The sequence below is a fragment of the Burkholderia sp. MSMB2157WGS genome (genome assembly GCF_001532755.1).
In the GTDB taxonomy this organism is placed as follows: domain Bacteria; phylum Pseudomonadota; class Gammaproteobacteria; order Burkholderiales; family Burkholderiaceae; genus Burkholderia.
Genome location: NZ_LPJG01000029.1, coordinates 1 through 57,671 on the forward strand (window position 1 = coordinate 1; position 57,671 = coordinate 57,671).

The window sequence follows — 57,671 nt, forward strand, 5'->3', positions numbered from 1 at the left end:
TTCATGGCATGGCCTTCGTGTCCGCTTGGACACATCATGCCGAATTTCTCTACTTTTGCACCGGACTATTTCTTGGGCCAGGGTCACAAGCCGGAAATCTCCACTTCCGACCGGGACTAATTCTGGTTCAGGGTCAGTGTCGTCGGTGCGCGAATTCCGGGTGATTATCACCAGGCCATGCTGTTCATGGGAGTGATATTGACCGGATGGTCGGGGTGAGGTAGAACTGTATAGTAATGGCGGTGTCTGGTCAACAGTCGCTATCTTGTGTTGTCTCCTGAATTTCTTGTGGCTTGTGTTTGGTTTTGTGATGTTAAGGAGTGAAATTTTCGGCGGCCGCTCGAGATGGGCGATCTGCGCAAGTGAGGGGATAATGAAAAAGTTGATGATTTTTCTGTTTTTGGTTTTTATCCATGCTTCCGGAATTTGCCAAGTATATACAAAAGATAATAATATAATCCATGTTGAGCTTAATGGATATGGTTACCCTATGATAACAAACTTTAAAATACTTGGGGATACCGCGGTGCCGCATGATAATGCGGGCGCTGATTTTCAGATGACTGCCAGAAGTGTACAGGGTAATGCCTATAATCCAACGCAAGGCGGAGATTGTCGTGGAAATCCATCGTCCCTAACCGGAATTTTGGAAAATTGGAGTGGAGCCTCAATTGGGGTGCCTGCTCAAAACGGAATTTTGCTGGGCGTGCAGCCTCGGAATTATAATGATCCAAGTAGTGGAGACCAAGGGTGTGTTGGGGATGGTGCACTGCTGCCATATCAGTTTAATTTTGGAGTCACCATTGGGGATGGCGTATATCTTCCAAAAGAAGCAATGGTGGTTGATATGTCCATTCAAAAATTGACTGGTGCACAAGATGTTGTCCAACATGCATCTGAGTTGCCGGCAATTTTTGCGACTGCCTCATTTATGCGTTATGCCTATTACGCAGATATAAATGGTGGGATATCTCCGTATTCGATCTCTGTAAATGGTGTTTATACTAACGATATCACCCAGTGGCCTTCTCTTGTAAATTATTCTGGGGTCGGGAAGGCGGTGATTCTTTGCTCTATACCAAACGCCACGAATAATCCTGGGCAAGGCGTGTGTATGGCAATTTATTCAAATTTCGACACAACATTTTATCTGAGTCATCGATTTGGATCGAAGGGTGAGTTGTCATATTTTACCATGGTCGGCAAATCCGACCCGTCCGCAACGATATCTGATAATTCTTGGCATACTTTAAGAAGATTTATTCTTGTTGGTAATATCTCAACCCTTCAGGGGCTTATTGGTGAAGTCTCGCCATTTGCGATTAGTAATTCAAACTGGTGATGGACGTGCCGCTGTTTTACGGGGTTGACGCTTCGGTTGTGAACCCAACTGGATCAAGCCGCTGTGGCCCTCTAAGCTATGAGGTCGCTCATGAAGATCAGATTAAACCTGCGGCTCGAGCGCGAGTTTTTCGCCGTCCACGATGCGGACGGCTTCGCGATGGATCAAGCAGGGGAAGATCTACTCGCCCCATCAAGGTGGGCAACGCGTACTACGTCGGAGAGGGAGCCATCTACCAGGAAGGAAATCGGCCGCTGCGGCTGCCACAACGGCTGACGCTCCAAGAAATCGAAGAGCGGAGCGAGTCCAAGCGAACCAAATGAGCAGACCGGCGTCGACGCCGGTATAAAGGAAGGTGGCCGCGGCTTGCTTAACCAGATAGCTCTCCAAAAGGATTGCTACGTTGTCCGATAGCGAGAACTGAATCGCCCCTTTGCGCGTCAATACCACGCCGCCGTTATTTCTCACGGCGCTGGCGGTCTGGCTCTGGCCCAACCAGAAGGTTGACGCGATTGAGCACGAGCAGCGCGGGTTTTTGGGTTCATTGCATACTGTGCAAGCATCGACGTCAGACCGTCGGAAGCGCCCAGAATCATCGCTCATGGCCTTCTCGAATACACGTTCGAAGTTTCACGTCTAGGCTGATTGTCACCATGAAGAATGTTCGTATCCCCTTGCTGCTCGCGCTCGTTTCGTTGACCGCATCGCTGTTACATATCCAGTTGGCATCTGGGCAATCGCAACCTACTTCTCAGCCCAGTGCAAGGCGTCCCTCGACAGCCGGTAACGCGACATCCGCCGTCGCGTCGTTCGGCAATCAAGTTACATGGCTTAACTCATTGATCCCATGTACGACAGCATGCGCCCAAACGTGGTCGCAATCGGCGGGCGGCGGAATGGGTTTGTTGGGCGCGACCCGTACTTCTGATAATTCGTTGACCGGGTCAATGGCGGCTCAGGGCGTTGCGGGCTATGCGATCAATGACAATACGAAACATGTTCAGACCGCATATGCCACCTATTCCGAAGTGAGGAGAAAGCCGGGGGCCGGGACGACTCAAGGTCATGAAATCGACGTCGTCAATCAAGGCTCCGTCGTCGGTGTGGATCCGTATAACATGTTCCGGACTGGCATTACACCGGGGCTTTGGCTGTCATCGGGGCGTCCGGACGTGAAGAACGGTGCGGCCAATGCGAGCACTGCCATTGGCATTGTCAGCAACAACACTGCCTTTGAAAACGGGATCGTGTTTCACAGTAACGCTTTGAATGCGACGGCCGGCGAAGGCAACGCAATCGCGCTGCCGCGAAAAGATGCCATCGTATGGTTCGGAGGCGCGGGGAGCAAGGTTGCGGCAATTCGAAGCGATGCAACGACGGCGTCACTTCGTGCGATATTTGCAAATGGCCTTCTTGCGCTACAGAATCTTTCCGGTGTCAACGAGCACACGTTTTCGGATACAGGGAACTATTCCGCAAAGGGAAATATTTCAGCCGCCGGTACGGGGTCAATGCCGTTGTATAGCACGACCGGAAACGGTGCGAACGCCCCACACATGGTGCAGGGGTCGATCATATTGGCGTCCGGGCATGCAACGGTCAAGCTTACGGGGGCGGCTGTCTACGCGTCTGCGTCGAGTTATACATGCACGGCTAACGACACGACCGCAGCAAACGCAGTGCAGGTCAGTCAGGGTTCCGGCACTTCAATTACGTTCACAGGAACCGGCACGAACACGGTTCAGTTTCTCTGCGTGGGCAACTGATCTGAAGATAACGGGCGCCGACGCTTGCCGAATCAGCGCCGTCATACTGCAAGTCAGGCCATGCTCGCGAAGAGGCTGGCGACCGCTCGCTTCACCAAATAGCTCTGCAACGTCGACGCCTCGGCGCTCGAAAGGGAGAACTGGATCAAACCCTCGCGCATCAACACCACGCTCCCGTCGTTCGTCACTGCGCAGCCAAACCCGCGATTCCCGCCTGACGCCGGCCGCGCCGGCTTTCGCCAATACGCCTGCCGACAACATCGCGTGGAGTGCCACACCCGTGAAGACGGTTGCATCGTCGTCCGCGTGCTCCGCGTATTCGGGGCGTGTGATGTCGAGCGGCGAGCCGTTGTCGACGGAGGGGGTGTTGAAAGCGCTCGGCACGTCCTTGGCCGGCGCCGCGCTGGCTGCCGTCGCCGGCGGATATCAGGGCGCAGCCCCCAATCCGTGCCCGCGTCCCGGCCTGTGACTCGCTCGCAAGCGGATCGCGGAGCGCACCGCTTCAGTTGAAACGAGCGTGAAACGAAGCGCCGCGCGTCGCCCCGACCGCGGCGCTTCGTCGTTTCCGGCGCGCCTATTCCCAGAAGCTGCGGATCGCGACGGCCACGATCACCGGCACCGAGAACACCAGCGGAATCGCGAAATACTGCGCTTCGCGATCGACGATCCAGCTATAGATCACCCACGCCGCGCCGATCGCGAACGTGATGAGGCCGACCGTCACGGCGGCGATGTTCAGGGCCAGCTTCGACGGCTGGCGGCGCGTTTTGGCAGTGTCGTCGTTATCGCGCGGGGACGATTTCATCGGAAGAGTGCGGCCTCGGCCGGAACGGGAGTAAAAACACAGGAAACCCCATCCGTACCGATCGCGCAAGGGCCGGCGCATGCCGGCCCGGTATCGTTCGTCAGCGCGCGCTACAACCCGAACGACACGGCCAGTTCGTCGAGCAGTTCGCGCTGGAACGCGACGAACCGCTCGCCCGGCTGCTGCGCGATCGCCAGGTCGAGCATCGGGTCGGCGACCTCGGTGCGCAGGCCGGACAGTTCCTCGACGATCGCCAGCCCGCAGAACGGGACGTACGCCTCCGAATAGCCGCCTTCGTGAACGATCACGAGCCGCCCGCCGCAATGGCGTTGCGCGGCTTCCTTTACCGCGCGGGTCATGAACCGGTAGCTGTCGGTATGCAGCTGCATGCGCGCGAGCGGATCGACCGCGCTCGCGTCGAGGCCGCTCGCGATGACGATCAGCTCGGGGCGGAAACGCGCCAGCGCCGGCAGCACGATTCGCTCGAATGCATACCGATAGGCATCGTCGCCGCTGCCCGCGAGCAGCGGCACGTTCAGGTTCGCGCCGACGCCCGCGCCTTCGCCGCGATCGTCCGCGCCGCCGTAGCCGGGCGGGAAGCAGCGGTCCTGGTGCAGCGAAATCGTCAGCGTATCCGGATCGTCGTAGTAGATCGACTGTGTGCCGTTGCCGTGATGCACGTCCCAGTCGATCACCGCGACGCGCTCGATGCCGTGCTTCGCGCGGGCGGCCTCGATCGCGATCGGGATGTTCGCGAGCATGCAGAAGCCCATCGGGCGGTCGCGCAGGCAGTGATGGCCGGGCGGCCGAGACAGCGAGAACGCATTCGCCGCGTGCTCGCCGACGACCGCATCGATCGCCGCGATCGCGAGGCCGGCCGACAGTGCGGCGATCTCGTAGCTGCCCTTGCCGAATGGCGCGAGATCGCCGAGGTCGCCGCCGTTCGTGTCGCTCAGCGCGCGGAACGCGTCGAGATAGTGTGCCGGATGAATGCGCAGCAGGTCGGCGGTGGTCGCGGGTTCGGCGCCGCGCAGGTCGAGCTGCGCGGCCAGGCCCGACGCCTGCACGAGCGACAGGAAGCGGCGCTTCGAATCGGGCGATTCCGCGTAGCCCGCGCTCGACGGCGGCTGGACCCAGCCGCCGACCGGAAAGAACAGCGCGTGCGTGCCGCCGGTATGCCAGAAAGTGCGTTCGTCGGTGAAGAAGGCAGTGCGATTCATGGATGCGTGACCTGTCACGGTTGGGAGGAAACGGAAAGGCGCGCGCGGCGATCGATGTGGCGCAGCGCGGCGAACGACACGATCGCGACGGCCGTCGCGGCTGCGAACAGCGCGCGCATCGTGCCGCCGGCGTCGAGCATCAGGCCGGCCAGCAGCGGGCCGGCGGCGAGCCCCGCGCCGATCACGAAATTGAGCGTCGCGACGAGGCGGCCCGACGTGTCGATCTGCGCGACCGTCGCGAGAATGAACGGCAGCACGAAGGTCCACGCGAACTTGAACGCGAAGATCGCCGCGCCATAGCCGCCGGTGTCACGCGTCGCCGCGAGCGCGACGAGCGACGCCGCGAGCAGCGCATAGCCGGTCGCCAGCATCGCGCGCCGCGCGAGCCGCCCGCCCGCGCACGACGCGAGCGCCGCGCCGGCGATCCCCATCACGCTCGCGATCGCGAGCACGTTGCCGGTCGACTGCGGATCGAGCCCGGCCTCGGCCGCCGCCCGGCTCGCGAACGTCCACACGCTGCCGATCGCGAGATAGAACGTCAGCACCGCGCCGATGGCGAGCACGACGAAGCGTCGCGGCGTCGGCGGCGCGTCGCCGCGCGCCGCGTACGCGGACGCCGCCCGCGTGCCGAGCGACGTCGGAAAGCCGCGCGACAGCGGCGCCGCGAGCAGCGCGAGCACGGCGAGCGCGACGTACAGCGCGCGTAGCCCGAACGCGGCGAACACGTGCGGCAGCACGAACAGGCCGATCGCGCCCGCGATCAACTGGCCGACGACCCACAGGCCGTACACGCGGTCGCTGTTGCTGCTCGTCGCCGCGCTCGTCATGCAGAGCACCATCAGCGAGCCGCCGCCGAGGGCGGTGACGGCGCGCAGCGCGAGCAGCGCGGCAAACCCCGGCATCCATAGCACAGTCAGCAGGTTGCCCGCGCCGAACAGCGCGATGGCGAACGCCGCGACGCGACGCGCGTCGACACGTCCGAGCCACAGGTACGACGGCACGGTCGCGAGGCTGAACGCGCCGAGTTCGACGAAGAAGTAGGTGCCGATCTGCGACGCGGACAAGCCGAGCTGCGTGGCGAGCTGACCGGCGACGGCGGGCGCCACGAGCAGCAACAGCGGCGTGATGGCCGCGAACACGACGAGCGCGACGAGCGTCGAGCGCGCGAACGTCGACGCATGGCCGTCGCGCGAGAGGGCGACATCCGGGGGCAGGGTCTTCATGACGGGATCTCGTTGGGGGGAATCAGAACAGGTGGTACATGCCGACCATCGCGCCGAACTGCGACGCGCCGGCGAGCGGCGTCGGGTCGTATTCGTAGACGGTCTGCGCGCTCTGGCCGCTGTTGCGCGCATAGCCGAGGTTCAGGTATGCGACCGTGCGCTTGGACAGCGCGTACGTGGTGCTCGCGATGAACAACGTCGGGTGGCCGATCGCCGGCGTGCGCGCATCGGTGTGGTAGACGCCCGCGTTCAGGCCGATCCCGTTCGACGTCAGGTAGCGCGCGCCGCCCCAGACGATCGTGCGAGCGGCGTCGAGGTCGCCGGTCAGGCGTTCGACGCCCGCATACACGGTGAGCGGCAGCGTGGCGAACGCATAACGCGCGGCGAGCGTGCCGAGTTCGCGACGCCGCGCGGACGCGTCGGCCGCCGCCGCTACGTCGCCGTGCGCCTGATGCAGCACCGCGCTCACCGACAGGCCGTTGCTCGTGTACTGGCCGCCGAGCTCGAGCACGCGTCCGGCGCGCGTATTGCCCGCGACGCCGGAGGTCGCGGCGAGCGCTTCGACGTCGAAGCCGGCGAACGTCGGCGACTGATATTTGACCGAGTGGTCGATGAAGTTCGCGTTGATCGGCACGAGCACGCCCTGGCCGCTGTACGACCCATACCAGAGCGGGTCGTAGAACAGTGTCTTGTCGAACAGCACGCTGAACTGGCGGCCGAGCGTGACGGTGCCGACCGGTCCCGCGATGCCCGCGTATGCCCCGCGGAAGAACGCGTAGCCGGGCACGGTCGGGGTGCCGTCGTTGACGTTGAAGCCCTGTTCCAGCTTGAACAGCGCCCGCCAGCCGCCGCCGAGATCCTCGTGGCCCTTGATCCCGACCTGCGAAGGCAGGATGCCGTAGTTCTGCAACCGCACGGCCGAATGGCGCCCGTCGGCGTGCGTCAGGTACTGCACGCCGACGTCGAGCGCGCCGTACAGCGTGAGGGCGGACTGCGCGTGCGCGCCGCCGCATGCGGCAAGCGCCGCGGCGGCCGTGGCCGTGCGGATGAAGCGGGGTGTCGTCACGTGGGGTTCTCCATACCTTCCTGCGTCGGTTCGTCGTTGGTGTTGTCGCGACGCAGTGTCCGCAGCGGGAAAACCGTCGAACAGTCGTCCAGATGAACGGTGCGGAAAACCCGCGTTGCACGGCCTGAACGCCGCGCAACGTCGCCGCGCGCCGTGCTGCGCAGCAGCAACGTGCGGTGTACCGTTCAAATGGATGGGGCTGGCGAGCGTTTCGGCGCCGTGGCCCGCCAAAAAAGTCGCTCGCTATAATCGGCCGGTATCGTTGCGCACATCGGCGGCCCGACCGGACAGGAGAGCGGAAGGTGAGGATCACGACGGATATCGGGCAGGACCTCGACGCGCTGCGCGACGTGCCGGCCGCCATCGCGCTCGACGAATTCGCGTGGCCGCCGCTGCCGTCCCGGCGCGCCGATTTCGATGGCGTCACGCGCGGCGACGCAGCGCAGCGCGAACTCGGCCTGATGCTGCTCGACCTGTACGCGGTGGCCGCGCAGTCCGCCATCGGCGAATTCGAATACCGGTTCTTTTCGCTGCTGCAGGCGCTCGTTCCGTTCGATGCCGCGTGGACGGGCGTCGCGACCCATGTGCCGACCGGCCCGGTGATGCACAACAGCTTTTTATACCGGTTGCCGCACGCGTTCTTCATCGACTGGAAGCGCGTGCGCGATTGCGATCCGCTCGCGCGCCGCACGCTGCACGGCGCGCACGGCCGCGCGGTGCGGCTGTCGGTCGTCGAGCCGGGGCTCGATGCGCGGTTTCGCGACTGGTGCGTGAAGTACGGGCTCGCGCAATTGATGTTCGTGTGTACGCTCGATCGCCGCTTCGGCCTGACGACGTTCGTGTCGATCTACCGGCAGGGCCTGAACCGACCGTTCAGCGACGACGACGCGCATCGTTTCGAGGAAGTCATTCCGCATCTCGCGGCCGCATTGACGATCAACCGCGCCGCGCAGCTCACGCGCGAACGCGAGCGCACCGACACGGTCGTGCCGGCGGCGCGTGCGCTGTGCGACAACTTCGGTGTGCTGCACCACGCCGATCACGATTTCGACGACGTGCTGCGCACCGAATGGCCGGCCTGGGCCGGTGCGCGCGTGCCGGAGCCGCTTGTCGCGCATCTGCGGCGCCAGCCGGGCCGGCCGTTCGTCGGCGACGCGCTGCGCATCCAGTGCGTGCCCGTCGCGGGGCTGTTCCAGATCGAGGCGCGGCCGCGCTCGCTGCTCGACCGGCTGAGCCCGCGCGAGCTCGCGGCGATCCGCTATTACGGCGCCGGGCGTTCGCACAAGGAAGTCGCGCAGCAGATGGCGATCTCGCCGACGACCGTGCGCCACTACCTGCGCTGCGCGTACCGCAAGCTCGGCATGCACGACAAGAGCCAGATCGCCGGCGTGCTCGGCGCGACCAGCGGCGCGATCGACGACGAAGCGGTGGAGGCGGGCAGCGTACCGCGCTGAGGCGCACGAACGCGTGCCGCCGGATGCGCGCTGCGCCGCCCGAATGGTTGTGTCTGCAACCATTGCGCGTTATGCTCGTCAGCTCCCGGGAGACGGAATGCCATCATGAACGACACGAATTCAGGGTCGGTGCGCGCGGCGGTGGTCGGGGTCGGCGCGATCGGCGGATTGCTCGCGGCCGCGTTGTCGAGAGCCGGCATGACCGTGAGCGCGTACGCACGCGGCGCGACGCTCGATGCGCTGAATGCGCACGGCGTGCGCGTGATCGACGAGGCGGGCGCAATCGCGTCGGTGCCGATGCGCGCAAGCGACGATGCGGCCGCGCTCGGTGTGCACGACTACGTGGTGATCGCGCTGAAGGCACAGGCGCTGCCGGCGCTGGCCGCGCGCATTGCGCCGCTGGTCGGGCCGCATACGGTGATCGTCGCGGCGATGAACGGGCTGCCGTGGTGGTTCACGCACGGGCTCGAAGGGGCGATCGACGGTGTGCCGCTCGATGCGGTCGATCCGGCCGGCGCGGTGTCGGCTGCGTTGCCGCCCGCGCAGGCGATCGGCTGCGTCGTGCATCTGTCGTCGAGTACCGACGCGCCGGGCGTCGTGCGGCGCGGGCGCGGCAACCGGCTGATCGTCGGCACGCCCGATCCGCGGCTCGACGGGGCCACGGCGCGGTTCGCCGCGGCGCTCGCGGCCGGCGGTTTCGACGTCGAGACGACGCCCGCGATCCGGACCGAGATCTGGACGAAGCTGTGGGGCAACATGAACATGAACCCGCTGAGCGCGTTGACCGGGTCGACGGCCGAGCAGTTGCTCGACGATCCGTTCACGCAGGATCTCGCGCTGCGGATGATGGAGGAAGCGGCTGCGATCGGCGCGAAGCTCGGCTTGTCCGCCGGGATGAGCGGCCCCGAGCGGATCGCGGTCACGCGCAAGCTGGGCGCGTTCAAGACGTCGATGCTGCAGGATTTCGAGGCGGGGCGCTCGCTCGAGATCGGGCCGATCCTCGGCGTGTTTCCGGAACTCGGCCGCAAGCTTGGCGTGCCGACGCCGTACTGCGACGCGGTGCTCGGATTGTTGCGTCAGCATGCGGCGAACAGTGGGTTGTAGTGCGCACGAGGCTGCCGGATTCGCGGCCGTCGGCGACGCCGGCAACGCGACCGCGCGTGCTTCGCGCGATGCCGTCGCGGTGCAAGACGGGCCGCCCGGACGGCGCGCCCGGACAAGCCACCCGGATCGGGTGTGACGCGACGCGGGCGGCTCGTCCGATTCGTCTGATCAATGCCGCCGCTGCGCTTCGCGAACCGGCGACGGCGGGGCCGACACGCCTCGCGACGATTCACTTCATCGCGCTTGACTTCGAAGCCGGTTACTCAGTCGTCGCGCTCGACTGCGTGCGCAACGACCTTGTCGAGCAGCCGCTCGAACGTCTGACGTTCGCTGTCGGACAGGCAAGCGAGCAGGCCGTCGTTCCACTTGCGCACGATCGGCATGATCTTGCGATGCAGCGCTCGGCCGTCGGCGGTCAGCGCGATCAGCACGATCCGGCCGTCTTCGTCGCTCGCGCTGCGCTCGAGCAGCCCCTGGCGCAGCAGCGCTTCGGCCGCGCGGCTTGCCTGGCTCTTGTCGAGATTGGTGTGGCGCGCGAGATCCATGATCGAGAACGGGCCGAACGCGCCGACGGCGGCGATCACGCGCGCCTCGGGCAGCGAGATGTCGAGCTTGTGCCGGTACACCTCGCCGATCCCGCGGTCGGAGCGCTTCGTGAGCGCATGGAGGCGATAGGTCAGAAACTGATCGAGCCCGGCTTGGCGGCCTTTCATGTCGAATCCTGAAGAAAAAGGGCGGGCCCGATTGTTCCTGTATCGCGCGCTCGGGTCAACGGTCAGTGTGCACCGTACTTCAGGCGTGTCAACTGTTCCGCTTCGTTCGCGAGCAGGTTGGCCGCGTCGCGGATCGCGACGTCGAGCGTGATCGGCCCCGGAGCCGGCGAAAAGCAGCCGGAGAAATGCTCGGACAGACGCGGCAGCGCGGCCGGGTCGACCGCGCCCGACAGCAGCGACGCGCTCACGCCGGCGGCCTGCGCGTGCCGGCATGCGATGAACGGCGCCTTGCCGTGCAGCGTCTGCACGTCGGAGCGGCCTTCGCCGGTGATCAGCCAGTCGGCGCCGGCCAGAGCGGCGTCGAGCCCGACCTGGCGCGCCACCACTTCGGCGCCGGCCTCGAAGCGTGCACCGAGCATGTGCAGCGCGAAACCGAGGCCGCCCGCGGCGCCCGCGCCCGGCAGATCGCGGCCGCGGCGATCGAGCGCGGCTTCGAGCAGGTCGGCGAAGCGGGCGAGGGCCGCATCGAGGGGCGCGACCTGCGCCGCCGTCACACCCTTTTGCGGACCGAACACGGCGGTGGCGCCATGCGCGCCCGTCAGCGGGTTGTCGACGTCGGACATGCCGACGAATTCCGTTTCCTTCAGGCGCGGATCGAGCCCCGACGCGTCGATGCGCGCGATGTCGGCGAGCCGCGACGGCACGGGCTCGACCGGCTGGCCGCCCGCGTCGAAGCACTGCAGGCCGAGGCCCGCGAGCAGCCCGGCGCCCGCGTCGTTGGTGCTGCTGCCGCCGAGCGCGACGAAGAAGCGGCGCACGCCGTCGTCGAGCAGCGCGCGGATCGCCTCGCCCATCCCGCGCGTGCTGCGCGCGTCGACCGGCACGCTCATGCCGACCGGGTCGGTAATCCCGACGATCTCGGCCGTCTCGACGATCGCGGTGCGCGCATCGATCACGCCCACCGCCGCGTCGCGCGCCGCCAGCGACGCGCCGGCCACCCGCAGCGTGCGCCGCGTGCCGCCGCCGGCCAGCATCGCGTCGAGCGTGCCTTCGCCGCCGTCGGCCATCGGGCAGCAGCGCACGACGGCATCGGGCCGGGCGCGGCGAATGCCGGTGGCGATCGCGTCCGCGACCTGCTCGGCGGAAAGCGAGCCTTTGAACGAATCGGGCGCGACGACGACGACAGGCGCGGACGGGTGTTGCGGCATGGTGTCTCCGGAAGGCGTGATTGGTGTGAAGAATAAGGGGCGGGCCGCGAAGGCGGCTCACATGCTATCGGAGCTTACAGGATGGACGGCCCGGGGTGGATACGCCGTTCGGCATAGCCACGATCCGCGTGCATGGCCGTGCAACGCGCCGCCGACGGGGCAGGACGCATGCGTGTCGCGCCGATCTGGCGGTATGAGGAAAATTGTTTGCTAGAATAGTCGATTCTTCCGGCCAAAGCCGTGCTCCGAGCCGCTTGCGCTAGCCATTCGGCGCGTGCAGGGATGGCGTGGCGCTCCGGCGCGGCGTGCGAGTGCGACGCACCTCACGCTGCAGGCAGGCACGGCAAGGAAAACCCGATTCGCTCGAATAATTTTAGGACGATTGAAGCCATGGCTAACGTTGTTGAGAACCTCGGCAAGCTTGAACGCCGCGTGACGATTTCTTTGCCGAAAGACACCGTGCAGAAGGAAATCGACGCCCGCATCCAGAAACTCGCGAAGAACGTGCGCATGCCGGGTTTCCGCCCGGGCAAGGTGCCGCTGAAGATGGTCGCGCAACAGTACGCGGGTCAGGTCGAGGCGGAAGTGCTGAGCGACAAGATCGGCCAGGAATTCTTCACGATCAGCCGCGCGGAAAACCTGCGCGTCGCCGGGCAGCCGAGCTTCGAGCCGAAGCAGGAACAGGCTGAAGACGCATACGCGTTCGACGCGACGTTCGAGGTCTACCCGGAAGTGAAGATCGGCGATCTGGCGACGGCTGAAGTCGAGCGCTCGACGACGTCGATCGGCGACGCCGAAATCGACCGCACGCTCGACATCCTGCGCAAGCAACGCGTGCACTACCACGCACGCGGCGAAGCGGGCGAGCACGGCGACGGCGGCGCGGACACCGCGGCGAAGAACGGCGACCGCGTGACGGTCGACTTCGCCGGCAAGATCGACGACGTGGCGTTCCAGGGCGGCACGGCCGAAGATTTCCCGTTCGTGCTCGGCGAAGGCCGCATGCTGCCGGAATTCGAAACGGCGGCGCTGGGCCTGAAGGTCGGCGAACAGCGTACGTTCGACCTCAAGTTCCCGGATGACTACCACGGCAAGGACGTCGCCGGCAAAACGGCGCAGTTCACGGTCACGATGAAGAAGATCGAGTGGCCGCACCTGCCGGAAATCGACGCCGAATTCGCGAAGTCGCTCGGCATCGAAGACGGCGACCTCACGAAGATGCGCGCCGAGATCAAGGAAAACCTCGAGCGCGAAGCGAAGCGCCGCACGCAGTCGATCGTCAAGAACCAGGTGATGGACGCGCTGCTGAAGATTTCCGAGCTCGACGTGCCGAAGGCGCTGATCGAGCAGGATCAGCAACGCCTCGTCGAAATGGCTCGCCAGGATCTGGCGCAGCGCGGCGTGCCGAACGCGAAGGACGCACCGATCCCGGCCGAGATGTTCGCCGAGCAGGCCGAGCGCCGCGTGAAGCTGGGCCTCGTGCTGGCCGAACTCGTGAAGGCGAACGGCCTCGAAGCGAAGCCGGAACAGATCCGCGCGGAAGTCGACGAGTTCGCGAAGAGCTACGAAGACCCGAAGGAAGTGGTCCGCTGGTATTATTCCAACCAGCAGCGCCTCGCCGAGATGGAAGCGTTCGTCGTTGAAAGCAACGTCGTCGACTTCGTGCTGGGCAAGGCAAAGGTGACGGACAAGGAAGTGAGCTTCGAGGCACTCGCGAGCGCATCGGCGCAAGCGTAAGTGTCGCTCTAGCGGCGTGCCGGCTGTCGGAGCGACGGCCCGCACGCCGTTTTTACGTCAAGCGCACGGTTGCCATTAATATGGCGATTGAGCGGGCGGCTTCCCTCCGTTCAATTTTCCATTCGAACAAGGTTCATTGAATGATCACTCGCGCTGAATTGCTGGACATGCTTGCTTCGAACGCGCCGCAGGGTTTCGAGGCGCAAGCGCTGGGGCTGGTGCCGATCGTCGTCGAAACGAGCGGCCGCGGCGAGCGTTCGTACGATATCTATTCGCGTCTCCTGAAGGAGCGCCTGGTGTTCATGGTCGGCGAAGTGAACGACCAGACCGCCAACCTCGTGGTCGCGCAATTGCTGTTCCTCGAGAGCGAGAATCCCGACAAGGACATCAGCCTCTACATCAACAGCCCGGGCGGCTCGGTGTCGGCCGGCATGGCGATCTACGACACGATGCAGTTCATCAAGCCGGACGTGTCGACCCTGTGCATGGGTCTCGCGGCCAGCATGGGTGCGTTCCTGCTCGCGTCGGGTGCGAAGGGCAAACGCTTCGCCCTGCCGAATTCGCGCGTGATGATTCACCAGCCGCTGGGCGGCGCGCGCGGCCAGGCGTCCGACATCGAGATCCAGGCGCGCGAAATCCTCTACCTGAAGGAACGGTTGAACAACCTGCTCGCGCAGCACACGGGCCAGGACGTCGAGCGCATCGCGCGCGACACCGACCGTGATAACTTCATGTCGAGCGAGGACGCGAAGGCGTACGGGCTGATCGATCAGGTGCTGTTGAAGCGCCCGTGAGCTTAAACGGGGTGCCGCCCCGATTCGTGCGGCGCCCCCGCAATGTCCCGAGTGCCCTGAGCATCTGCGGCAAGCGCATCCAGCCGGCTCCGGTCGCGCCCTAGGCGCGGCGTCCGGAGCAATCGGCGTATCATGTCATTTACCTGTCCGGAGGCTCTACATTCATGGCGGACAAAAAAGGTTCGAACAGCGAGAAGCTGTTGTATTGCTCGTTTTGCGGGAAAAGCCAGCATGAGGTGAAAAAACTCATCGCGGGCCCGTCGGTGTTCATCTGCGATGAATGTATCGATCTCTGCAACGAAATCATTCGCGACGAGGCGGCTGCCGCCGGCGTCGAGGCCAGCCTGTCCCGGTCGGATCTGCCGAGCCCGCAGGAAATTCGCGACATCCTCGATCAGTACGTGATCGGCCAGGAGCGCGCGAAGAAGATCCTCGCGGTGGCCGTGTACAACCACTACAAGCGCCTGAAGCATCTCGACAAGAAGGACGACGTCGAGCTGTCGAAGAGCAACATCCTGCTGATCGGCCCGACGGGCTCCGGCAAGACGCTGCTCGCGCAAACCCTGGCGCGGTTGCTCAACGTGCCGTTCGTGATCGCCGATGCGACGACGCTGACCGAAGCCGGCTACGTCGGCGAGGACGTCGAGAACATCATCCAGAAGCTGTTGCAGAACTGCAACTACGAGGTCGACAAGGCTCAGCGCGGGATCGTCTACATCGACGAAATCGACAAGATCAGCCGCAAATCGGACAACCCGTCGATCACGCGCGACGTGTCGGGCGAGGGCGTCCAGCAGGCGCTCCTGAAGCTCGTCGAGGGCACGATGGCGTCGGTGCCGCCGCAGGGCGGCCGCAAGCACCCGAACCAGGATTTCATCCAGGTCGACACGACCAACATCCTGTTCATCTGCGGCGGCGCGTTCGATGGCCTCGAGAAGGTGATCACCGATCGCACGGAAAAGACGGGCATCGGCTTCGGCGCGACGGTCAAGAGCAAGCAGGAGCGCGACGCGGGCGAAGTGCTGCGCGAAACGGAACCGGAAGACCTGATCAAATTCGGTCTGATCCCCGAATTGATCGGCCGCCTGCCGGTGGTCGCGACGCTCGGCAAGCTCGACGAAGCCGCGCTGATGAAGATCCTGGTCGAGCCGAAGAACGCGCTCGTCAAGCAGTATCACAAGCTGTTCGCGATGGAGCGCGTCGAGCTGGAAATCCGGCCGGGCGCGTTGCAGGCAGTCGCCCGCAAGGCGATCCGCCGCAAGACCGGCGCGCGCGGTTTGCGTTCGATCATCGAACAGGCGTTGCTCGACGTGATGTACGAGCTGCCGACGATGAAAGGGGTCAGCAAGGTCATCATCGACGAGAACGTCATCGATGGGGACGGCAAGCCCTTGCTGATCTACGAGGACACGCCGAAGGTGGCGGGTTCGAACTGACCGGCTTGCCGACGATGTTCTGCGAAAAAGGCCGTTCATGAGTCCGTGGGCGGCTTTTTTTCGTTTATCTTGTGGGTAACTCTGACTCGACACGCGGTGGTTACTTTCTTACCGAATATTTCCCGCACTTGAAGGCTTGCAATTCGTTGTGGCGGCCTCAATTACCGAACAATTGATTCCACTCATGGGGAAATGAAATGTCAGGCACCCAACTTCTCCCGCCGGAACGCATCACGCTCCCGCTGCTGCCGCTGCGGGACGTCGTCGTTTTCCCGCACATGGTCATTCCGCTCTTCGTGGGCCGGCCGAAATCGATCAAGGCCCTCGAAGCAGCGATGGAAGGCGGCAAGCACATCATGCTCGTCGCCCAGAAAACCGCGGCCAAGGATGAACCGACCGAAAAGGACATGTACGAGGTCGGTTGTATCGCCAACATTCTGCAGATGCTGAAGCTGCCGGACGGCACCGTGAAGGTGCTCGTCGAGGGCTTGCAGCGTGCGAAGGCGTTGTCCATCGAAGAACAGGAGACGCAGTTCTCCTGCGAAGTGATGCCGCTCGAGCCTGACCACGCCGACAGCGCCGAGACGGAAGCGCTGCGTCGCGCGATCGTGTCGCAGTTCGACCAGTACGTGAAGCTGAACAAGAAGATCCCACCGGAGATTCTCACGTCGCTGTCGGGCATCGACGAAGCGGGCCGTCTCGCCGACATGATCGCCGAGCGCCTGCCGCTGAAGCTCGACCAGAAGCAGCACATTCTCGAAATGTTCCCGGTCATCGAGCGTCTCGAGCATCTGCTCGCGCAGCTCGAAGCCGAGATCGACATCCTGCAGGTCGAAAAGCGCATCCGCGGGCGCGTGAAGCGCCAGATGGAAAAGAGCCAGCGCGAGTACTACCTGAACGAACAGGTCAAGGCGATCCAGAAGGAACTGGGCGAAGGCGAGGAAGGTGCGGATCTCGAGGAACTCGAGAAGCGCATCAACGCCGCGCGCATGCCGAAGGAAGCCAAGAAGAAGGCCGACGCCGAGCTGAAGAAGCTGAAGCTGATGTCGCCGATGTCGGCGGAAGCCACCGTCGTGCGCAACTACATCGACACGCTGATCGGCCTGCCGTGGCGCAAGAAGAGCAAGGTCAACAACGACCTGTCGAACGCCGAGCAGGTGCTCGACGAGGATCACTTCGGCCTCGAGAAGGTCAAGGAACGGATCCTCGAGTATCTCGCGGTGCAACAGCGCGTGGACAAGGTCAAGGCGCCGATCCTGTGCCTCGTCGGGCCTCCGGGCGTCGGCAAGACCTCGCTCGGCCAGTCGATCGCCCGTGCGACGAACCGCAAGTTCGTCCGGATGGCGCTCGGCGGCGTGCGTGACGAAGCCGAGATCCGCGGCCACCGCCGCACGTACATCGGTTCGATGCCGGGCAAGATCCTGCAAAGCCTCGCGAAGGTCGGCGTGCGCAATCCGCTCTTCCTGCTCGACGAAGTCGACAAGATGGGCATGGATTTCCGTGGCGATCCGTCGTCGGCGCTGCTCGAAGTGCTCGACCCGGAACAGAACCACACGTTCGCCGACCACTACATCGAGGTCGACTTCGACCTGTCGGACGTGATGTTCGTCGCGACGTCGAACTCGCTGAACATCCCGCCGCCGCTGCTCGACCGGATGGAAGTGATCCGCCTGTCGGGCTACACGGAAGACGAGAAGGTCAGCATCGCGCAGCGCTACCTGCTGCCGAAGCAGAAGAAGAACAACGGGCTGAAGGAAGGCGAGATCGAGGTCACCGAACAGGCGATCCGCGACATCATCCGCTACTACACGCGCGAAGCCGGTGTGCGTTCGCTCGAGCGGGAAGTGTCGAAGATCTGCCGCAAGGTCGTGAAGATGCTGCTGCTGAAGAAGGCATCGGGCGCGATCAAGGTCGACGGCGAGAACCTCGATACGTTCCTCGGCGTGCGCAAGTACGACTTCGGCCTCGCGGCGAAGGAAAACCAGGTCGGTCAGGTGACGGGCCTCGCGTGGACGGAAGTCGGCGGCGATCTGCTGACGATCGAAGCCGCGGTGATGCCGGGCAAGGGCAACGTGATCCGTACGGGTTCGCTCGGCGACGTGATGAAGGAGTCGGTCGAGGCCGCACGTTCGGTCGTGCGCTCGCGTTCGCGTCGTCTCGGTATCAAGGACGAAGCGTTCGAGAAGCAGGACATCCACATCCACGTGCCGGAAGGCGCGACGCCGAAGGACGGTCCGTCCGCCGGCGGCGCGATGACGACCGCGCTGGTGTCGGTGCTGACGGGTATTCCCGTGCGGGCAGACGTCGCGATGACGGGCGAAATCACGTTGCGTGGCGAAGTGCTGCCGATCGGCGGGCTGAAGGAGAAACTGCTGGCGGCTCACCGCGGCGGCATCAAGCTCGTGCTGATTCCGGAAGAGAACGTGAAGGATCTCGCGGACATTCCGGACAACGTGAAGAACGCGATCGAGATCGTGCCGGTCCGCTGGATCGACAAGGTGCTGGAGCTCGCGCTCGAGCGTTCGCCGACTCCGCTGCCGCCGGAAGAAGAGGCGAAGGCTGCGGCACCGGTTGGCGAGGCGGCGAAGGATGCCGGCTCGACGGAAGTCGTCAAGCACTGAGGCCCCGAGCACCGTCGTTGTAGACGGTTGTTCACGAAACCCGCGGCGGTGTCCGCGGGTTTTTTTATGCGGATCGGAATCGTGCGAACGCGCGCGTTAAAAAAATTCACGCGCAGGCTTGGCAAAATGATCGGGGATGAATTAAACTTGCGGGCTCGCTGATTGTTGATGCGCAAGCGCAGATCGCAGTCGGAACGAATCGGAAACGGGTGCTTAGCTCAGCTGGTAGAGCGGCGCCCTTACAAGGCGTAGGTCGGGGGTTCGAACCCCTCAGCACCCACCAGTTTCACGATTCAGCCAGACCAAGGAGCGGTAGTTCAGTCGGTTAGAATACCGGCCTGTCACGCCGGGGGTCGCGGGTTCGAGTCCCGTCCGCTCCGCCAAACAAATGAAACAGCCCGCCTCGTGCGGGCTTTTTCATTTGGTATTCCCGTTGCGCCCGCTGGCGGGCGCACGACTGTGGAGCGGAGGAAGCCGCCGGTGCGGCTTCCGGCGGGACTCGAAGGGATGCGCGAGTCCCGTCCGCTGCGCCAGAAAATGAAGAAGCCCGCCTTGCGCGGGCTTTTTCATTTGCGCCTTCCGGTGCTGCCCGCGTAGATGCAACGATCGCGCAGAGAAGGAAACCGCCTGCGCGGTTTTCCGGCGGGACGCGAAGCGATGCGCACGACGTGCGGCCTGCGGATACGCGTCCCGTCCGTTCGCCGGAATTTCACGCCGCGGGAGCACCGGTTGTTTCCGATGTGCGCAAACGGCATCTCATTGAACGCGTATCACCGGCGGCAGCTTGTAGGTTCCGTTCAGGAGCGGCGTATCGGGCAAGTACGTACGCAGCGTCAGATTGAACGCGCCGGCAGGAGCGGGCAACCAGTTGCTGGCCGGTACGCCCGCGGGTCGCGTGTGGCTGACGGTGAGCACGAGCGAGCCGTCGCTGGCGAACTGAAAGTTCGAGGCCGGGTAGGACAGCGCATAGACTTGATCGGGATTCGGATAGAAGTATGCTTGCGCCTGGTTCGTGCCCCCGTACAGCGTCAATGACCAGAACGCGCGTGCCGGCGGAAGCTGCCCGGCCGGAAAAGTCATCTGATAGACGCCGCTGCCGTCGTAGTTCGCACCCGGCGTGTTCGCCGCTTCCGTGCTGGTGTAATAGATCGCTTCGCTGCCGGGCAGCGCGCCGAGGCCGTTCAGCGCAACGTTCGCCCGCAACGTGTAGTGGGTGCCATAGTTTCCGACGTCCGCCGGACCGTCTGTCCAGCCATTTGCGCTGGTACTCGTCTGGGCCGACGCTTGCTGCGTTTTGCCACCGGTCGTCAGGCTCGCCAGCGCCTGCGTTGCGCCGGCGCTGATCGACGCGATGTCGGCAGACGACGGGTCGAAGGTCTGCGCCGGGCCGATGCCGATCGCGTCGAGCGCCGACAGCACGGCCGCGTCCTGCGGCGTGGGCGGGCTCTTTTTCAACAGCTGGTTCACGTACTGGAAATACGCTGGCCAGTTGGTATAACCGGGCGGCTTTTGCTTGTCCACGCTGTCCCACGTCGTGCCGCCGGTTCCAGCGGGTTGCGACGCCACCAATTGGTTCTGAACCGCCCACGCGGCCGGATAATCGCTCGCGTCGCTCACGTAAGTCCTCGCCAGGGCCCAGACCGCGTTGGTCGACGAGCGGAGCACGATGACCCCTGCGGGCGCTTCTCCGTGCCAGTTCGGCCCCACGACCCAAAAGACCTTCGCAACGCCGTTGTCGGCGCTCGTGCCGCGAATCGCGAAGTTGTTCGTATAGGCGTCCATCAACGCGAGCGAGAAATAACGGCTGCCGCTCGCGGGCGTATCGATTTGAACGGGGCTCGCGTCCAGTTGCAGCATGGCGATGGAATACAGCGTGTCGTGATTGGGCTTCGTCACCGTGGTGGACGACGCATCGGAGAGCCGGCGACCGTGAAGAAACGTATTCGGCGCAAGGCCCTGAGCGATGTAGCTCTGTCGCGTGGCGTAGAACTGGTACAGCGGAATCGTGAATATCGTCGCGCCGTTTGCAGCATTTTCGGTGGCGGCGGGCGAAACGTTCGAGCGGTCGACGCTGTCCCCGTTGCAGCCCGCCAGAAGGCCGAGCGAGACGGCCAATGCGACGATGCGCGCCTGGTGAAGAAAACTCATCGAATGGGTCGGTTGGGTTGAATGGTCGAATAGGCCGCGCCCCTTCGTCGCTCGGCCGACGAGCGTGGCACGGGTTGCATGGCGCGATTAGCGTATACGGCTTGGCATGCGCGACGAACGATCGATTTTCGATATGCAAAGTCCTATGACGCGTCGGCGAGGCGTCGATCGATCGGCGTCGTGCGGGATACCGCCGGCCGGCTCGGGTTGGGCTGTCACGATCCGGCGGCGACCCGGTCGCGGGAGCGCGGTCGGGCCTGATCTCTTTTTACCCGTGACGTTCCGCTCGGCTGCGGGCCACGGATGCGCACGCCGAGGCAGCGTGATTCGGCGGCCGTCGGTGCGGGCAAGCCGGCTTCGCAAACGAATCGCCGTGAGCGGGGCGTGCGCGCGGCCTCGGTCAAGGGGGCGACCACGCGGGCGAGGGCCGCTTTTCGCCCGTCCCACCCCGTATGTTGTAATATCGGACGTTTTGTCCAATTTTCCCGTCACGCATGCTCGATTTCTTCCGTAATCACCAGCGCCTGATGATGGCGCTCCTGCTCCTGATCGTCTTGCCGGGGCTGGGTTTCGTCGGAATCCAAGGCTTCCGCGGCTTCTTCGACGACAGTGCGAACGTCGCAGCAGTCAACGGGCACAAGATCACGCGGGTCGAATTCGACGGCGCGTTCCGCCAGCAGATCGACCAGGCGCGCCAGGCGCTCGGCGGGCAGTTCGACATCAAGATGTTCGACACGCCCGAGCATCGCAAGCAGGTGCTCGACGGCCTGATCCAGCAACGCGTGCTGGCCGACGAGACGCAACGCCTGCACCTGACCGCATCCGACAACGCCGTGCGCGACGCCCTGATGAGCGACCCGATGATCGCGGCGCTGAAGAAGCCCGACGGTTCGATCGACGTCGAACGCTATGCGCAATTGCTGTCGTTTCAGGGGATGACGCCGGAGCAGTACCAGGAGCGCGTGCGTTACAGCCTCGCGCTGCAGCAGATTCCGGCCAGCATCGTATCGAGCGCGTTCACGCCGAAGAGCCTCGCGCAACGCTTGTCCGAACTCGCCGCGCAGCAGCGTGAAGTACAGGCGCTCGTACTGAAGACGAGCGACTTCGCGGCGAAGGTCCAGCCGACCGACGCGCAGCTCACCGCGTACTACGACGCGCACAAGCAGAGCTTCGCGACGCCGGAAACCGCGACGATCCAGTACCTCGTCTATTCGCCGGCCGCGGCGGCCGCGAGCGCGCAGCCGACCGATGCGGACATCAAGAAGTTCTACGACGACAACCCGACGCACTTCCGTACCGAAGCGCAGGTGCGCGTGAGCCACATCTTCATCGCCGCGCCGGGCAGCGCCAGCGCGGCCGACAAGGCAGCCGCAAAGGCGAAGGCCGAGCAGTTGCTCGCCGACGTGAAGGCGCACCCGGATCAATTCGCGCAGATCGCGCAGAAGAGCTCGCAGGACGCGCCGTCGGCGGCGAAGGGCGGCGATCTCGGTTTCATCACGCGCGGCTCGACCGCGGGCGGCGAGGCGTTCGACGATGCCGCGTTCTCGCTCAAGCAGGGCGACGTGAGCGGGATCGTGCAGTCGGACCTCGGTTTCCACATCCTGAAGGCGACCGAAGTGAAGCCGGCGGTCGTCAAGCCGTTCGCGGAAGTGAAGGACCAGATCGCGGCCGACCTGAAGCAGCAGTACGCATCGAAGGCGTTCTCGGACAACGCGGAAGGCTTCACGTCGACCGTCTACGAAAAGGCGAAGACGCTGCAGCCGGCCGCGGACAAGTACAAGCTGACGATCCAGACGGCCACCGTCACGCCGACGCCGAACCCGCAACTGCCGCCGACGAGCCCGTTGAACAATCCGAAGTTCCTGGCCGCCGTGTTCGCGAACGACGCGGTGAAGAACCAGAACAACACGCAGGCGATCGACGTGGGCAACAACACGCTGATCTCGGCGCGCGTGACCGACTACAAGCCGGCTGCCGTGCCCGCGCTCGACGCGATCAAGGACGCCGTGCGCCAGAAGGTCATCGCCGAGCAGGCCGCGGAACTCGCGAAGAAGGACGGTGCGGCAAAGCTGGCCGAACTGCAGAAGTCGAAGTCGACCGACGGCTTCGCGGCCGCGCAGAAGGTGTCGCGCACGCAATCGCAGGGCCTGACGCCGGCGGCACTGAGCGCCGTCTACAAGGTCGATGCGAAGACGCTGCCGGCTTACGTCGGTGTCGACCTCGGTGCAGACGGCTACGCGATCTACCGTGTGAACGCGGTGATCCCCGGTTCGGCGGTCGATCCGCAGCAACTGGCGGCCGCGCAGCAGCAGATGGCGCAGGTCGACGCGCAGAGCGAAGGCGAAGCGTATCTCGCCGCGCTGCGCGATCGCTCGAAGGTGAAGCTGTACGGCACGACGGCCAGCCAGCAGCAGGACGGCGACAACTGAGCATCGTTTCGCCCGCAACCATCGAAAAGCCCCGCTCGAAGCGGGGCTTTTCGTTTTCCGGCGCGCGGCGCGGCGGTCAGCCGTGCGGCTTGCCGAGCAACGGCTTCAGCGTCGGCCACACGTTGTCGAGCAGAATGCGCTGGGCCTGCTGCGCGGGATGCATCTGGTCGGCCTGGAACATGTCGGGCTTGTCCTCGATGCCGGCCAGCAGGAACGGCACGAGCGGCACGCCGAGATCTTTCGACAGCCGCGTATAGACCGCGTGGAACTTCTGCGTGTAGTCGGGGCCGTAATTGGGCGGCACGTACATGCCGACCAGCACGACTTTCGCCTGGGCGCGCCGCGCGCTCGCGATGATGTCGCGCAGGTTCTGCTCGGTCGTCGCGAGCGGCACGCCACGCAGCGCATCGTTCGAGCCGAGCTCGACGACGACGATCGACGGCTTGAGCCGCTGCAGGACCGCAGGCAGCCGCGCACGGCCGCCGCTCGTGGTGTCGCCGCTGACGCTGGCGTTCGCGACGCTATAATCGATTCGCTCGGCCGAAAGCCGTTGCCGCAGCAGCGACACCCAGCCGGTGTCGCGCGGCAATCCGTATTCGGCCGACAGGCTGTCGCCGAGCACGACGATCACGGGCGGGCTCGATGCCGGCGCCGTCGCGGCGCGTGCGGGCGCGGCGACGGCCAGCAGGATGCCCAGCAGTGCGGCGGCCGCCGCGCGTCTTTTCCAGCGAAATGTCGTGTCCATGTTCAAGATTACCGATCCGATCATCGAAGTCCATGACGTGTGCAAGCGGGTTGCCGATGCAACGGGCGAGCTGACGATTCTCGACGGCATCACGCTCGCGGTGCAGCCGGGCAGCAGCCTCGCGATCGTCGGCGCGTCGGGTTCGGGCAAATCGACGCTGCTCGGCCTGCTTGCGGGGTTGGACAGCGCGACGAGCGGCACGGTTCGCCTGCTCGGTCGCGCGCTCGATCAACTCGACGAGGACGAACGCGCGGCGCTGCGCAACGGCGCGGTCGGATTCGTATTCCAGTCGTTCCAGTTGATGCCGCACCTGACGGCGCTCGAGAACGTGATGCTGCCGCTCGAACTGCAGGGCGGCATCAGCGCGCGCGATGCGGCCGATCGCGCCCGGGCGCTACTCGTGCAGGTCGGTCTCGGCGAGCGTACCGCGCATTATCCGAAGCTGCTTTCGGGTGGCGAACAACAGCGCGTCGCACTCGCACGCGCGTTCGTCACGCGCCCGGCGATCCTGTTCGCCGACGAGCCGACCGGCAGCCTCGACGCCGCGACCGGCCACGCGGTCATCGACCTGATGTTCGAACTGAACCGCACGCATGGCGCGACGCTCGTGCTCGTCACGCACGATGCCGAACTCGCGCGCCGCTGCGCAACGACGGTCACGATCGACGCGGGGCGCATCGTCGCGCCGCACGCGGCTTCGCGCAACGCGTGAACGTTCCGGCCGGCCGCGCGGGGCGGATCGCGCGGCCGGCACGGGCATGACGCGGTCGCGTCAGCGCTTCAACGCTTGAGCGCCGCGCGGGCGCGCTCGATCAACGCCGTGGTCGACGAGTCGTGCTTCGCCGGATCGACCGATTCGGCCGACAGGTCGGCTTCGACGACCTTGCCGAGAATCTTGCCGAGCTCGACGCCCCACTGGTCGAACGGATTGATGTCCCACACCGTCGCCTGCACCAGCACCTTGTGTTCGTAGAGCGCGATCAGCGCGCCGAGCGTGCGCGGCGTCAGCGCATCGACGAGCAGCGTCGTGGTCGGGCGGTTGCCGGGGAACGTCAGGTGCGGCGCGAGCGCTTCCTTGCCGGGCCCGGCGACCTCGCGCGCTTCTTCGAGCGTGCGACCGAGCATCAACGCCTCGCTCTGCGCGAAGCAGTTCGCGAGCAGCTTCGGATGGTGGCTCGCGAGCGGATGCTCGGGCGTCAGCACCGCGATGAAGTCGATCGGCACGATCGTCGGCCCCTGGTGCAGCATCTGGAAGAACGCATGCTGGCCGTTGGTGCCGGGCTCGCCCCACGTGACGGCCGACGTCGGGTAGTCGACGAAGGCGCCGTCCAGGCGCGCGGATTTGCCGTTGCTCTCCATTTCGAGCTGTTGCAGGTACGACGGCAGGTAGTGCAGCGCTTCCGAATACGGCGCGACGAGATAGCTCTGCGAGCCGAAGAAATTCCGGTACCAGATGCCGATCAGGCCGAGCAGCACCGGCAGGTTGCGCTCGAGCGGCGCTTCGCGGAAGTGGCGATCCATGTCGTTCGCGCCGGCCAGCAGCTCGTCGAACTGTTCGGGGCCCACCGCGATCATGATCGACAGGCCGACCGCCGACCACAGCGAATAGCGGCCGCCGACCCAATCCCACATTTCGAACACGTTGTCAGCGGCGATGCCGAACTTCACGACTTCGGCCGGGTTCGCCGACACGCCGACGAAGTGCTTCGCGAGCGCCTCCTCGGGGCAGCCGCGCGCGACGAACCAGTCGCGCAGCGAGCGCGCGTTCGTCATCGTCTCGAGCGTCGTGAAGGTCTTCGACACGACGATCGCGAGCGTTTCCTCGGGATCGACCTGTTCGAGCACGCGTGCGAGATCGGCGCCATCGACGTTCGACACGAAGTGGGTCGAGATGTCGGGCGTCGCGACGTGGTGCAGTGCATGCACGACCATCTTCGGCCCGAGATCGGAGCCGCCGATGCCGATGTTGATCACGTGGCGGATGCGCTTGCCCGTATAGCCCGTCCACGTGCCGCCGCGCACGGCGCGCGCGAACGTCGCCATCTTCGCGCGCTCGGCGCTCACCTGCGCGTGGAACGGCGCCTGCGGGTCGGTCGCGCGCAGCGCGGTGTGCAGCGCGGCGCGGCCTTCGGTCGGGTTGACGATCTCGCCCGCGAACATCGCGTCGCGGCGCGCTTCGACGCCCGCGTCGCGCGCGAGCTGCACGAGCAGGCGCAGCGTTTCGTCGTCGATGCGGTTCTTCGAGAAATCGGCCGCGAGACCGCCGCCCGGAATCGTGAAGCGTTCGGCGCGGGTCGGCGCGCGGTCGTTTTCCGGCGCGAACCAGTCGCGCAGCCGCGCGTGGCGGATCCGTTCGAAGTGGGATTGAAGGGCAGTCCAGGCGGGGAGCGATTTCAGCGTCATGGCGGTTCGAGTGAAGCGTGAATCGGGAGGAATGCCGCGCCGGCTCATCGGGATCGGAAAGCCGGCGGACGAGAAGGCCCGCCGTGCGGCGGGGCAGTCAGTATAGCGGCGTTACGTGTCGGCGCGCGGCGACGGATAAAAAAGGCGATTGATCAGCGTGCGCACCATCGGCGCGAGCTCACCCGCGGTCAGCCCGGCCGGGCCGGCGCCGTGCGCGGTCAGCGTATCGGCCGCAAGGCCGTGCAGATAGACGCCGGCCAGCGCGGCTTCGTACGGCGCGACCCGCTGCGCGAGCAGCGCGCCGATCAGGCCGCCGAGCACGTCGCCGGTGCCGCCGGTGGCGAGCGCCGCGTTGCCGGTCGGGTTGATCGTCACGCGCCCGTCGGGTGCCGCAATCACCGTGCCCGCGCCTTTCAGCACGACGATGCCCGCGTAACGGGCGGCGAGCGCCTGCGCGGCCGCGACGCGATCGCGCTGCACGGCTGCCGTGTCGCCGCCGAGCAGGCGTGCGGCTTCGAGCGGGTGCGGCGTCAGCACGCACGGCGTGCCGCGCACGCCGCGTGCGGCGACGGCGGTCGCGAGGTCCGCGTGCGTCGCGACGAGGTTCAGCGCGTCGGCATCGAGCAGCGTCGCGACGTCTCGTGCGAGCACGTCGCGCACGAGCGTCGCCGCGGCCTCGCGCGTGCCGAGCCCGCAACCGGCCGCGATGGCGGTCATCGCGCCGAGGTCCAGGGTGTCGGCCGGATGCAGCATCAGTTCGGGAAACGGCGGATCGTACGGCGGCGCGCCCGCGCCCAGAAAGCCGACGTGCACCTTGCCGGCGCCCGCGAATAGCGCGGCGCGGGCGGCGAGGATCGGGGCGCCGCACATGCCCGTGTCGCCGCCGAGCACCGCGAGGCTGCCGTACGTGCCCTTGTGGGACGAGAAGGCGCGCGCGGGCAGCGCCGCGGCGAACCGCGCGGGCGCGTTCAGCACGATGGCCGGCGCGGCGGGCGGCGCGACGTCGAGCGACGCGACGTGGATCTCGCCGGCGAGATCGCGGCCGTCGCCCATGTAGAGGCCGGGCTTCGCGCCGATGAAGGTGAGCGTGTGGGTGGCCGCGACGGCGACGCCCGCGCCGACGATCCGGCCCGTGTCGCCGTCGAGCCCGCTCGGCACGTCGAGTGCGAGCACGCGGCGGCCGCCGCGCGCATGAGCGGCGATGCGTGCGGCCTGCTCGGCGAACGCGCCGTGGAGCGCGCGGCCGAGACCGATGCCGAACAGCCCGTCGACGACCCACGCGTAGCCTTCCAGCGACGCAGGCGGGGTGGTCGACAACGGCACGCCCGCCGCGCGCGCGAGGCCGAGCGCCCATTGCGCGTCGTCCGGCTTGACCGGCACCGGCATCCACGCATGCGTCGCGACGCCGAGCTGCTGGAGCTGCGCGGCGGCCACCAGCGCGTCGCCGCCGTTGTTGCCGGGGCCGACCGCGAACCAGACGGGGCGATCGTCGCCGGCGACGCGCTCGGACAGCCAGCGCGCGGCGGCGGCGCCGGCGCGGCCCATCAACGTGTGCGGCGGCAGCGCGGCGGTTGCATCGGCTTCGGCCGCGCGCAGGTCGGCGACGCGCAGCAGCGCGATCGGATCGGAATCGGGAAGGGGATGGGTAACGGTCATCGCGAGATCGTGGCGGCAGGCAAGGATGCCGCCACGGGTCGGCCCGCGGCGGTCAGGTCGTGAAGCGGCCGGCGCTCAGCGCGGCGAGCGTGTCGGCGGGCCAGTGCTGGACGTTGCCGCCCAGATAGTCGGTCACCACTTTAGCAGACCCGCATGCGAGGCCCCAGCCCGCCGGGCCATGGCCGAAATTGACGAACACGCGCGGATGCGGGGTCGGACCCACGACGGGCAGACCGTCCGGCGACAGCAATTGCATGCCTTGCCACGACAGCGCGGCCGAGATCTTCGCGGCGCCCGGCACCCAGTCGTGGACGGCCTGGCCGAGCAGCGCGAGCGCGGCTTCGGACAGCGGCTCGGCGAGCGGCTTCGCGGTCTCGGCCACGCTCTGCAGCACGGCGGCTCCACCGATGCGCAGCCGCTGGTGGGTGCGCGTGATCGAGATCCGCTTGATCGAATCGACGACGCTCAGGTGCGGTGCGTGTTCTTCGTACGCGACCGGCGCGGTGAGCGTATGGACGCGCACCGGGTGCAGCGGCAGGCGCCAGCCGAGCCGTTCGAGCAGCGCGAGGCTGCCGGCGCCGGCGGCGACCACGATCGCGTCGGCGGACATCACGTCGACCTCGCGCGCCTTCGCCGCGCTCCGGTTGCCCGGCGGCACGAGTTCGACCGCCGCGCGGCCGTTGTCGACGCGGATCGCGGCGACGTCCGCACCGAAGCGGAACTGCACGCCGTGCTCGTCGAGCGTCTGCTTGACCAGTTTCGCGAACAGCGGGCAGTTGCCGGTGCGCTCGGTTTCGAGCAGCACGCCGCCGGCGAAGCCGGGCTCGGCCGGCACCGACGGTTCGAGCGCCGCGCATTCGTCGGCGGTGAGCGTGCGGTACGGCTGGTCGAGCGTGCGCAGCAGGTCGAGCGCCGGTTGCAGCGCGTCCCAGTCGCGCGGATCGCGCACGACGTGCAGGATGCCGGGCTTCTGCTCGAATTCGAGCTCGAGGCGCGCCTCGATATCGGCGAGCGCGTCGCGCGACACGTCGATCAGCGGGCGCAGTCGTGCGTACTGCGCGGCGAACGCGTCGGACTCGCGCAGCGTGCCGAGCTGCTTGACGAAGTGGCGCACGCCGCCGTTGAAGCCCGGCTTGTAGACCACGCCGCTGTCGCGCGACTGGCGCTGGCGCATGAAAGTCGGGCCGAACCAGACGTCGAGCGGGCTCGGCAGCAGCGCGCCGCCGTCGCCGTAGGTCGCCCCTTGCGCGACGGTCGCGTGGCGTTCGACCACGCACACGCGATGGCCGGCCGCGCGCAGCTGGTAGGCGGTGGCGACGCCGCTGATTCCGCCGCCGATGACGATGACATCCATTGGATTGCTTCGATGACGGGCGGCGCGCACGCCGCCCGGTGAGAATTCGCTGAGGGCCGGGCCCGGTGAACCCGGAATGATAGCGCCAAAAGCGCGCGAGCCGGCGCCGGCCGAACATGGGCCGCGCGACCGCGCCGCGGCGGCCGGCGTGCAGGCACGCGCAGGCCGGTCCGGCGCGCGGCCGTGCGCGCCGGCGCGCCCGGGCACCGGCGCGGTGCATGCGGACAACCGATCGGGGGGCTTGGGCGGCCGACTTCCGGGTATAATTACGGCCTTCCTTTCGCCCCACGTCGCCACCTCGCGCGACTCATCGACGTCAGTCCAGCCCATGGCTCACTTCTCGTGTTTTCCCGGCGCTTCGGCCCTCTCCGATTTCCGTCAAACCCGTCTGCTCGACACGCTCAGGCAAATCGACGCCAACATCGTCGCGGTGCGCGGCCAGTTCCTGCACTTCGTCAATGCGGCCGAGCCGCTGTCGGCCGACGACAGCGCGCGCATCGATGCGCTGATGCACTACGGCGAGCCGTTCCGGCCGGCGGGCGAGAAGGGCGCGACCGAGACCTTCGTCGTGCTGCCGCGCTTCGGCACGGTCTCGCCGTGGGCGAGCAAGGCAACCGACATCGCGCAGCACTGCGGCCTCACGCACGTGCGCCGCATCGAGCGCGGCGTCGAATTCACGGTCACGCTGAAGTCGGGCCTCCTCGGCGGCAAGAAGGCGCTGTCGGACGACGCACGCGCGACCGTCGCGGCCGCGCTGCATGACCGGATGACCGAAAGCGTGGTCGCGGCGCGCGACGACGCGAAGCACCTGTTCGACGAGCTGCCGGCCAAGCCGCTCGCGAGCGTCGACGTGCTGGGCGCCGGCCGCGGCGCGCTGGAGCGCGCGAACGTCGAGCTGGGCCTCGCGCTCGCCGACGACGAGATCGACTACCTGGTCGACGCGTTCCGCAAGCTCGAACGCAACCCGACCGACGTCGAGCTGATGATGTTCGCGCAGGCGAACAGCGAGCACTGCCGCCACAAGATCTTCAACGCGCAGTGGACGATCGACGGCGAAGCGCAGGACATGTCGCTGTTCGCGATGATCCGCAACACCGAGAAGCTGAGCCCGCAGGGCACGATCGTCGCGTATTCGGACAACTCGTCGATCATGGTCGGCGCCGAAGCCGAGCGCTGGTTCCCGCGCAAGGCGGGCGCGGCCGGCGAGCCGGGCGAGCGTTACGGCCGCCACACCGAGCTCACGCACACGCTGATGAAGGTCGAGACGCACAACCACCCGACGGCGATCTCGCCGTTCCCGGGCGCGGCGACCGGCGCGGGCGGCGAGATCCGCGACGAAGGCGCGACGGGCCGCGGCGCGCGTCCGAAGGCCGGCCTCACGGGCTTCACCGTGTCGAACCTCGACCTGCCCGACGCCCGCCAGTCGTGGGAAAACGCACGAGACGCGGCGCAGCCGGTGGCCGAGCGCAACCCGAACGAGCAGCACGGCCCGTACGGCCGTCCGGACCGCATCGCGTCGCCGCTGCAGGTCATGATCGACGGCCCGCTCGGCGGCGCCGCGTTCAACAACGAATTCGGCCGCCCGAATCTCGGCGGCTACTTCCGCGTGTACGAGCAGAACGTCGGCGGCACGGTGCACGGCTATCACAAGCCGATCATGATCGCGGGCGGCCTCGGCAACATCGCGGATCAGCACACGCACAAGCACGACGTGCCGGCGGGCTCGCTGCTGATCCAGATCGGCGGCCCCGGCATGCGGATCGGCATGGGCGGCGGCGCGGCCAGCTCGATGGCGACCGGCGCGAACACGGCCGAGCTCGACTTCGACTCGGTGCAGCGCGGCAACCCGGAAATCGAGCGGCGCGCGCAGGAAGTGATCAACGGCTGCTGGCAGCTCGGTGCGGAAAACCCGATCCTGAGCATCCACGACGTCGGCGCGGGCGGCCTGTCGAACGCGTTCCCCGAGATCGTCGACGGCGCGGGCAAGGGCGCGCGCTTCGAACTGCGCAAGGTCGCGCTCGAGGAATCGGGCCTGTCGCCGCGCGAAATCTGGTCGAACGAGGCACAGGAGCGTTACGTGCTGGCGATCGCGCCGGCCGACCTGCCGCGCTTCGAGGCGATCTGCGCGCGCGAGCGCTGCCCGTTTGCGGTGGTCGGCGTCGCGACCGACGAACGCCAGCTGAAGCTCGTCGACGACGAAGCGACCGGCGCCGACCAATACCCGGTCGACATGCCGATGGAAGTGCTGCTCGGCAAGCCGCCGCGCATGCACCGCGACGTCGCGCGCGTGCGCACCGAGCGTGCGCCGGTCGACGTGACGGGCGTCGCGCTGTCGGCAGTCGCGCTCGACGTGCTGAAGCATCCGACGGTCGGCAGCAAGTCGTTCCTGATCACGATCGGCGACCGTTCGGTCGGCGGTACGTCGGTGCGCGACCAGATGGTCGGCCCGTGGCAAGTGCCGGTGGCCGACTGCGCGATCACCGCGCTCGACTATGCGGGCTTCAAGGGCGAGGCGATGACGATGGCCGAGCGTACGCCGCTCGCGGTGATCGACGCGCCGGCATCGGGCCGCATGGCCGTCGGCGAAGCGATCACGAACATCGCGAGCGCGCCGATCGCGTCGCTCGACAAGCTGAAGCTGTCGGCGAACTGGATGGCCGCGTGCGGCACGGCCGGCGAGGACGCCGCGCTGTTCGACACGGTCAAGGCGATCGGCATGGAGCTGTGCCCGGCGCTCGGGATCGGCATCCCGGTCGGCAAGGATTCGCTGTCGATGAAGACGAAGTGGGACGAGCAGGGCGTCGCGAAGGAAGTGGTGTCGCCGGTGTCGCTGATCATCTCGGCGTTCGCGCCGGTCGAGGACGTGCGCCGTCATCTCACGCCGCAACTGCGCCGCGTGGCGGACGCGGGCGACAGCGTGCTGATCGCGATCGACCTCGGCCGCGGCAAGAACCGGATGGGCGGCAGCATCTTCGCGCAGGTCACGCAGCAGGTCGGCAATGCGACGCCGGACGTCGACGACGCGGAAGACCTGAAGCGCTTCTTCGACGCGATCCAGTCGCTCAATGCACAGGGCAAGCTGCTCGCGTACCACGACCGCTCGGACGGCGGCCTGTGGGCGACCGTGTGCGAAATGGCGTTCGCGGGCCATGCGGGCGTGTCGCTGAACGTCGACATGCTGACGCTCGACCCGGACCACGAATCCGACTACGGCGACGCGAAGGACTGGGCGAAACAGACGAGCGGCCGTCGCGACGACCGCACGCTGCGCGCGCTGTTCTCCGAAGAGCTCGGCGCCGTCGTGCAGGTGCGCGCGTCCGATCGCGACGCGGTGCTCGGTGCGTTGCGCGAGTTCGGCCTGTCGACGTGTTCGCACGTGATCGGCTCGGTCAACGATCGCGACGTGATCGAGGTGTACCGCGATGCGAAGAAGATCTTCGACGCGCCGCGTACCGAACTCCATCGTGCATGGAGCGAAGTGAGCTGGCGCATCGCGCGCCTGCGCGACAACCCCGCCTGCGCGGATGCGGAATACGACGCGCTGCTCGACGCGGCCGATCCGGGCCTCTCGCCGGTGCTGACGTTCGATCCGGCCGACGACGTCGCCGCGCCGTTCATCGCGACGGGCGCACGGCCGCGCGTCGCGATCCTGCGCGAACAGGGCGTGAACTCGCATCTGGAAACCGCGTATGCGTTCGATCGCGCGGGCTTCGACGCGCACGACGTGCACATGAGCGACCTGCTCGCGGGCCGCGCGACGCTGGCCGATTTCGCGGGCGCGGTCGCGTGCGGCGGCTTCTCGTACGGCGACGTGCTGGGCGCGGGCGAAGGCTGGGCGAAGACGATCCGTTTCAACGCGAACCTCGCCGACATGTTCTCGGCCTTCTTCGCGCGTCCCGACACGTTCGCACTCGGTATCTGCAACGGCTGCCAGATGCTGTCGAGCCTCGCGTCGATGATCCCCGGCGCTGAAGCGTGGCCGAAGTTCACGCGCAACAAGTCCGAGCAGTTCGAGGCGCGCTTCTCGTTCGTCGAAGTGGAGAAGTCGCCGTCGATCTTCTTCGCGGGGATGGAAGGCTCGCGCATTCCCGTGGCGGTCGCGCACGGTGAAGGCTATGCGGACTTCTCGCAGCAGGGCGACATCGATCGCGTCGCGGTCGCGATGCGTTACGTCGACCACCGCGGCGAAGCGACCGAGCGCTATCCGTTCAACCCGAACGGGTCGCCCGCCGGCATCACGTCGGTCACGACCGCCGACGGCCGCTTCTCGGTGCTGATGCCGCATATGGAACGCGTGCATCGCACGGTCACGATGAGCTGGCACCCGGAAGGCTGGGGTGAAGCGAGCCCGTGGATGCGTGTGTTCCGCAACGCGCGCCGCTGGATCGGCTGATCCGGATGATGTTCGACCCGAACGCGCCGGTCGAGGTCGTCACGCTGCGCGACGAACGTGCGGGCGAGGCCGACGCGATCGGCCGCGTGATCCGTGCGGCGTTCGCGGGCGAGCCGCAGGGTGGAGCGTTCGAGCAGCGCATCGTCGAGACGCTGCGCGCAGACGGTGCGCTGAGCGTCTCGCTCGTCGCGGAGCGCGACGGGCGTATCGTCGGGCACGTCGCGTTTTCGCCGGTCGCGATCGGCGGCGAGCCGGCCGGCAGCCAGCAGTGGTACGGACTCGCGCCGCTCGCGGTGCGGCCCGATTGCCAGCGCAAAAGCATCGGCGCGGGGCTCGTCCGCACGGGGCTCGACGCGTTGCGGCGGCTCGGCGCGCGCGGCTGCGTGGTGCTTGGCGAGCCGGCGTATTACGCACGCTTCGGGTTCGAACCGCACGGCGACATCGTCTTTCCGGGCGTGCCGCCCGAGTATTTCCTCGCGCTGCCGTTCGACGCATCGGCTCCGCTGCCGTCGGGCGAAGCGCGTTATCGCGACGTGTTTTATCCCGCGTAGCGAATGCTGCGGGCGGGGCGATGCCCGGCACGGGAAAGCCGCTCTTCGGAGCGGCTTTTTATTGCGCGTCGGCCAGGCGCCGCCGCGTCTCGACACCCATGTTCGTGCGCGCCCAAAGAAAAAGCCGCTCCGAAGAGCGGCTTCTCGATGCGTGTATGACGCGCGCCGGCGTTACTGGATCTTCGCCTGCTGGCGCAGACCTTCCTCGAACGCCTGCAGCTTCTGCTGCACGAGCTGCTGCGCGATCTGCGCCTTCACCTGATCGAACGGCGGCGGTGCGATGTCGCGGATGTCGTCGACGCGGATGATGTGCCAGCCGAACTGCGTCTTCACCGGCGTGTCGGTCATCTGGCCTTTCTGCAGCTTCTGTGCGGCCGCCGCGAATTCCGGCACGTACGCCTTCGGGTCGGACCAGTCGAGATCGCCGCCGTTCTTGCCCGAACCCGGATCCTTCGAGTATTGCTTCGCGAGATCCTCGAACTTCGCGCCGCCCTTGATCTTCGCGATCAGGTCCTTCGCCTGCTGCTCGTTGTCGACGAGGATGTGGTGCAGGTGGTACTCGCGGTTGCCGCCCACGCCCTTGACGAGCTGGTCGTAGCGCGCCTTCACTTCGGCGTCGGTCGGCTGGTTCTTCTTCAGGAAGCTCTCGATCATCGAGCGCAGCACGACCGTCTGCTGCGCGACGGCGACTTGCGCCTTCACGTCCGGCCGATTCGGGATGCCTTCGCGAATCGCTTCCTGCATCAGGATTTCGCGGTTCACGAGTTCCTGGCGCACGGCCTGCTGCAGTTGCGGGCCGTCGGTCTGGCCTTGCTGGACGAGCTGCGCGACCATCGCGTCGGCGCGCGACTTCGGAATCGGCGTGCCGTTCACGACGGCGATGTTCTGGGCAAATGCCGGTGCCGCTGCAAAAGCAGCCGCCGCGACCCACAGGCGGGGGGATTTCAGGATCATCGGGAATTCCTAATGAGACTAGATTGAAGATTCGTTGAATTCTTCGGGCGTGTAAGCCACGATCGCGAGCGCGTGAATGCCGCGCTGCATCGCATCAGCGAGCGCATCATACACCAGCCGGTGCCGTGCGACGCGCGGCTTGCCCGCGAACGCGGACGATACGATCGTGACCGTGAAATGACCGCCGGCGGCGGCGCCCGCGTGGCCTGCGTGCTGCGCACTGTCGTCGCGCACGGTCAGCGACAGCGGCGCGAGCGACGCGGTGAGGCGCGCTTCGATCAGCGCGATGCGTTCGTCGGGGGAAGCGTGCAGAAAGGCGTCGCTCATGTCATTCGTCCTTCAGGTACTTCGTGAGCCACAGGCTCTGCAGGATGATGAATACGACCATCGCGCCCGTCGTACCGAACAGCTTGAAATTCACCCATTGCGATTCGGTGAAGTTGTGCACCACGTACAAGTTCGCGACGCCGAGCACCGCGAAGAACAGCGCCCACGCGAGATTCAGCTTGTCCCACACGGGGGACGGCAGCGTGAGCTGCTTGCCCATCATCTTCTCGATCAGGTTCTTGCTGAACGCATAACGCGCGGCGAGCAACCCGATCGCAAACAGCCAGTACAGCACGGTCGGTTTCCATTGAATGAATTTCTCGTCATGCAGGACGAGCGTGGCGCCACCGAACACGACGATCACGCCGAGGCTGACCCACAGCATCGTGTCGACCTTCCGGTGCCGGAAGGCGACCCATGCGACCTGGGCCAGCGTCGCGACGATCGCGACGGCGGTGGCGGTAAAGATGCCCCAGACCTTGAAGGCGACAAAAAACAGGATGATCGGAAACAGATCGAACAGGAATTTCATGGCGCTCGCAGCTGCGTGACGGGCCGCCGGTGCGGCCTGTCATCGTTGTAGGGACCCGCCAGGCATCGCCGTCGCGGATCGGGGCGGTCCGGCCCGCGGCTGGCCGCCCGGCAGATCCGCCCGGCGCCGCTCATTCGTTTTCGGGTCGGGACTCGAAGTTTAACGCAGCCGAATTGATGCAGTACCGCAAACCGGTCTGGTCGCGTGGACCGTCCTCGAACACGTGGCCCAGATGCGCGCCGCAGTGGTTGCAGCGCACCTCGACGCGCACCATCCCGTGCGAGTAGTCGATCTTCTCGTCGATCACCTCGCTGTCGAGCGGCTTGAAGTAGCTGGGCCAGCCGCAGCCCGAGTGGAACTTGGCGCCGGATTCGAACAGCGGCGTGCTGCAGACGACGCACTTGTAGATGCCGGCGTCCTCGGTGTCGGTGTATTCGCCGGTGAACGCGCGCTCGGTCGCCGCGTGCTGCGTGACCTCGTACTGCATCGGCGTCAGGCGCCGGCGCAGTTCGGCGTCGTCCTTCTGGTACGGGTAGGTTTTGTCGTCGGAATCGTGTGACATGTGAGGGTTCTCCTGATCGGTCGGTCGGGTCGGACGCGTCGTGCGGTCACGACGAGCAGCTCACTTCGAGCGACCCGGCCCAGTCGGGCGGCAACGCCGCGTACGCTTCATGCTCCGGTTGTTCGTCGAACGGGCGGCGCAGGATCTGCGCGAGTCGCTCGACTTCCGAAAAATCCTTTTCCTTCGCGCGCCGGATCGCGACTTCGGCGAGATGGTTGCGAAGCACGTATTTGGGGTTCGCGCGGTTCATTGCAACCGCGCGAGCCGCGTCGTCGCGCGTTTCCTCGGACAGCCGCGCCCGGTAGAGGTTCGCCCAGGCGTCGAACGCTTCGCGGTCGATGAACAAGTCGCGCACGGGCGCGTCGCGGCTCGCGTCGTGCTTCGAGACCTGCGCGAGCCGGCGGAACGTCAACGTGAAATCCGCGTGGCTCGCGTGCATCGTCTCGAGCAGCTTGTTCGCGAGCTCGGCGTCGTTCTCGCGCTCGAGCGCGAGGCCGAGCTTCGCGCGCATCGCGCGTTCGAGTGCGGGACCGAAGCGCTCCGGAAACTTCGCGAGCACGGCCTGTGCATCGTCCACCGCGCGCTCGGCGTGTGCATCGTCGTCGGCGATCCCGTGCTGCAGCCCGATCAGCGGCAGCAGCGCCTGCGCGAGGCAGTAGCAGTTCCAGTGCGCGATGCGCGGCTGCATCCGGTACGCATAGCGGCCGCCGGTATCGGAGTGGTTGCAGATGTGGTTCGCGTCGAATGCGTCGACGAAGCCGAACGGACCGTAATCGATGGTCACGCCGAGAATCGACATGTTGTCGGTGTTCATCACGCCGTGGCAGAAGCCGACGGCCTGCCACTGCGCGACGAGGTCGGCCGTGCGCAGCGTCGCGGCTTCGAGCAGCGCGAGGTACGGATCGTCCGCGTCGCGGCAGGCCGGATAGAAGCGGTCGATCACGTGATCGGCAAGCTGGCGCAGCAGATCGGGGCGATCGTTCGAGAAGAAGTGCTCGAAGTGGCCGAAGCGCACGAAGCTTTCCGACACGCGCGTGACGACGGCCGCCGTCTCGATCTCCTCGCGCACCACCGGCTGGTCGGAGCCGATCACCGTCAGCGCGCGCGTGGTCGGGATGCCGAGGTGATGCATCGCTTCCGAGCACAGGAATTCGCGAATCGACGAGCGCAGCACCGCACGGCCGTCGCCCATCCGCGAGTACGGCGTGCGGCCACCGCCCTTGATCTGCAGTTCGTAGCGCCGGCCGTCGGTGCCGGGCAATTCGCCGATCGTCAGCGCGCGGCCGTCGCCGAGCTGGCCGGCCCATACGCCGAATTGATGGCCGGAATAGACCGACGCGTACGGCATCGCGTGCGCGGGCCAGTCGCGCGTCGGGTTGCCGGCGAACAGCTCGGCGAAGCCGGGCTGCGCGGCGATCGCGGGCGGCAGGTCGAGCAGTTGCGCGACTTCGTCGGAAAAGCCGACGACGTACGGCGCGGCGAGCGGCGCGGCCGGCAGCCGCGTATGAAACGCGTCGCCGAGCGTGACGAACGCATGTTCGGCGGGCGCGCCGAGCGTCGCGGCGAGGTCGGGCAGGGTGTCAGCCGCATCGGCTGCGCTTCGGGAAAACGACATGTTGAGCGCCTCTGGGTAAGCCGATATTGTAAGGCGGCGCCGCGCCGCCCGCATGGCGGCCCGCGCACCGCGCGCCACGCCCGTCCGGGGCCGCCGACGGGCGCGCACCGGACTGCTTCCGTACGGAAACGGCCCGCACGCTGGTCACCGATTCGCATCCTCGGGGAGAACAAGACGATGGGTAAGCCGTTGCTGGGCCAGATGATGGATGTGCCGCTGCTGGTGTCGTCGCTGATTTCGCATGCCGCGCGGCACGCAGGCGACACGGAGATCGTGTCGAAGCGCGTGGAAGGCGACCTGCATCGCTACACGTACCGCGATTGCGAACGCCGCGCGAAGCGGCTGGCGCAGGCGCTCGGGCGGCTCGGCGTCGAAACCGGCGACCGCGTCGGCACGCTGGCGTGGAACGGCTACCGGCATCTCGAGGCGTATTACGGGATCGGCGGGATGGGCGCCGTGTGCCACACGATCAACCCGCGCCTGTTTCCCGAACAGATCGCGTACATCGTCAATCACGCGGAAGACCGCTACGTCCTGTTCGACATCAATTTCGCGCCGCTCGTCGACGCGATCGCGCCGCAATGCCCGCACGTGAAGGGCTGGATCGCGATGACGGATGCCGCGCACCTGCCGTCCGGCGCGACGCCGTTCCTCTGCTACGAAACGCTCGTCGACGCCGAGGACGGCCGCTACGACTGGCCGCGTCTCGACGAGCAGCAGGCGTCGGGGCTGTGCTACACGTCCGGCACGACCGGCAATCCGAAGGGCGTGCTGTATTCGAATCGATCGACCGTGCTGCATGCGTACGGCGCCGCGCTGCCCGACGCGATGAACCTGTCCGCGATGGACGCCGTGCTGCCCGTCGTGCCGATGTTCCACGTCAACGCATGGGGGCTGCCGTACGCGGTGCCGCTGACGGGCGGCAAGCTGGTGCTGCCCGGCAAGGATCTCGACGGGAAATCGCTGTACGAGCTGATGGAGGCCGAGCGCGTGACGTTCTCCGCGGGCGTGCCGACCGTGTGGCTCGGCCTGCTGAACTACATGCGCGAAGCCGGCGTGCGTTTCTCGACGCTGAACCGCACGGTGATCGGCGGCTCCGCGTGCCCGCCCGCGATGCTGCGCACGTTCGAGGACGAATACGGCGTGCGCGTGATCCATGCGTGGGGGATGACCGAGCTGTCGCCGCTCGGCACGCTCGCGAAGCTCAACTGGGCGCAGTCGCAGCGGCCGCTCGACGCGCAGCGCCGGTTGCTCGAGAAGCAGGGGCGCGTGATCTGCGGCGTCGACATGCGCATCGTCGGGGAGGACGGTCGCGAGCTGCCGTGGGACGGCGTCGCGTTCGGCGAACTGCAGGTGCGCGGGCCGTGGGTGATCGACCGCTACTTTCGCGGCGACGCGTCGCCGCTGTCGGACGGCTGGTTCCCGACCGGCGACGTCGCGACGATCGACCCCGACGGCTTCCTGCAGATCACCGACCGCAGCAAGGACGTGATCAAGTCGGGCGGCGAGTGGATCAGCTCGATCGACATCGAGAACGTCGCGATCGCGCACCCGGGGGTGGCCGAAGCCGCGTGCATCGCCTGCGCGCACCCGAAATGGACCGAGCGGCCGCTGCTCGTCGTGGTGCCGCGCGAAGGCGCGAACCTGAGCCGCGACGCGCTGCTCGCGTTCTACGAGGGCAAGGTCGCGAAATGGTGGATTCCCGACGACGTCGTGTTCGTCGAATCGCTGCCGCACACCGCGACCGGCAAGCTGCAGAAGCTGAAGCTGCGCGAGACGTTCCGCGATTACGTGTTGCCGACGGCGGTGTGCGAGCCGTAAGCCCGACGCCCGGGCCGTTCCGGGCCCGCGAACCGGTCGCCCGATCCGTCCCCGGATCGGGAACGAAATTCAAATTGAACGACCGTGCTTTTTCGTTGTATGCTGCCTGCGTTCATCCGGACATGCGGCCGTTCGACCGCGCACAATGAAGCGCAGCCAATCCGGCGCGCGATGCATGGAGGCAGGCAGATGGCAGTGGACTACACGACTCGCGACGGCGTGGCCGTCGTCACGCTCAACAACCCGCCCGTCAACGGGCTCGGCCTGTCGACCCGTCAGGGCGTCATGGACGCGCTCGATCGCGCCGCGCAGGATCCGTCGGTCACGGCCATCGTGCTGACCGGCGCGGGCCGCGCGTTTTCGGGCGGCGCCGACATCACCGAATTCAATACGCCGAAGGCCCTGCAGGAGCCGACGCTGCACACCGTGATCCGTGCGGTGGAGGCGAGCGCGAAGCCGGTCGTCGCGGCGCTGCACAGCGTCGTGATGGGCGGCGGCCTGGAACTTGCGCTCGGCGCGCACTACCGCGTCGCGGCGCCCGGCGCGCAGGTCGCGCTGCCCGAAGTGAAGCTCGGGCTGCTGCCGGGCGCGGGCGGCACGCAACGCCTGCCGCGCGCGGTCGGGCTCGAAACCGCGCTGAACATGATCGTGTCGGGCGCGCCGGTCCCGTCGGAGCAACTCGCGAAGAGCGGGCTGTTCGACGAAATGGCCGACGGCGACCTGCTCGACGCGGCCGTCGCGTTCGCACGCAAGGTCGGCGCGCAGAAGGGGCCGCATCCGCGCGTGCGCGATCGCAAGATCGTCCATGAAAACGCGGCGGGCTTCATCCAGTTCGCGCGCAATTCCGCGCGGGCGGCCGCGCCGAATTTCCCCGCGCCGCACAAGTGCATCGACGCGATCGAGGCCGGCGTGCTGAACGGTTTCGACAAGGGCAGCATCGCCGAGCGCGAAGGTTTCGTCGCGCTGATGATGACGCCGGAAAGCCGCGCGCTGCGCCATGCGTTCTTCGGCGAGCGCGCGGCGAGCAAGATTCCCGACGTGCCGGCCGATACGCCGCTGCGCGAGATCCGCCGGGTCGGCGTGATCGGCGCGGGCACGATGGGCGGCGGGATCGCGATGAACTTCGTCAACGCGGGGCTGCCCGTCACGCTGCTCGAGACGAAGCAGGAGGCGCTCGAGCGCGGCCTCGCGACGATCCGCAAGAATTACGACGCGCAGGTGAAGAAGGGCAAGCTCACGCAGGAGAAGCTCGACGCGCGCATGGCGCTGATCGCGCCGACGCTGTCCTACGACGACCTGAAGGACGCCGATCTGATCGTCGAAGCCGTATTCGAGGAACTCGGCGTGAAGGAGCAGGTGTTCCGCAAGCTCGACGAAGTCGCGAAGCCGGGCGCGATCCTCGCGTCGAACACGTCGACGCTCGACGTCGACAAGATCGCGGCGTTCACGAAGCGTCCGCAGGACGTGGTCGGCATGCACTTCTTCAGCCCGGCGAACGTGATGAAGCTGCTCGAGGTCGTGCGCGGCGCGCAGACCGCGAAGGACGTGCTTGCGACCGTGATGGCGGTCGCGAAGAAGATCCGCAAGACGGCGGTCGTGTCGGGTGTGTGCGACGGCTTCATCGGCAACCGGATGATCGAGCAGTACATCCGCCAGGCGCTGTTCATGCTCGAGGAAGGCGCGCTGCCCGCGCAGGTCGATCGCGCGATCGAGAAGTTCGGGTTCGCGATGGGGCCGTTCCGGATGAGCGACCTCGCCGGCAACGACATCGGCTGGGCGATCCGCAAGCGGCGCTACGTCGAGCAGCCCGAGCTGCAGTATTCGAAGATCGCCGACCGCCTGTGCGAACAGGGCCGCTTCGGCCAGAAGACGGGCGCCGGCTGGTACGACTACGTGCCGGGCGATCGCAAGGCGAAGCCGTCGTCGCTCGTCGACGAGATGATCGTCGCGTATTCGAAGGAGCGCGGCGTCGAGCGGCGCAAGATCGGCGACGACGAGATCGTCGAGCGGCTGGTGTTCGCGCTCGTCAACGAAGGCGCGAAGATTCTCGAGGAGAAGATCGCGTCGAAGGCGTCCGACATCGACATGGTCTACCTGACCGGCTATGGCTTCCCGCTGTGGCGCGGCGGCCCGATGCTGTACGCGGACACGGTCGGCCTCTACAACGTCGAGCGCGCGATTCGCCGCTATGCGGCGGCGCCGAACGGCGACGCCTGGCGGCTCGCGCCGTCGATCGCGGAACTGGCGAAGGCCGGCCGCGGGTTCAACGGCTGACGCCGCCGCATCGCGGCGCGGCCGATCCTGTCTGGAGACACGCAATGAAACGCACCGACGACGTCCTGCTCGTGATCGACGTGCAATACGACTTCATGCCGGGCGGCGCGCTCGCGGTGCCCGACGGCGATGCGGTCGTGCCCGTGATCAACGCGCTCGCGCAACGCTTCGACCAGGTCGTGCTCACGCAGGACTGGCACCCGCGCGAGCACGTGTCGTTCGCGGCGAACCATCCGGGCCGCGAGCCGTTCTCGACGCTCGCGTTGCCGTATGGCGAGCAGGTGCTGTGGCCCGTGCACTGCGTGCAGGACACCGACGGCGCGGCGCTGCATCGCGACCTCGACATCCCGCACGCGCGGCTGGTGATCCGCAAGGGCGGCGACGCGCAGGTCGACAGCTATTCCGCGTTCGTCGAAGCCGACCGCACGACGCGCACGGGGCTCGCAGGCTACCTGCGTGAACTCGGCGCGAAGCGCGTGTGGTGCTGCGGGCTCGCGACCGACTATTGCGTCGCGTGGTCGGCGCTCGATGCGCGCGCGGCCGGATTCGAAGCCGCGGTGATCAACGATGCGTGCCGTGCGATCGACCTGAACGGGTCGCTCGCACACGCATGGCAGCAGATGCAGGCAGCGGGCGTCGCGCATGCGACGTCCGCGGGCGCGCGCCCGGCGGCGTAGCGCATTCCCCATCCGATTCAGGACATGAAGCAGGACCGAAGGAGACTCGCATGACCGAAGCCGTAATCGTATCGACCGCACGCACGCCGCTCGCGAAATCCTGGCGCGGTGCCTTCAACATGACGCACGGCGCGACGCTCGGCGGCCACGTGGTCGCGGCCGCGCTCGAACGCGCGAAGCTCGACCCGGCGCGCGTCGAGGACGTGATCATGGGCTGCGCGAACCCCGAAGGCGCGACGGGCGCGAACATCGCGCGGCAGATCGCGCTGCGCGCCGGGCTGCCGGTGAGCGTGCCGGGGATGACGGTGAACCGTTTCTGTTCGTCGGGGCTGCAGACCATCGCGCTGGCTGCGCAGCGGATCATCGCGGGCGAAGGCGACGTCTATGTGGCCGGCGGCGTCGAATCGATCTCGTGCGTGCAGAACGAGATGAACCGGCACATGATCCAGGAAGGCTGGCTCGTCCAGCACAAGCCCGAGATCTACTGGAACATGCTGCAGACCGCCGAGAACGTCGCGAAGCGCTACGGCATCTCGAAGGAGCGGCAGGACGCGTACGGCGTGCAGTCGCAACTGCGCGCCGCGGCCGCGCAGGAAGCCGGGCGTTTCCGCGACGAGATCGTGCCGATCACCGTGCTCGCGGGCATCGCCGACAAGGCGACGGGCCGCCTGTTCACGCAGGAAGTGACGGTGTCGGCCGACGAGGGCATCCGCCCCGACACGACGCTCGAAGGCGTGTCGAAGATCCGTTCGGCCGTGCCGGGCGGCGTGATCACCGCGGGCAATGCGAGCCAGTTCTCGGACGGCGCGTCGGCCTGCGTCGTGATGAGCGCCGACGCCGCGCAGCGCGACGGGCTGCAGCCGCTGGGCGCGTTCCGCGGCTTCGCGGTGGCCGGCTGCGAACCGGACGAAATGGGCATCGGCCCGGTGTTCGCGGTGCCCAAGCTGCTGAAGCAGGCCGAGCTGACAGTCGACGACATCGGCCTGTGGGAGCTGAACGAGGCGTTCGCGGTGCAGGTGCTGTACTGCCGCGACACGCTCGGGATTCCCGACGATCGCCTGAACGTGAACGGCGGCGCGATCGCGGTCGGCCATCCTTACGGCGTGTCGGGCGCGCGCCTGACCGGCCACGCGCTGATCGAAGGCAAGCGGCGCGGCGTGAAGTACGTGGTCGTCACGATGTGCATCGGCGGCGGGCAGGGCGCGGCCGGCCTGTTCGAAATCCTCTGATCTTTGCGCGGCGGCGTGCAGCGGCGCTGCGGCGTCGCCGCACGCCGCACGTCGCTTTAGCGAATCGGCGCAGCCGACGCGCCATTCGCTACGACGGGGAACCAAAAGGCACGCACCCGGCAATGCCGTTTCCCCTGACTTGTCAAACGAATTGCCCCACCTATACTTGCTCTGACATTTGCCTTTCGGCACGATGGGCCGGATCGTGCGTCGCGCGATCCGCGCCGCGAAGATTCGAATCAACGCAGCAGACCGACCGGGGACCGAATGAGTACGACCTATGCAGCCGGGGAACCGCCGCGCGTCGTCAGCGCGGCCGCGAGGCTCTACGCGAAATGCCTGCTGGTCGGATTCGCGTTGCTGCCTGCCTATCTGATTGCCTATCTGTGGTTCTTCAGCGACCGGAGCGTCGTGTTCGAGAATCACGCCTTCCATGAAATCGCGATCGCGGCGGCGACGATCGAAGGTGCGTTCGTCACCTACGTGACGTGGGTGTGCTACCGGTCGTCGGGCGAGCCGCTGCTGCGCTGGCTGACGCTCGGCTTTCTCGGCTTCGCGATGATCTATGCGTTGCACGGCGCATTCACCGGGATGGCGCACCACAATATCTGGCTGTTCCTGCTGTACGGGCCCGCGTCGCGTTTCGTGATGTCGGCGCTGCTGCTCACGGGCCTGCTGTCGTATTCGCGTCCGCCCGACCGGATCGACAAGCGCACGAGCGCGCGGATGTGGCTGCCGTGGATCGTGTTCTTCGTGATCGTCAACGTGGCGGTCGCGTACATCGCGTATTCGCCGGTCGCGGGCGCGCTCGGCACGCGGCTGTCGATGGAAGGCGGCGCGCTGGTGTTCTCGCTGCTGAACGTGTGCGTGCTGCTCGCGCGGCGGATCCGCTCGCCGCTGATGGTGATCTACGGCGTGTCGATCATGGCGTTCGCGCTGTCGTCGCTCGCGTTCATCCTCGGCAAGCCGTGGAATCACATGTGGTGGCTCGCGCATGCGATCTTCGCGGGCGGATTCTTTCTGCTCAGTTACGGCGTCGTGCAGGCGCTGCAGACGACGCGCTCGTTCTCGGCGATCTACAGCCAGGAAGATCTGATGAGCCGGCTGTCGGAATCGATGGCGCGCACCGAAAGCGCGCTGCAGGAGCTGCGGCGCACGAACCAGAAGCTCGAGTACATGGCCGCGACCGACCCGATGACGGGTGCGTCGAACCGCCGCCAGTTCATCGCGCAGGTCGAGCGCGAGATCGTGCGGGCCGAGCGCGACGGCACGCCGTTCTGCCTGCTCGCGCTCGATCTCGACAATTTCAAGAACATCAACGATGCATACGGGCACCAGATCGGCGACGAGGTGCTGCGCGGCGTCGTGCGCCAGTGCCTCGAGGCGATCCGGCCGGCGGGTGCGCTTGCGCGGGTCGGCGGCGAGGAGTTCATGGCGCTGTTGCCGGAGATGCCGCTCGAGGGCGCGCGGATGACGGCCGAGCGCGTGCGTTCGTCGATCGCGAGTGCGCCGTTCGGGCTCGACTTCAAGCGCGTGCAGGTGACGGTCAGCGTCGGCGTCGCGCAATACGGCATCGACGGCGGCACGGTCGATGCGCTGCTGCGGGCGGTCGACGAGCGGCTGTACCAGGCGAAGCGGGAAGGGCGCAACCGCGTGGTGTCGCGATGATCCGCATCCCGCCGACGCCCCGGCGGCGGGTGCGCCACCGGGGCTTTTTCAGGCCAGTGCCGGTGCCGGCCGGCACGCCCGCGGCGACGCGCTAGCGCGACGCCACCGCCGTCGCCTGTTTCGGCTGCGCCTCTTCCATCGGCTGCGACGCCTGCCACCAGTACTTGCCCGCGCGCTGCTGCGGATCGCGGATCGCGAGATACGTCGTGCTCCAGAGCTGCGCGGCGTTGGCTTCGGTCGCGTCGGCGCTGCGCGTGCCGAATGCGTCGGTCTGGTACTTGCCGTTCACGTAGGACCACGTCCACATTTCCGATGTGCGCATGTCGCGCCCGTTCGAGATCACCTGCCAGATCGTCTGTCGCGCCTGCGTGAGCAGCGTGCGCGTCGTGGCCGACAGGTCCTGGCGCGCGAGCTGACGATCGAGCCCGGCCACCCACATCGCCTGCTGCCACGACCAGATCACCGTGCCGTGATACGCGGAGCTCGTGAACTTCGGCCACAGCGACGGGTTCGCGTACGCGGGGTTCGCGATCAGCATCCCGACATCGGTCACGAGCCCGGTCGGGAACGGCCGCGTGACGTCGGCGACGATCCGCTGAAGCTGGTCGTCCGGCGGCGTGCCGAACAGCAGCGCGAAGCCGCCGTCGGAATTCATCACCGGAATCGGATTGCCCTGCTGGTCGAGCGACAGCGCGTAGAAGGCCAGCGGCGCGTTGGGCGCGGCGCCGGCCGGCACGCCGGCGGACGGCGCATAGGCCGACACGTCGGTGGCCGCCTGCGCGGCCGGCACGCTGACCTGGAACAGCGGCGGCGCCTGGGTTTCCCAGATGGCCGCTTGGTTCGCCGTGTTGGCGAGCGTCGCGCGCTGCCCGGCGTCGAGGTACGGATCGAGCAGGCCGCGGGCGAGGAACGCGTTCGCCGCCCGCAGCGCGGCCGGCACGAGCACCGCGTTCACGTCGTACGGGTACACGCCGCCGCCGAGACCGTCGGTGCTGTCGCGCCAGTTGCCGACGATTTCGCCGGGCCGCAGATGGATCAGGTTCGCGACCGACGGCTGCTGCGCGAACGGCTGCGCGGTCGTCGCGACGTGCAGCAGATTGACCACGAGGCGGCTGCCGTTGGTCTGTCCGTCGCTGCCGCGCTGCGCCAGGTACGCGGCCGCGCGCGCCTGGCCGCGCGTATCGTCGATCAGCCACGCGGCCGCGATCGGCGCGAGCAGGTAGTCGCTGTCGATCATCTTGTAGTCGTAGGTCGGTGTCGCATCGTTCGGCCGCCCGTTCTTCTGGTTGTCGATCAGCGCGAATTCGCCGATGCCTTCCTCGTGCGCGACCTTGCCGTCGGCCGACAGGCGACTCAGCACCGACGACAGCCCGGCCTCGATCGCCGCCGGTTCGAGCACGGGCATCAGCATGCGGACCGAGATCAGCGTGTCGCGGCCGAAATACGTGTCGTACTGCCACGAGCCGGCCAGCAGCTTGTCGTTGAAGCTGAGGAATTCGAGCACGTTCTGGCTGACCGGGTCGGGATTCACGGACGGGGCGAACAGGTCGGCGTGCGTGATCGGCGACAGCGGCGTCTCGCCCGACAGCGCATCGACGTGCAGCTTCAGCGTGTGCGAGCCCGCCGGCGCGCTCAGCACGAGCTTGCCGCCCGCTGCCGGCGCGATGCTGCCGCCGTCGCGCAGCGTGATGCGCAGCGCATAGCCGGGCGCGCCGTCGATCCGGTCGCGTTGCCATTGCGCGGTGCTGCCCTGGACCGTCGGCGCGGTGAGGATCTGTTGCGGAATCGTGGCGCCGCCGTTGAAGTCGCGCAGGAAGCGCACGTTGCTGAGCACGCCCTGGCGGATCGTCAGCGTACCGGTGTCGACCGACACGTCGGCGCCGATGCCGTAGAGCGGGCGCCCGTGTGCGTCCGGGGCCGACAACGCGGACGGCGGCGTGTCGAGGCTCCAGTTCACCGGCTGCGCGGTGTCGTCGAACCACAGCCCGGTGCCGCTGTTGCCGGCGGGGAAGACCACGAGCAGGCGCGGCTTCGTCGACGAGCGCACGAGCAGGTGCGCGGCGACCTTGTCCTGCCGGTAGAACGCGTTGATCTGGCCGCCGGTATCCATGCGGAACGACAACGCGGCGGTGTTCGACGGCGGGCTGTTCGATTTGACGTCGTCGTCGTTGCAGGCCGACAGCAGACCGGCACAGACGAGCCCGAGACACAGCGACTTCGCAAGGCGATGCATGTTGATGTCCCTCCTGATGAATGGCGATTTTTATCTGGATGTTCTAATCGGCGGATCTCGGGTCCGCTTGATCCCATCTTGTATTCGTTCTGGCGAATGACGGGAATTAATCGGGATGTTGCGATTCTTCGAAAAGGAAACAGGTTGGCAATAACCGAATGGCCGGTAAATGCCGAAAGCTGAAAACGACAGGGGCGACGCGTCGATGTTCCGCGAAAAAGGCGATGCGCAGGCCCTTCGCGCGGGTGAGTGGCGAATCCGGGGCGGCGAAGAAGATGATACGTAAGCCGTTGTAGGCGATTCTAAATTTACGGGAAAGTCGAAGTCAATAATGTTTTTGTTTTCGAATATTGAATTGAAAAGACGGCCGCAATTATTACTCGTCTCGCCGGTAAAATGTGCAATTTAACGGATGCGGATTAATTCACTTCGGATATCCGGTGACGAAACCGATCGGCAATACCGTATCGCGCCGGCGATTGATGCCGAACAGGAAAGGAATCGTCGTGCTCGTCTCGCCATTTGGCTCACGAGCTGGCGCCCCCGCGGGCGGTGCGCACGCGGCAGTGCAATCCGCGTTCCTGTTCTTCAACCGGGCTCGTGTATTTCGCTCCACCGGAACCGCCCCTTGGGCAGGCGTGGCGGCTATCGTCGCTCATCTGACTCGCTACACAACGTTCCATATTTCGACTATTATGGAAGTATGGAAACGAATCAGATCATCGCTGCGCTTGCAGCGCTCGCACACGAATCCCGGCTCGCGGTGTTTCGTGCGCTCGTCCAGGCCGGGCCGGAAGGCATGCCGGCCGGGCAAATCGCCACGTTGCTGGACGTGCCGCCGTCGTCGCTGTCGTTCCATTTGAAGGAGCTCGCGCATGCGCAACTCGTGACGAGCCGGCAAGAAGGCCGCTTCGTGTTCTATTGCGGAAATTTCGCGACGATGAACGGGTTGCTGGCCTACCTCACCGAGAACTGCTGCGGCGGGAATCCCTGTTCGCCGGTGGTGGCGTGCCCGACGCCCGATCGCTGCCGATCCTGACGCCCCGACACGCATGCGCGTGCCTCGCCCATGACCACGAACGTACTGATTCTCTGCACCCACAACTCCGCCCGCAGCGTGCTGGCGGAGGGCATGCTCAATTTCTGGGCCGCGACGCTCGGCAAGGACGTCCGGGCGTACAGCGCCGGCAGCGCGCCGAGCGGTCGCGTCAACCCGTTCGCGCTGGAGGCGTTGACGAACGCCGGCGTCGACGTCGACGGATACCGCAGCAAAAGCTGGGACGAATTCACCGGCGACGGCGCGCCCGAGATGCGTGTCGTCATCACGGTGTGTGATAGTGCGGCAGCCGAAACGTGTCCGTACTGGCCCGGCGGCCCCGTCAAGGTCCATTGGGGTTACGCCGATCCGTCGAATGCGGCCGGCGGTGACGAAGGCAGGCGACTGGCGTTCGACCTGACGCGTCAAGCGATCGGCTATCGCATGCTGCAGTTGCTGGCGTTGCCGCTCGAGCGCATGAGCAATGCCGAGCTTCAGCACGCATTGACCGATATCGCGCGACATTGATCGCCCGTACGACGGCCCGCCGACGTGAGCGGCGGGCGACGCCTTCGAGACCGAACCCCGTGCAATGACCGCGTACGACACCGCCCCGCCGAGCAAGGCCGCTGCCAAGCCGGCCATCAATTTCTTCGAACGCTACCTCACGCTCTGGGTCGCGCTGTGCATCGTTACGGGTATCGCGCTCGGCCGGGTGCTGCCCGGTTTGTTCCGGCAGCTCGGCCGGATCGAATACGCGCAGGTCAATCTGCCCGTCGGGCTGCTGATCTGGGTGATGATCGTTCCGATGCTCGTCAAGGTCGACTTCGCAGCGTTGCACGAGGTACGTCGACACGTGAAAGGCATCGGCGTCACACTTGCCGTGAACTGGCTCGTCAAGCCGTTCTCGATGGCATTCCTGGGCTGGCTGTTCATTCGCCACCTGTTCGCACCGATGTTGCCGGCGGACCAGCTCGACAGCTACATCGCGGGCCTGATTTTGCTGGCCGCGGCGCCGTGTACGGCGATGGTGTTCGTGTGGAGTCGACTCACGGGCGGCGACCCGCTGTTCACGTTGTCGCAGGTCGCGCTGAACGACAGCATCATGGTGATCGCGTTCGCACCGATGGTCGGGCTGCTGCTCGGCATGTCGGCGATCACCGTACCGTGGGCGACGCTGCTCGCCTCGGTCGTGCTGTACATCGTCATTCCGGTCATCTTCGCGCAGTTGTGGCGCAAGCGCCTGCTCGCCAAGGGCGCGGCTGCATTCGATGCCGCAATGGTGAGGACTGCTCCCTGGTCGATCGCCGCGCTCCTCGCGACGCTCGTCCTCCTGTTCGCCTTTCAAGGCGACGCGATTCTGGCGCAGCCGCTCGTGATCGCGCTATTGGCGGTGCCGATCCTGATTCAGGTGTTCTTCAATTCGGCACTGGCCTACTGGCTCAACCGTACGGTCGGCGAGAAGCACAGCGTGGCATGTCCGTCGGCGCTCATCGGTGCATCCAACTTCTTCGAGCTGGCCGTCGCCGCGGCGATCAGCCTGTTCGGATTTCACTCGGGCGCCGCGCTGGCGACCGTCGTCGGCGTGCTGGTCGAGGTGCCGGCGATGTTGCTGGTCGTGCGTGTCGTCAACCGGTCGAAGGGCTGGTATGAGCATCGGGCCTGAGTACACCGGAGAATCTGCAGATGACCGACGACACGAACGATCTACCGCAACTCGACACCGAGCAGTTCCGCGTGCCGGATGCTGCCCAATTGCGGCCGGCGGCGCCGTCGACGCATCCTCCCCGAATTCTGCTGCTCTATGGCTCGCTCCGCGAGCGCTCGTTCAGCCGCCTGCTGGTCGAGGAGGCGGCACGCTTGCTCACGGCGATGGGCGCCGAAGTCCGCGTGTTCAATCCGAGCGGACTGCCTCTACCGGACGACGCGCCCGACAGTCATCCGAAGGTCGTCGAGCTGCGCGAACTCGTGATGTGGTCGGAAGGGATGGTGTGGTGCTCGCCGGAGCGGCACGGCGCGATGACGGGCATCATGAAGTCGCAGGTCGACTGGATTCCGCTGTCGGTCGGCGCCGTGCGACCGACGCAGGGCAAGACGCTCGCGGTGATGCAGGTCAGCGGCGGTTCGCAGTCGTTCAACGCGGTGAACCAGATGCGGGTGCTCGGACGCTGGATGCGCATGCTGACCATCCCGAACCAGTCGTCGGTGGCGAAGGCTTTCATGGAATTCGACGAAGCGGGGCGGATGAAGCCATCCGCTTATTTCGATCGTGTCGTGGACGTGATGGAGGAATTGGTGAAATTTACGTTGCTGACGAGAGACATCGGCCCGTATCTGGTCGATCGGTACAGCGAGCGGAAGGAGAGCGCCGAAGCGCTTTCACGGCGTGTGAACCAGCGAAGCATCTAGTGGCCGACGGAAGGACGAGCCGGGGTGGGGCGTGGCGGGACGCATCTCGGCGTGGCGTGACGAGCCCGGCGCCGGGCGTTTTCCGGATCGATATCGGCCGTGCAACTCGACGTCGGTATGTTCGCGTTTCTCGAACCTTGAGATACGGCGCCATGGGTGGCGGTAAGTTTGGTAGGTGACCCTGGCCCACAAAACTGTCCCATTTGGAAGTGGAAAATTCCGGCATGACGTTGTCATCGAGACCAGGAGGTCATGCCGTGAAGAAGAGCAAGTTCACCGAAGAACAGATCGCCTATGCGTTGAAGCAGGCCGAGCTGGGCACGCCGGTCGCGGAGGTCTGCCGTAAGATGGGGATCAGCGACGCGACGTTTTACAACTGGAGGACGAAGTACGGTGGGCTATCACCCTCGGAGCTGCGTCGGCTGAAGCAACTTGAGGAAGAGAACGCGAAGCTCAAGCGGCTCGTGGCCGATCTGTCGCTGGACAAGGCCATGCTCCAGGACGTGCTGTCAAAAAAACTCTGAAGCCTTCCCGGCACCGTGAGCTTGTCACGGACTTGATGCAACGTTTCGGCGCAAGTCAGCGGCAGACCTGCGCGTTGTTGCAGCTATCCCGCACGGTCTACCGATGCAAGTCAGCCGCGCGGGATCAAAGCGCATTGGAAATGCGCATCAAGGAGATCACGGAAGTGCGGGTGCATTACGGTGCGCCGCGCGTGTACGTGATGCTTCGCCGGGAAGGCTGGAGGGACAACCATAAGAGAGTAGAACGCGTGTATCGCGAACTGGGCCTTTCGTTGCGCCACAAGCGACCCCGGCGAAACAAGTCTGCCCGACGCCGACAGCCGAAGCAGTCAGTGAGCGCAATCAACGAAATCTGGAGTATGGATTTCGTCGCTGATGCACTGTTTGATGGTCGACGCTTACGCACGCTCACGATCGTGGACAACTACACGCGGGAATGCTTGGCGATTGAAGTCGATGGCTCGTTGCGTGGCGAACACGTTGTCGCCGCGCTGGCTCGGCCTGCGCATCATCGTCCGCTTCCCCGCTATACCAAGGCAGATAATGGCAGCGAGTTCATTTCGAAGGTGCTCGACAAATGGGCGTACGAGAATGGCGTGGAGATTGACTTCTCGCGTCCTGGCAAGCCGACCGACAACGCAAAGAATGAATCCTTCAACGGACGCTTCCGGGAGGAATGCCTCAACGCGCATTGGTTCTTGTCGCTGGAGGACGCCAGACGCAAAATCGAGGTCTGGCGCGAGTACTATAACGAGGCGCGCCCTCACTCTGCGCTGCAGTGGATGACACCGGCGGAATTCGCCCGCCAGTGTACCGATCGGGCCGGTTCGGCCCGCCCCGAAGAGCCGGAATTCTCCAATTAAGACCGGGACGGAAATTGGGCCAGCCTCATTCGTGACGATTCGGGGGAATTGATTTGGGCCGCTTGGCGGAACACTTGAGGTAGTGGTGGGTTGACGTGTTCGACCTACCACGCGGATGGCACCCTCAAGCACGTAGTGGGCGCGCTTGAGGTTGCCCGGCAGCGGGCGGTGGGTGAATTAGCTGTTTCTCACGATGTTGATGGAGTAGCGAATATTGGCGCTACCCCCTCCGAGGTCGATCGTGATATTCCAGTAGCCCGTTGACGGAGCAGCGATCCGAGCAGGCAACCTCTTGTAGTTTCCGCCGAAATACTCAAAGCGTTGTCCAGATCGATAGCGTTGGAAGTTGCTATCTGTAGTCAGCATGACGTTGCATTGGTAGTCGCAATTGACCACGACAACGTCGCCCTCGTTGAGATGCTCTCTCGAATGAATGAAGTTCATAGGTCTTCCTCGTTGTTATCGCCCGCTTGCCGGGCGTGACGATGCTAGCACGGATGCGATACGCCCCATCCGCCACTAGGCGGATGACGGAGTCGCGCGGGGCTACGGGGCCGGCCGGGCGACCGTGTAATCGGCGCGTCTGCCGGGACCCTCTGGGCATCGACACATGCGGGGGGCTCGCACCCGCGTTTTTTCTCTACTGGCGAGTTTCCATAGGGGGTCATATTCATGCCGACTTGACCTGCTCCCGGCGTTTAGTACGGTGACGGTGTAGAGTCCGTTCCAGAGAGGAACGGCAATGAAAAAGCGATTCACCGAAGAGCAAATCATCGGCATCTTGAAGGAAGCCGAGGCTGGCCCGAAGCCGGCGGAGCTGTGCCGCAAGTACGGCATATCGGAAGCGACCTACTACAACTGGAAAGCGAAGTTCGGCGGGATGACGGTCTCCGAAGCGCAGCGCTTGAAGGAACTGGAGCAGGAGAACAACAAGCTCAAGCGCCTGTTGGCCGAATCAATGCTCGACAACGCCGCGCTGAAGGACCTGTTGGCCCGAAAGTAGCAAGCCCGCAGGCCAAGCGCGAAGCGGTCCGCATCTTGATGACCGAACGCGCCATGGGTGTTACCCGGGTCTGCGGGCTGGTAGGGATTTCGCGCTCGCTGTTCCACTACGAATCACGTCGCCGAGTTGACGACGAAGCGCTGACTGGCCGGATGATGGCCATCGCCGCGCAGAAGCGCCGATATGGCTATCGCCGGATTCACGTGCTGTTGCAGCGGGATGGCTGCTTTGCCAACCACAAGCGCATCTGGCGCCTGTACAGCAAGGCGGGACTGGGCGTGCGCAAGCGACGACGCAAGCGTATTGCGGCTGTCGATCGCGTGCCGCTGCCGTTACCAACGGGCCCCAATCAGAGCTGGTCGATGGACTTCGTTTCTGATGGGCTGGCCTATGGTCGGCGGTTTCGATGCCTGAACGTGGTCGACGACTACACGCGCGAGTGCTTGGCCATCGAGGTCGATACTTCATTACCGGGCCTACGCGCGCAGCAAGTGCTCGAGCGGCTCAAGGAGATGCGAGGCTTACCCGCATCCATCACGGTCGACAACGGGCCGGAGTTCGCTGGTAAGGTGCTGGATGCATGGGCCTACGAAGCCGGCGTCACGCTGTCGTTCATTCGGCCTGGCAAGCCGGTGGAAAATGCCTATATCGAGAGCTTCAACGGGCGGTTCCGCGATGAATGCCTGAACGAGCACTGGTTCGTCTCAATGAGCCACGCCAAGCAGCTGATTGAGGAATGGCGTATCGAGTACAACACCGAGCGGCCTCATAGTTCACTCGGCTATCTGACGCCGGTGCAGTTCGCTCGGGCGCACGATGCAAAGCAGCAGTTTTTAACCTCGGACTCTAACTGCAGTTCGGACTAAAACCGGGGGCAGGTCAGACTCAGTTGCAGATCGCTGACCGTCTCGACCTTGACCAGTCGGCCGTTTCGCGGTTCGTCGACAAGGTCCAGATTGATTACCGCGTGGCGTCGATCGACGAGATCCGCGTCGCGTACATCCGGCACTTGCGCGAGGTCGCGGCTGGCCGCTCCAGCGGTACGGGTATCGATCTCGTCGCCGAACGGGCGAAGACAGAGACCGTCGATCGCGAAATCAAACTGCTGACGCTCGCCGAGAAGAAGGGGCAGCTCGTCAACGCGGCGCAGCTTGGACAGGCGTACGGCCTGATGGTCGGCGCATTTCAAACGGAACTGCTGTCGCTGTCCGACAAGCTGGTGCAGGAACTGCACACGCTATACGGCGTCGATGTCGAATGGTTGAACGAGCACATATATGGATGCCTTGAGCCGCTTTCTGAATACGACCCAGACGGTCAACGCGGTGATTCGCCGGCTCCAGGCCGGTGCTGCCGGCAAGGTTCGGCATTGGCGTCCGCCGTCCGTCGACGAAGAGGTCGCATTGTGGGCACCGTGCGGCGATCTCGCGGGGGCGTTCGTCGCGCCCGGCTACTACACGGAACAGCACGGCGGGCCAGGTCGATCGAGTCCTGACGAGATCGCGACCGACTTTCCAGACAGCGCGTTCGAGCAGTACAACCATGCGAGCCACGAATACGTGCTGTCGGTGCCGGCCGGCGGTCGGATCGTGTTTCGCATTGGTGGCACGGAGTTCGAGCTGAAGGCGGACGGCGCAACGCTGCGCAGCGCGAAGCTGTTGGCAGATGGTCCTGACTTGACGTTCACAGGGAATACGACCACCGAGCAATTGCTCACGTTCAATGGTGGTATGCAGGGCAAGCCGGGCGACGGCGGCGGTGGCGCAATGAAGGTCGTCGGCGGTGCAGAGTTCACCGACGATGTTGTCACGGCTGGTACGTCGGTTAGCAAGCACAGCCACTGGGAGCAGGGAGACGGTGAGAGGGTCAGTTTGCCGATCTGACGGATTTAACCCTGCGATTTTTGCGAGGATGATATCGCACAGGAAGCTTCTAGAATCGATTTCTGCACAACAAAGCTACTTTGTGAAGGAGTCGACTTGATGAGTGCTGATGGCGGAAACCCGAAAGATGTTAACGATAAAGCAGATGCGGCAAATAATCAGGGCGGTACTGACTGGGAGGATTTCAGGCAGTTCTATAAAAACTACGTGTCGGCGCTCGGCGTCCTGAAAGACACGTTGGATGTACTGTGGAAACTGGCTCCGATCGGACTGGTGATGCCGGCCATGTTGATATGGGCGTATTTGAAGAAAATCGGTTGGCCGCAGTTGTTTCCGGAGGCGGTGGTTTCGGTGCCGGGGCTGGTGGTGATGATCGTTGCATCCTGTTTGCTGACACTCTTGTTAGCGATTCAGTTTGGTATACCGTCGATTATTTCGGTGAGTGCCGTCGGCGCATACGAAGAGCAGAATAAGATCGCGAAGGCCGCAAAGAGCGGTAGCGTAAGGAAACCACTCGCACTTTTGTTTCTCGGGTCGCCGCTTGCTTGGTTGCTTGTGTTCGGAGTGCTGTCGCTCGTTTGGGATCTGTCCGCCGGCTGGTGCTTTTCTTTGGGTATGGCCGGAATGGCGATATTTGAATTGTCCATCGTATGGTGGAACTGGAAAGTGCTTTCCGATCCCGGTAAGAGTGGATGGATAAGCAAACTGGTTCAATTTATTAAGGTTGCGTTTGCGCCCACGATTGCTGCTATATCAGTTCTGCCGTCCTTGGTTGTTTGTCTTGGAATATTCGCTGGTGAAGATTTGTCAGGATGGAGGGCTTTTGGTGTGTTTGCCGGGTGCGTGTTTTACAGCGTAATAGGAGTGCTTCCAGGTATGGTTTATTTGCTGGATAAGCTATCGGACAAAAAGCCATTTGATATTTTTAAGACTACGATTTTTATAGGTGCGCTCGTCTTTTATTCGGTGTGGATGGTGGCGCTGACACTCGGGCCGGTCACTTCTACCGTTCTGCGATCGATCGGTGCGATCGACGAGACGAGATACGTTTATCAGGTTCTGAAACCGGACCTTGTGACGGGACTGCAGGGAGCTGGATTCAGGGTGTACACGGCGGCTCCGTCCGTATATAGCAAGGAGCAGAGCTATTTCGTTGATAGTTATGTTCGATTCAATTTCGCAAATGTCCTGTTACTCTGCCGTGATCCGCTTGCTTTCGGCAAAGCAGATGGTGCCTCTATGTCCACCTCGGATGCTCAGAAACGGTTGCTGATATGGCGTGCGGGCGGATATTTCTGCGTCAAAGCACACACAGACGACGTTCGGTTGTTACGGAGCCGAACAAAAGCTTGATTGAGTGTATTTCCATACTCAAACCCCGCAAAACGCGGGGGTTTTTATTTCGCGGAGGTTGCATGTCGAAAGATAAGGAGCAAGGCGGGGCGGTAGCACCCGTCACATTCATCGATATCGAATTCCGTAGCCGTGTGATCGTGTTTCCGGACGGCTCGCACGCTGCCGTATTGGCCGGCAAAACGGAAGTGACTGAGCCGGAGCATATCGCGTATCTGGAATCGCGCGAGTGCTTCAAGCGCATTCCGACGAAGGCGCAGTGATGGTCGCGCTGGTCGGTATGTGTCGCCGCATGGGCCGACTGATCGGTGGAGTCGAGCATCTGGTGCAGAGCATCGCGGACATTCTCAGCACGGGTAAGGGAACCCGCCGAGAGCGGCCCGATTACGGCTCGGATCTCCCTGCGATGGTCAACCTGCCCGTCACGCGCGGATGGATATCGGCGGCACAGGCCGAAGCCACGCGTGCAATCGGGCGATGGGAGCCGCGTATCGCGCTGGATAGCGTGAAGGAGCTGTCTGTCGTGGACGGCAAAGTAAC

The 57,671-nt window shown here is 65.6% G+C and carries 46 protein-coding genes, 2 tRNA genes and 1 pseudogene (1 of these 49 running past the window's edge); 31 read left to right on the top strand and 18 right to left on the bottom strand.

All coding sequences use genetic code 11. The features are described 5' to 3' along the window. The first annotated feature begins 373 nt into the window (after positions 1-373). The 3 genes from WT53_RS33570 to WT53_RS34340 all read left to right on the top strand — a co-directional run bounded on the left by WT53_RS33570 (position 374) and on the right by WT53_RS34340 (position 3,577). Positions 374-1,342: a hypothetical protein gene (locus WT53_RS33570; RefSeq protein WP_155294457.1), complete on the top strand. Its 969-nt coding sequence runs from the start codon at positions 374-376 to the stop codon at positions 1,340-1,342. Positions 1,343-1,995: 653 nt separating this feature from the next. Continuing rightward, complete coding sequence (locus tag WT53_RS32555) at positions 1,996-3,108, top strand: hypothetical protein (RefSeq protein WP_080747779.1); 1,113 nt, start codon at positions 1,996-1,998, stop codon at positions 3,106-3,108. A 187-nt stretch (positions 3,109-3,295) separates the two neighbouring features. After that, the gene (locus tag WT53_RS34340; RefSeq protein ID WP_080747804.1) at positions 3,296-3,577 is read left to right on the top strand and encodes a hypothetical protein; all 282 of its coding nucleotides are present in this window, start codon (positions 3,296-3,298) and stop codon (positions 3,575-3,577) included. A gap of 105 nt (positions 3,578-3,682) precedes the next feature. Here the strand turns inward: WT53_RS34340 and WT53_RS17820 are convergent, their stop codons facing one another. The 4 genes from WT53_RS17820 to WT53_RS17835 all read right to left on the bottom strand — a co-directional run bounded on the left by WT53_RS17820 (position 3,683) and on the right by WT53_RS17835 (position 7,422). Continuing rightward, complete coding sequence (locus WT53_RS17820) at positions 3,683-3,913, bottom strand: hypothetical protein (protein WP_034207554.1); 231 nt, start codon at positions 3,911-3,913, stop codon at positions 3,683-3,685. Positions 3,914-4,023: 110 nt separating this feature from the next. Next, complete coding sequence (locus tag WT53_RS17825) at positions 4,024-5,133, bottom strand: class II histone deacetylase (RefSeq protein ID WP_034207553.1); 1,110 nt, start codon at positions 5,131-5,133, stop codon at positions 4,024-4,026. Between the two features lie 14 nt (positions 5,134-5,147). Next, positions 5,148-6,356: an MFS transporter gene (locus tag WT53_RS17830; protein ID WP_034207552.1), complete on the bottom strand. Its 1,209-nt coding sequence runs from the start codon at positions 6,354-6,356 to the stop codon at positions 5,148-5,150. Positions 6,357-6,378: 22 nt separating this feature from the next. Continuing rightward, positions 6,379-7,422 carry a porin gene (locus WT53_RS17835; RefSeq protein WP_060260918.1) on the bottom strand — a complete coding sequence of 348 codons (1,044 nt, stop codon included), beginning with the start codon at positions 7,420-7,422 and terminating at the stop codon, positions 6,379-6,381. A gap of 302 nt (positions 7,423-7,724) precedes the next feature. Here WT53_RS17835 and WT53_RS17840 point away from each other — a divergent pair, with 302 nt between their 5' ends. After that, entirely contained in the window at positions 7,725-8,876 is a 1,152-nt protein-coding gene (locus WT53_RS17840; RefSeq protein ID WP_034207550.1) for a helix-turn-helix transcriptional regulator, read from the top strand. Positions 8,877-8,981: 105 nt separating this feature from the next. Beyond that, positions 8,982-9,980 (top strand): 2-dehydropantoate 2-reductase, encoded by a 999-nt coding sequence (locus tag WT53_RS17845; RefSeq protein WP_034207549.1) that lies wholly within the window; start codon positions 8,982-8,984, stop codon positions 9,978-9,980. A gap of 263 nt (positions 9,981-10,243) precedes the next feature. Here the strand turns inward: WT53_RS17845 and WT53_RS17850 are convergent, their stop codons facing one another. Continuing rightward, positions 10,244-10,693 carry a MarR family winged helix-turn-helix transcriptional regulator gene (locus WT53_RS17850; protein WP_034207548.1) on the bottom strand — a complete coding sequence of 150 codons (450 nt, stop codon included), beginning with the start codon at positions 10,691-10,693 and terminating at the stop codon, positions 10,244-10,246. Between the two features lie 62 nt (positions 10,694-10,755). Further along, complete coding sequence (locus WT53_RS17855) at positions 10,756-11,901, bottom strand: glycerate kinase (RefSeq protein ID WP_034207547.1); 1,146 nt, start codon at positions 11,899-11,901, stop codon at positions 10,756-10,758. Positions 11,902-12,291: 390 nt separating this feature from the next. On the opposite strand from WT53_RS17855, the gene tig reads away from it, so the two are divergent. From tig to WT53_RS17885, 6 genes are all read left to right on the top strand, one after another. Then, complete coding sequence (gene tig / locus WT53_RS17860; protein ID WP_060260922.1) at positions 12,292-13,638, top strand: trigger factor; 1,347 nt, start codon at positions 12,292-12,294, stop codon at positions 13,636-13,638. A 140-nt stretch (positions 13,639-13,778) separates the two neighbouring features. Then, positions 13,779-14,432 carry an ATP-dependent Clp endopeptidase proteolytic subunit ClpP gene (gene clpP / locus WT53_RS17865; RefSeq protein WP_006496351.1) on the top strand — a complete coding sequence of 218 codons (654 nt, stop codon included), beginning with the start codon at positions 13,779-13,781 and terminating at the stop codon, positions 14,430-14,432. A 164-nt stretch (positions 14,433-14,596) separates the two neighbouring features. Beyond that, positions 14,597-15,868 carry an ATP-dependent Clp protease ATP-binding subunit ClpX gene (gene clpX / locus WT53_RS17870; RefSeq protein WP_006489345.1) on the top strand — a complete coding sequence of 424 codons (1,272 nt, stop codon included), beginning with the start codon at positions 14,597-14,599 and terminating at the stop codon, positions 15,866-15,868. Between the two features lie 197 nt (positions 15,869-16,065). Beyond that, complete coding sequence (lon, locus tag WT53_RS17875; protein WP_050013282.1) at positions 16,066-18,489, top strand: endopeptidase La; 2,424 nt, start codon at positions 16,066-16,068, stop codon at positions 18,487-18,489. A gap of 207 nt (positions 18,490-18,696) precedes the next feature. Then, a tRNA-Val gene (locus WT53_RS17880) sits at positions 18,697-18,772 on the top strand. Positions 18,773-18,795: 23 nt separating this feature from the next. After that, positions 18,796-18,872 (top strand) — tRNA-Asp (locus tag WT53_RS17885). Between the two features lie 373 nt (positions 18,873-19,245). Here the strand turns inward: WT53_RS17885 and WT53_RS17890 are convergent. Further along, positions 19,246-20,637, bottom strand: coding sequence for a DUF1254 domain-containing protein (locus WT53_RS17890; RefSeq protein WP_060260926.1), 1,392 nt, complete (start codon positions 20,635-20,637; stop codon positions 19,246-19,248). Positions 20,638-21,131: 494 nt separating this feature from the next. Between WT53_RS17890 and WT53_RS17895 the strand changes: the two genes are divergently transcribed. Next, positions 21,132-23,066, top strand: coding sequence for a SurA N-terminal domain-containing protein (locus tag WT53_RS17895; RefSeq protein WP_060260929.1), 1,935 nt, complete (start codon positions 21,132-21,134; stop codon positions 23,064-23,066). Positions 23,067-23,142: 76 nt separating this feature from the next. On the opposite strand, the gene WT53_RS17900 is transcribed toward WT53_RS17895, so the two are convergent. Further along, on the bottom strand, positions 23,143-23,811 hold the full coding sequence (locus WT53_RS17900; RefSeq protein WP_060260932.1) for an arylesterase: 669 nt from the start codon (positions 23,809-23,811) through the stop codon (positions 23,143-23,145). On the opposite strand from WT53_RS17900, the gene WT53_RS17905 reads away from it, so the two are divergent. Then, complete coding sequence (locus tag WT53_RS17905) at positions 23,810-24,523, top strand: ABC transporter ATP-binding protein (protein WP_011549613.1); 714 nt, start codon at positions 23,810-23,812, stop codon at positions 24,521-24,523. The genes WT53_RS17900 and WT53_RS17905 overlap by 2 nt on opposite strands. Positions 24,524-24,591: 68 nt before the next feature. Here WT53_RS17905 and pgi read toward each other — a convergent pair whose 3' ends face one another. The 3 genes from pgi to WT53_RS17920 form a co-directional block, all read right to left on the bottom strand. Continuing rightward, positions 24,592-26,214, bottom strand: a complete 1,623-nt coding sequence (pgi, locus tag WT53_RS17910) for a glucose-6-phosphate isomerase (protein WP_034207540.1) — start codon at positions 26,212-26,214, stop codon at positions 24,592-24,594. Positions 26,215-26,325: 111 nt separating this feature from the next. Continuing rightward, complete coding sequence (locus WT53_RS17915) at positions 26,326-27,870, bottom strand: NAD(P)H-hydrate dehydratase (RefSeq protein ID WP_060260936.1); 1,545 nt, start codon at positions 27,868-27,870, stop codon at positions 26,326-26,328. A gap of 52 nt (positions 27,871-27,922) precedes the next feature. Continuing rightward, positions 27,923-29,224 carry an FAD-dependent oxidoreductase gene (locus WT53_RS17920; protein WP_060260940.1) on the bottom strand — a complete coding sequence of 434 codons (1,302 nt, stop codon included), beginning with the start codon at positions 29,222-29,224 and terminating at the stop codon, positions 27,923-27,925. Positions 29,225-29,552: 328 nt separating this feature from the next. Between WT53_RS17920 and purL the strand changes: the two genes are divergently transcribed. After that, positions 29,553-33,617, top strand: coding sequence for a phosphoribosylformylglycinamidine synthase (purL, locus tag WT53_RS17925; RefSeq protein WP_060260943.1), 4,065 nt, complete (start codon positions 29,553-29,555; stop codon positions 33,615-33,617). Between the two features lie 5 nt (positions 33,618-33,622). After that, positions 33,623-34,168 (top strand): GNAT family N-acetyltransferase, encoded by a 546-nt coding sequence (locus tag WT53_RS17930; RefSeq protein ID WP_059780944.1) that lies wholly within the window; start codon positions 33,623-33,625, stop codon positions 34,166-34,168. 171 nt (positions 34,169-34,339) lie between these two features. On the opposite strand, the gene WT53_RS17935 is transcribed toward WT53_RS17930, so the two are convergent. From WT53_RS17935 to WT53_RS17955, 5 genes are all read right to left on the bottom strand, one after another. Next, positions 34,340-35,122: a peptidylprolyl isomerase gene (locus tag WT53_RS17935; protein WP_034207536.1), complete on the bottom strand. Its 783-nt coding sequence runs from the start codon at positions 35,120-35,122 to the stop codon at positions 34,340-34,342. A gap of 18 nt (positions 35,123-35,140) precedes the next feature. Next, a complete protein-coding gene (locus WT53_RS17940) occupies positions 35,141-35,449 on the bottom strand; it encodes a BolA family transcriptional regulator (RefSeq protein WP_034207535.1) in 309 nt (102 codons plus the stop codon). A 1-nt stretch (position 35,450) separates the two neighbouring features. After that, a complete protein-coding gene (locus WT53_RS17945; RefSeq protein WP_006483893.1) occupies positions 35,451-35,981 on the bottom strand; it encodes a septation protein A in 531 nt (176 codons plus the stop codon). Positions 35,982-36,111: 130 nt separating this feature from the next. Further along, positions 36,112-36,543: a peptide-methionine (R)-S-oxide reductase MsrB gene (gene msrB, locus WT53_RS17950; RefSeq protein ID WP_034207534.1), complete on the bottom strand. Its 432-nt coding sequence runs from the start codon at positions 36,541-36,543 to the stop codon at positions 36,112-36,114. Between the two features lie 46 nt (positions 36,544-36,589). Beyond that, entirely contained in the window at positions 36,590-38,158 is a 1,569-nt protein-coding gene (locus WT53_RS17955; RefSeq protein ID WP_059780947.1) for a YdiU family protein, read from the bottom strand. Positions 38,159-38,335: 177 nt separating this feature from the next. On the opposite strand from WT53_RS17955, the gene WT53_RS17960 reads away from it, so the two are divergent. From WT53_RS17960 to WT53_RS17980, 5 genes are all read left to right on the top strand, one after another. Beyond that, entirely contained in the window at positions 38,336-39,979 is a 1,644-nt protein-coding gene (locus WT53_RS17960; protein WP_034207532.1) for a 3-(methylthio)propionyl-CoA ligase, read from the top strand. A 189-nt stretch (positions 39,980-40,168) separates the two neighbouring features. Beyond that, positions 40,169-42,253, top strand: a complete 2,085-nt coding sequence (locus WT53_RS17965; RefSeq protein ID WP_034207531.1) for a 3-hydroxyacyl-CoA dehydrogenase NAD-binding domain-containing protein — start codon at positions 40,169-40,171, stop codon at positions 42,251-42,253. Between the two features lie 44 nt (positions 42,254-42,297). Then, the gene (gene pncA / locus WT53_RS17970) at positions 42,298-42,930 is read left to right on the top strand and encodes a bifunctional nicotinamidase/pyrazinamidase (protein ID WP_006483895.1); all 633 of its coding nucleotides are present in this window, start codon (positions 42,298-42,300) and stop codon (positions 42,928-42,930) included. Between the two features lie 50 nt (positions 42,931-42,980). Then, positions 42,981-44,159, top strand: a complete 1,179-nt coding sequence (locus WT53_RS17975; RefSeq protein ID WP_060260948.1) for an acetyl-CoA C-acyltransferase — start codon at positions 42,981-42,983, stop codon at positions 44,157-44,159. 267 nt (positions 44,160-44,426) lie between these two features. Then, positions 44,427-45,827, top strand: a complete 1,401-nt coding sequence (locus tag WT53_RS17980) for a GGDEF domain-containing protein (RefSeq protein ID WP_034207529.1) — start codon at positions 44,427-44,429, stop codon at positions 45,825-45,827. Between the two features lie 91 nt (positions 45,828-45,918). Here the strand turns inward: WT53_RS17980 and WT53_RS17985 are convergent, their stop codons facing one another. Further along, positions 45,919-48,060 (bottom strand): hypothetical protein, encoded by a 2,142-nt coding sequence (locus WT53_RS17985; RefSeq protein ID WP_034207528.1) that lies wholly within the window; start codon positions 48,058-48,060, stop codon positions 45,919-45,921. A 703-nt stretch (positions 48,061-48,763) separates the two neighbouring features. On the opposite strand from WT53_RS17985, the gene WT53_RS17990 reads away from it, so the two are divergent. The 5 genes from WT53_RS17990 (at position 48,764) to WT53_RS18015 (ending at position 52,892) form a co-directional block, all read left to right on the top strand. After that, positions 48,764-49,099, top strand: coding sequence for a helix-turn-helix transcriptional regulator (locus WT53_RS17990; RefSeq protein ID WP_034207527.1), 336 nt, complete (start codon positions 48,764-48,766; stop codon positions 49,097-49,099). A gap of 30 nt (positions 49,100-49,129) precedes the next feature. Then, entirely contained in the window at positions 49,130-49,624 is a 495-nt protein-coding gene (locus WT53_RS17995; protein WP_034207526.1) for an arsenate reductase ArsC, read from the top strand. 64 nt (positions 49,625-49,688) lie between these two features. Beyond that, positions 49,689-50,762 (top strand): ACR3 family arsenite efflux transporter, encoded by a 1,074-nt coding sequence (gene arsB, locus WT53_RS18000; RefSeq protein WP_034207525.1) that lies wholly within the window; start codon positions 49,689-49,691, stop codon positions 50,760-50,762. A gap of 20 nt (positions 50,763-50,782) precedes the next feature. Beyond that, positions 50,783-51,505, top strand: coding sequence for an arsenical resistance protein ArsH (gene arsH / locus WT53_RS18005; protein WP_034207524.1), 723 nt, complete (start codon positions 50,783-50,785; stop codon positions 51,503-51,505). A 257-nt stretch (positions 51,506-51,762) separates the two neighbouring features. After that, positions 51,763-52,892, top strand: a protein-coding gene (locus tag WT53_RS18015; protein ID WP_155294456.1) for an IS3 family transposase whose coding sequence is annotated in 2 segments (ribosomal slippage) — positions 51,763-52,024 and positions 52,024-52,892 — 1,131 coding nt in all. Because the reading frame shifts where the segments join, the coding sequence is not laid out codon by codon here. Between the two features lie 177 nt (positions 52,893-53,069). Here the strand turns inward: WT53_RS18015 and WT53_RS32565 are convergent. Continuing rightward, the gene (locus WT53_RS32565) at positions 53,070-53,336 is read right to left on the bottom strand and encodes a DUF1883 domain-containing protein (RefSeq protein WP_034207522.1); all 267 of its coding nucleotides are present in this window, start codon (positions 53,334-53,336) and stop codon (positions 53,070-53,072) included. Positions 53,337-53,634: 298 nt separating this feature from the next. Between WT53_RS32565 and WT53_RS32570 the strand changes: the two genes are divergently transcribed. The 6 genes and pseudogenes from WT53_RS32570 to WT53_RS18050 form a co-directional block, all read left to right on the top strand. Beyond that, positions 53,635-54,761 (top strand): IS3 family transposase gene (locus WT53_RS32570; protein WP_155294455.1). Its coding sequence is split into 2 segments (ribosomal slippage): positions 53,635-53,893 and positions 53,893-54,761, totalling 1,128 coding nucleotides; the frame shifts between segments, so codons are not numbered across the junction. Further along, complete coding sequence (locus tag WT53_RS34145) at positions 54,746-55,390, top strand: MarR family transcriptional regulator (RefSeq protein ID WP_373558452.1); 645 nt, start codon at positions 54,746-54,748, stop codon at positions 55,388-55,390. The genes WT53_RS32570 and WT53_RS34145 overlap by 16 nt, the downstream gene beginning before the upstream one ends. After that, positions 55,284-55,778: pseudogene (locus WT53_RS18035) on the top strand (phage baseplate assembly protein V); the annotation flags it as partial. The gene WT53_RS34145 and the pseudogene WT53_RS18035, both read left to right, overlap by 107 nt. A gap of 99 nt (positions 55,779-55,877) precedes the next feature. Further along, entirely contained in the window at positions 55,878-57,131 is a 1,254-nt protein-coding gene (locus WT53_RS18040) for a hypothetical protein (RefSeq protein ID WP_034207519.1), read from the top strand. A gap of 62 nt (positions 57,132-57,193) precedes the next feature. After that, complete coding sequence (locus tag WT53_RS18045) at positions 57,194-57,394, top strand: hypothetical protein (RefSeq protein ID WP_034207518.1); 201 nt, start codon at positions 57,194-57,196, stop codon at positions 57,392-57,394. Next, positions 57,394-57,671, top strand: the 5' portion of a protein-coding gene (locus WT53_RS18050) for a GPW/gp25 family protein (RefSeq protein WP_034207517.1). 58 nt of this gene lie beyond the right edge of the window; the window shows 278 of its 336 coding nt (coding positions 1-278); the start codon lies at positions 57,394-57,396; its stop codon lies beyond the right edge, outside the window. Before WT53_RS18045 ends, WT53_RS18050 begins: the two co-directional genes overlap by 1 nt.

Bases quoted from the DNA above. Each gene is read 5' to 3' on its own strand.
- pncA (WP_006483895.1), top strand. From the start codon at position 42,298: ATGAAACGCACCGACGACGTCCTGCTCGTGATCGACGTGCAATACGAC.
- WT53_RS17960 (WP_034207532.1), top strand. From the start codon at position 38,336: ATGGGTAAGCCGTTGCTGGGCCAGATGATGGATGTGCCGCTGCTGGTG.
- WT53_RS17940 (WP_034207535.1), bottom strand. From the start codon at position 35,449: ATGAGCGACGCCTTTCTGCACGCTTCCCCCGACGAACGCATCGCGCTG.
- WT53_RS17915 (WP_060260936.1), bottom strand. From the start codon at position 27,870: ATGACCGTTACCCATCCCCTTCCCGATTCCGATCCGATCGCGCTGCTG.
- lon (WP_050013282.1), top strand. From the start codon at position 16,066: ATGTCAGGCACCCAACTTCTCCCGCCGGAACGCATCACGCTCCCGCTG.
- WT53_RS17955 (WP_059780947.1), bottom strand. From the start codon at position 38,158: ATGTCGTTTTCCCGAAGCGCAGCCGATGCGGCTGACACCCTGCCCGAC.
- WT53_RS17980 (WP_034207529.1), top strand. From the start codon at position 44,427: ATGAGTACGACCTATGCAGCCGGGGAACCGCCGCGCGTCGTCAGCGCG.
- WT53_RS17820 (WP_034207554.1), bottom strand. From the start codon at position 3,913: ATGAAATCGTCCCCGCGCGATAACGACGACACTGCCAAAACGCGCCGC.
- WT53_RS17975 (WP_060260948.1), top strand. From the start codon at position 42,981: ATGACCGAAGCCGTAATCGTATCGACCGCACGCACGCCGCTCGCGAAA.
- WT53_RS33570 (WP_155294457.1), top strand. From the start codon at position 374: ATGAAAAAGTTGATGATTTTTCTGTTTTTGGTTTTTATCCATGCTTCC.
- WT53_RS17930 (WP_059780944.1), top strand. From the start codon at position 33,623: ATGATGTTCGACCCGAACGCGCCGGTCGAGGTCGTCACGCTGCGCGAC.
- tig (WP_060260922.1), top strand. From the start codon at position 12,292: ATGGCTAACGTTGTTGAGAACCTCGGCAAGCTTGAACGCCGCGTGACG.
- WT53_RS17965 (WP_034207531.1), top strand. From the start codon at position 40,169: ATGGCAGTGGACTACACGACTCGCGACGGCGTGGCCGTCGTCACGCTC.
- WT53_RS17895 (WP_060260929.1), top strand. From the start codon at position 21,132: ATGCTCGATTTCTTCCGTAATCACCAGCGCCTGATGATGGCGCTCCTG.
- pgi (WP_034207540.1), bottom strand. From the start codon at position 26,214: ATGACGCTGAAATCGCTCCCCGCCTGGACTGCCCTTCAATCCCACTTC.
- WT53_RS17900 (WP_060260932.1), bottom strand. From the start codon at position 23,811: ATGGACACGACATTTCGCTGGAAAAGACGCGCGGCGGCCGCCGCACTG.
- WT53_RS17995 (WP_034207526.1), top strand. From the start codon at position 49,130: ATGACCACGAACGTACTGATTCTCTGCACCCACAACTCCGCCCGCAGC.
- WT53_RS17890 (WP_060260926.1), bottom strand. From the start codon at position 20,637: ATGAGTTTTCTTCACCAGGCGCGCATCGTCGCATTGGCCGTCTCGCTC.
- WT53_RS17935 (WP_034207536.1), bottom strand. From the start codon at position 35,122: ATGATCCTGAAATCCCCCCGCCTGTGGGTCGCGGCGGCTGCTTTTGCA.
- WT53_RS17845 (WP_034207549.1), top strand. From the start codon at position 8,982: ATGAACGACACGAATTCAGGGTCGGTGCGCGCGGCGGTGGTCGGGGTC.
- WT53_RS32555 (WP_080747779.1), top strand. From the start codon at position 1,996: ATGAAGAATGTTCGTATCCCCTTGCTGCTCGCGCTCGTTTCGTTGACC.
- arsH (WP_034207524.1), top strand. From the start codon at position 50,783: ATGACCGACGACACGAACGATCTACCGCAACTCGACACCGAGCAGTTC.
- WT53_RS17830 (WP_034207552.1), bottom strand. From the start codon at position 6,356: ATGAAGACCCTGCCCCCGGATGTCGCCCTCTCGCGCGACGGCCATGCG.
- clpX (WP_006489345.1), top strand. From the start codon at position 14,597: ATGGCGGACAAAAAAGGTTCGAACAGCGAGAAGCTGTTGTATTGCTCG.
- WT53_RS18040 (WP_034207519.1), top strand. From the start codon at position 55,878: ATGAGTGCTGATGGCGGAAACCCGAAAGATGTTAACGATAAAGCAGAT.
- WT53_RS17920 (WP_060260940.1), bottom strand. From the start codon at position 29,224: ATGGATGTCATCGTCATCGGCGGCGGAATCAGCGGCGTCGCCACCGCC.
- WT53_RS17825 (WP_034207553.1), bottom strand. From the start codon at position 5,133: ATGAATCGCACTGCCTTCTTCACCGACGAACGCACTTTCTGGCATACC.
- WT53_RS17855 (WP_034207547.1), bottom strand. From the start codon at position 11,901: ATGCCGCAACACCCGTCCGCGCCTGTCGTCGTCGTCGCGCCCGATTCG.
- msrB (WP_034207534.1), bottom strand. From the start codon at position 36,543: ATGTCACACGATTCCGACGACAAAACCTACCCGTACCAGAAGGACGAC.
- WT53_RS18045 (WP_034207518.1), top strand. From the start codon at position 57,194: ATGTCGAAAGATAAGGAGCAAGGCGGGGCGGTAGCACCCGTCACATTC.
- WT53_RS17985 (WP_034207528.1), bottom strand. From the start codon at position 48,060: ATGCATCGCCTTGCGAAGTCGCTGTGTCTCGGGCTCGTCTGTGCCGGT.
- WT53_RS17990 (WP_034207527.1), top strand. From the start codon at position 48,764: ATGGAAACGAATCAGATCATCGCTGCGCTTGCAGCGCTCGCACACGAA.
- arsB (WP_034207525.1), top strand. From the start codon at position 49,689: ATGACCGCGTACGACACCGCCCCGCCGAGCAAGGCCGCTGCCAAGCCG.
- clpP (WP_006496351.1), top strand. From the start codon at position 13,779: ATGATCACTCGCGCTGAATTGCTGGACATGCTTGCTTCGAACGCGCCG.
- WT53_RS32565 (WP_034207522.1), bottom strand. From the start codon at position 53,336: ATGAACTTCATTCATTCGAGAGAGCATCTCAACGAGGGCGACGTTGTC.
- purL (WP_060260943.1), top strand. From the start codon at position 29,553: ATGGCTCACTTCTCGTGTTTTCCCGGCGCTTCGGCCCTCTCCGATTTC.
- WT53_RS17850 (WP_034207548.1), bottom strand. From the start codon at position 10,693: ATGAAAGGCCGCCAAGCCGGGCTCGATCAGTTTCTGACCTATCGCCTC.
- WT53_RS17905 (WP_011549613.1), top strand. From the start codon at position 23,810: ATGTTCAAGATTACCGATCCGATCATCGAAGTCCATGACGTGTGCAAG.
- WT53_RS17945 (WP_006483893.1), bottom strand. From the start codon at position 35,981: ATGAAATTCCTGTTCGATCTGTTTCCGATCATCCTGTTTTTTGTCGCC.